This window comes from Nonomuraea salmonea (assembly GCF_042428605.1).
Taxonomy (GTDB): domain Bacteria; phylum Actinomycetota; class Actinomycetes; order Streptosporangiales; family Streptosporangiaceae; genus Nonomuraea; species Nonomuraea salmonea.
In genome coordinates this window covers 1-54,784 of the sequence record NZ_JBHMCF010000046.1, presented here as the reverse complement: position 1 = coordinate 54,784, position 54,784 = coordinate 1, and the positions used below count along the sequence as shown (strand labels likewise).

55 protein-coding genes and 2 pseudogenes are annotated in these 54,784 nt (G+C 72.1%); 28 read left to right on the top strand and 29 right to left on the bottom strand.

The genetic code is table 11. From position 1 onward, the window contains the following. Positions 1–33: 33 nt before the first annotated feature. A complete protein-coding gene (locus ACFFR3_RS40615) occupies positions 34–969 on the bottom strand; it encodes a hypothetical protein (protein WP_345403868.1) in 936 nt (311 codons plus the stop codon). 358 nt (positions 970–1,327) lie between these two features. Here ACFFR3_RS40615 and ACFFR3_RS40610 point away from each other — a divergent pair, with 358 nt between their 5' ends. After that, positions 1,328–4,669: a S8 family serine peptidase gene (locus tag ACFFR3_RS40610; protein ID WP_379484860.1), complete on the top strand. Its 3,342-nt coding sequence runs from the start codon at positions 1,328–1,330 to the stop codon at positions 4,667–4,669. A gap of 113 nt (positions 4,670–4,782) precedes the next feature. On the opposite strand, the gene ACFFR3_RS40605 is transcribed toward ACFFR3_RS40610, so the two are convergent. After that, positions 4,783–5,520 carry an SDR family NAD(P)-dependent oxidoreductase gene (locus tag ACFFR3_RS40605; RefSeq protein WP_345403865.1) on the bottom strand — a complete coding sequence of 246 codons (738 nt, stop codon included), beginning with the start codon at positions 5,518–5,520 and terminating at the stop codon, positions 4,783–4,785. A gap of 113 nt (positions 5,521–5,633) precedes the next feature. On the opposite strand from ACFFR3_RS40605, the gene ACFFR3_RS40600 reads away from it, so the two are divergent. Together ACFFR3_RS40600 and ACFFR3_RS40595 are read left to right on the top strand one after the other, a co-directional pair. Further along, positions 5,634–6,260 (top strand): TetR/AcrR family transcriptional regulator, encoded by a 627-nt coding sequence (locus ACFFR3_RS40600; protein WP_345403862.1) that lies wholly within the window; start codon positions 5,634–5,636, stop codon positions 6,258–6,260. A gap of 133 nt (positions 6,261–6,393) precedes the next feature. Beyond that, positions 6,394–7,005 (top strand): GOLPH3/VPS74 family protein, encoded by a 612-nt coding sequence (locus tag ACFFR3_RS40595; RefSeq protein ID WP_345403859.1) that lies wholly within the window; start codon positions 6,394–6,396, stop codon positions 7,003–7,005. A gap of 24 nt (positions 7,006–7,029) precedes the next feature. Here ACFFR3_RS40595 and ACFFR3_RS40590 read toward each other — a convergent pair whose 3' ends face one another. After that, a complete protein-coding gene (locus ACFFR3_RS40590) occupies positions 7,030–7,566 on the bottom strand; it encodes a helix-turn-helix domain-containing protein (RefSeq protein ID WP_364376190.1) in 537 nt (178 codons plus the stop codon). Positions 7,567–7,642: 76 nt separating this feature from the next. On the opposite strand from ACFFR3_RS40590, the gene ACFFR3_RS40585 reads away from it, so the two are divergent. The 6 genes from ACFFR3_RS40585 (at position 7,643) to ACFFR3_RS40560 (ending at position 15,247) form a co-directional block, all read left to right on the top strand. After that, the gene (locus ACFFR3_RS40585) at positions 7,643–8,776 is read left to right on the top strand and encodes an aminotransferase class V-fold PLP-dependent enzyme (protein ID WP_379484859.1); all 1,134 of its coding nucleotides are present in this window, start codon (positions 7,643–7,645) and stop codon (positions 8,774–8,776) included. Positions 8,777–8,802: 26 nt separating this feature from the next. Continuing rightward, positions 8,803–10,191 carry an amino acid permease gene (locus ACFFR3_RS40580; RefSeq protein ID WP_379484858.1) on the top strand — a complete coding sequence of 463 codons (1,389 nt, stop codon included), beginning with the start codon at positions 8,803–8,805 and terminating at the stop codon, positions 10,189–10,191. A gap of 332 nt (positions 10,192–10,523) precedes the next feature. After that, a complete protein-coding gene (locus ACFFR3_RS40575) occupies positions 10,524–12,152 on the top strand; it encodes an ABC-F family ATP-binding cassette domain-containing protein (RefSeq protein ID WP_345403844.1) in 1,629 nt (542 codons plus the stop codon). Positions 12,153–12,345: 193 nt separating this feature from the next. Beyond that, positions 12,346–12,870 (top strand): hypothetical protein, encoded by a 525-nt coding sequence (locus ACFFR3_RS40570; protein WP_345403842.1) that lies wholly within the window; start codon positions 12,346–12,348, stop codon positions 12,868–12,870. 151 nt (positions 12,871–13,021) lie between these two features. Beyond that, complete coding sequence (locus tag ACFFR3_RS40565; protein ID WP_345403839.1) at positions 13,022–13,576, top strand: hypothetical protein; 555 nt, start codon at positions 13,022–13,024, stop codon at positions 13,574–13,576. Between the two features lie 6 nt (positions 13,577–13,582). Then, entirely contained in the window at positions 13,583–15,247 is a 1,665-nt protein-coding gene (locus ACFFR3_RS40560; protein WP_379484857.1) for an SRPBCC family protein, read from the top strand. Between the two features lie 344 nt (positions 15,248–15,591). On the opposite strand, the gene ACFFR3_RS40555 is transcribed toward ACFFR3_RS40560, so the two are convergent. Both ACFFR3_RS40555 and ACFFR3_RS40550 read right to left on the bottom strand, forming a co-directional pair. After that, positions 15,592–16,020 carry a glutaredoxin domain-containing protein gene (locus ACFFR3_RS40555; protein ID WP_379484856.1) on the bottom strand — a complete coding sequence of 143 codons (429 nt, stop codon included), beginning with the start codon at positions 16,018–16,020 and terminating at the stop codon, positions 15,592–15,594. A 59-nt stretch (positions 16,021–16,079) separates the two neighbouring features. Beyond that, on the bottom strand, positions 16,080–16,475 hold the full coding sequence (locus ACFFR3_RS40550) for an STAS domain-containing protein (RefSeq protein WP_364376166.1): 396 nt from the start codon (positions 16,473–16,475) through the stop codon (positions 16,080–16,082). Between the two features lie 207 nt (positions 16,476–16,682). On the opposite strand from ACFFR3_RS40550, the gene ACFFR3_RS40545 reads away from it, so the two are divergent. The 3 genes from ACFFR3_RS40545 (at position 16,683) to ACFFR3_RS40535 (ending at position 18,956) form a co-directional block, all read left to right on the top strand. Next, positions 16,683–17,030: a hypothetical protein gene (locus ACFFR3_RS40545; protein WP_364376163.1), complete on the top strand. Its 348-nt coding sequence runs from the start codon at positions 16,683–16,685 to the stop codon at positions 17,028–17,030. Positions 17,031–17,134: 104 nt separating this feature from the next. Further along, the gene (locus ACFFR3_RS40540) at positions 17,135–18,091 is read left to right on the top strand and encodes a Rossmann-fold NAD(P)-binding domain-containing protein (protein WP_345403821.1); all 957 of its coding nucleotides are present in this window, start codon (positions 17,135–17,137) and stop codon (positions 18,089–18,091) included. Between the two features lie 493 nt (positions 18,092–18,584). Beyond that, a complete protein-coding gene (locus tag ACFFR3_RS40535) occupies positions 18,585–18,956 on the top strand; it encodes a cupin domain-containing protein (RefSeq protein WP_345403818.1) in 372 nt (123 codons plus the stop codon). A 584-nt stretch (positions 18,957–19,540) separates the two neighbouring features. Here the strand turns inward: ACFFR3_RS40535 and ACFFR3_RS40530 are convergent. After that, positions 19,541–19,996: a MarR family winged helix-turn-helix transcriptional regulator gene (locus ACFFR3_RS40530; protein WP_379484855.1), complete on the bottom strand. Its 456-nt coding sequence runs from the start codon at positions 19,994–19,996 to the stop codon at positions 19,541–19,543. An 86-nt stretch (positions 19,997–20,082) separates the two neighbouring features. Here ACFFR3_RS40530 and ACFFR3_RS40525 point away from each other — a divergent pair, with 86 nt between their 5' ends. Continuing rightward, positions 20,083–20,598 (top strand): YybH family protein, encoded by a 516-nt coding sequence (locus ACFFR3_RS40525; protein ID WP_345403812.1) that lies wholly within the window; start codon positions 20,083–20,085, stop codon positions 20,596–20,598. 38 nt (positions 20,599–20,636) lie between these two features. Here the strand turns inward: ACFFR3_RS40525 and ACFFR3_RS40520 are convergent, their stop codons facing one another. From ACFFR3_RS40520 to ACFFR3_RS40510, 3 genes are all read right to left on the bottom strand, one after another. Continuing rightward, positions 20,637–21,053, bottom strand: a complete 417-nt coding sequence (locus ACFFR3_RS40520) for a nuclear transport factor 2 family protein (protein WP_345403809.1) — start codon at positions 21,051–21,053, stop codon at positions 20,637–20,639. Positions 21,054–21,100: 47 nt separating this feature from the next. Further along, the gene (locus ACFFR3_RS40515) at positions 21,101–21,730 is read right to left on the bottom strand and encodes a cysteine hydrolase family protein (RefSeq protein ID WP_345403806.1); all 630 of its coding nucleotides are present in this window, start codon (positions 21,728–21,730) and stop codon (positions 21,101–21,103) included. Positions 21,731–21,842: 112 nt separating this feature from the next. Further along, positions 21,843–22,784 (bottom strand): aldo/keto reductase, encoded by a 942-nt coding sequence (locus tag ACFFR3_RS40510; protein ID WP_345403803.1) that lies wholly within the window; start codon positions 22,782–22,784, stop codon positions 21,843–21,845. Between the two features lie 90 nt (positions 22,785–22,874). On the opposite strand from ACFFR3_RS40510, the gene ACFFR3_RS40505 reads away from it, so the two are divergent. Then, positions 22,875–23,471: a TetR/AcrR family transcriptional regulator gene (locus tag ACFFR3_RS40505; protein ID WP_345403800.1), complete on the top strand. Its 597-nt coding sequence runs from the start codon at positions 22,875–22,877 to the stop codon at positions 23,469–23,471. Positions 23,472–23,494: 23 nt separating this feature from the next. Here ACFFR3_RS40505 and ACFFR3_RS40500 read toward each other — a convergent pair whose 3' ends face one another. Continuing rightward, positions 23,495–25,600 carry an amylo-alpha-1,6-glucosidase gene (locus ACFFR3_RS40500; protein WP_379484854.1) on the bottom strand — a complete coding sequence of 702 codons (2,106 nt, stop codon included), beginning with the start codon at positions 25,598–25,600 and terminating at the stop codon, positions 23,495–23,497. A 101-nt stretch (positions 25,601–25,701) separates the two neighbouring features. On the opposite strand from ACFFR3_RS40500, the gene ACFFR3_RS40495 reads away from it, so the two are divergent. The 6 genes from ACFFR3_RS40495 (at position 25,702) to ACFFR3_RS40470 (ending at position 30,514) form a co-directional block, all read left to right on the top strand. Next, positions 25,702–26,655, top strand: coding sequence for a LacI family DNA-binding transcriptional regulator (locus ACFFR3_RS40495; protein ID WP_345403791.1), 954 nt, complete (start codon positions 25,702–25,704; stop codon positions 26,653–26,655). Then, positions 26,652–27,869 (top strand): sugar ABC transporter substrate-binding protein, encoded by a 1,218-nt coding sequence (locus tag ACFFR3_RS40490; RefSeq protein ID WP_379484853.1) that lies wholly within the window; start codon positions 26,652–26,654, stop codon positions 27,867–27,869. Before ACFFR3_RS40495 ends, ACFFR3_RS40490 begins: the two co-directional genes overlap by 4 nt. A gap of 5 nt (positions 27,870–27,874) precedes the next feature. Continuing rightward, a complete protein-coding gene (locus ACFFR3_RS40485) occupies positions 27,875–28,858 on the top strand; it encodes a carbohydrate ABC transporter permease (protein WP_379484852.1) in 984 nt (327 codons plus the stop codon). Beyond that, a complete protein-coding gene (locus ACFFR3_RS40480) occupies positions 28,855–29,661 on the top strand; it encodes a carbohydrate ABC transporter permease (RefSeq protein WP_364376132.1) in 807 nt (268 codons plus the stop codon). Before ACFFR3_RS40485 ends, ACFFR3_RS40480 begins: the two co-directional genes overlap by 4 nt. A gap of 62 nt (positions 29,662–29,723) precedes the next feature. Then, a complete protein-coding gene (locus ACFFR3_RS40475) occupies positions 29,724–30,311 on the top strand; it encodes an ArsR/SmtB family transcription factor (protein WP_345403778.1) in 588 nt (195 codons plus the stop codon). 20 nt (positions 30,312–30,331) lie between these two features. Continuing rightward, positions 30,332–30,514 (top strand): hypothetical protein, encoded by a 183-nt coding sequence (locus ACFFR3_RS40470; RefSeq protein ID WP_345403775.1) that lies wholly within the window; start codon positions 30,332–30,334, stop codon positions 30,512–30,514. A gap of 11 nt (positions 30,515–30,525) precedes the next feature. Here ACFFR3_RS40470 and ACFFR3_RS40465 read toward each other — a convergent pair whose 3' ends face one another. Continuing rightward, positions 30,526–31,098 carry a TetR/AcrR family transcriptional regulator gene (locus ACFFR3_RS40465; protein ID WP_345403772.1) on the bottom strand — a complete coding sequence of 191 codons (573 nt, stop codon included), beginning with the start codon at positions 31,096–31,098 and terminating at the stop codon, positions 30,526–30,528. A 133-nt stretch (positions 31,099–31,231) separates the two neighbouring features. Here ACFFR3_RS40465 and ACFFR3_RS40460 point away from each other — a divergent pair, with 133 nt between their 5' ends. Next, on the top strand, positions 31,232–32,257 hold the full coding sequence (locus ACFFR3_RS40460) for an aldo/keto reductase (protein WP_345403769.1): 1,026 nt from the start codon (positions 31,232–31,234) through the stop codon (positions 32,255–32,257). A gap of 32 nt (positions 32,258–32,289) precedes the next feature. After that, positions 32,290–33,132, top strand: coding sequence for an LLM class flavin-dependent oxidoreductase (locus ACFFR3_RS40455; RefSeq protein WP_379484851.1), 843 nt, complete (start codon positions 32,290–32,292; stop codon positions 33,130–33,132). Positions 33,133–33,136: 4 nt separating this feature from the next. Here the strand turns inward: ACFFR3_RS40455 and ACFFR3_RS40450 are convergent, their stop codons facing one another. From ACFFR3_RS40450 to ureA, 5 genes are all read right to left on the bottom strand, one after another. Beyond that, positions 33,137–34,528, bottom strand: coding sequence for a sensor histidine kinase (locus ACFFR3_RS40450; protein WP_345403763.1), 1,392 nt, complete (start codon positions 34,526–34,528; stop codon positions 33,137–33,139). Positions 34,529–34,635: 107 nt separating this feature from the next. Then, complete coding sequence (locus tag ACFFR3_RS40445) at positions 34,636–36,246, bottom strand: amidohydrolase (protein WP_345409780.1); 1,611 nt, start codon at positions 36,244–36,246, stop codon at positions 34,636–34,638. Next, on the bottom strand, positions 36,246–37,526 hold the full coding sequence (locus tag ACFFR3_RS40440; protein WP_345403760.1) for an MFS transporter: 1,281 nt from the start codon (positions 37,524–37,526) through the stop codon (positions 36,246–36,248). The genes ACFFR3_RS40445 and ACFFR3_RS40440 overlap by 1 nt, the downstream gene beginning before the upstream one ends. Before the next feature lie 13 nt (positions 37,527–37,539). After that, on the bottom strand, positions 37,540–39,183 hold the full coding sequence (locus ACFFR3_RS40435; RefSeq protein ID WP_379484850.1) for an urease subunit alpha: 1,644 nt from the start codon (positions 39,181–39,183) through the stop codon (positions 37,540–37,542). Continuing rightward, positions 39,180–39,743 carry an urease subunit gamma gene (gene ureA / locus ACFFR3_RS40430; RefSeq protein ID WP_379484849.1) on the bottom strand — a complete coding sequence of 188 codons (564 nt, stop codon included), beginning with the start codon at positions 39,741–39,743 and terminating at the stop codon, positions 39,180–39,182. The genes ACFFR3_RS40435 and ureA overlap by 4 nt, the downstream gene beginning before the upstream one ends. Before the next feature lie 90 nt (positions 39,744–39,833). Here ureA and ACFFR3_RS40425 point away from each other — a divergent pair, with 90 nt between their 5' ends. Beyond that, entirely contained in the window at positions 39,834–40,982 is a 1,149-nt protein-coding gene (locus ACFFR3_RS40425) for a PucR family transcriptional regulator (protein ID WP_379484848.1), read from the top strand. A gap of 39 nt (positions 40,983–41,021) precedes the next feature. On the opposite strand, the gene ACFFR3_RS40420 is transcribed toward ACFFR3_RS40425, so the two are convergent. Then, positions 41,022–41,519, bottom strand: a complete 498-nt coding sequence (locus ACFFR3_RS40420) for an SPW repeat protein (protein ID WP_379484847.1) — start codon at positions 41,517–41,519, stop codon at positions 41,022–41,024. Positions 41,520–41,581: 62 nt separating this feature from the next. Between ACFFR3_RS40420 and ACFFR3_RS40415 the strand changes: the two genes are divergently transcribed. Continuing rightward, complete coding sequence (locus tag ACFFR3_RS40415; RefSeq protein ID WP_345403746.1) at positions 41,582–42,622, top strand: iron-containing redox enzyme family protein; 1,041 nt, start codon at positions 41,582–41,584, stop codon at positions 42,620–42,622. Positions 42,623–42,641: 19 nt separating this feature from the next. On the opposite strand, the gene ACFFR3_RS40410 is transcribed toward ACFFR3_RS40415, so the two are convergent. Next, entirely contained in the window at positions 42,642–43,379 is a 738-nt protein-coding gene (locus ACFFR3_RS40410; protein ID WP_379484846.1) for a class I SAM-dependent methyltransferase, read from the bottom strand. Here ACFFR3_RS40410 and ACFFR3_RS40405 point away from each other — a divergent pair. Next, a pseudogene (locus ACFFR3_RS40405) lies at positions 43,330–43,644 on the top strand (hypothetical protein); the annotation flags it as partial. The gene ACFFR3_RS40410 and the pseudogene ACFFR3_RS40405 overlap by 50 nt on opposite strands. On the opposite strand, the gene ACFFR3_RS40400 reads toward ACFFR3_RS40405, so the two are convergent. From ACFFR3_RS40400 to ACFFR3_RS40385, 4 genes are read right to left on the bottom strand one after another with little or no spacing between them, the layout of a single operon-like run. Further along, entirely contained in the window at positions 43,608–44,693 is a 1,086-nt protein-coding gene (locus ACFFR3_RS40400) for a glycosyltransferase family 2 protein (protein WP_345409777.1), read from the bottom strand. The pseudogene ACFFR3_RS40405 and the gene ACFFR3_RS40400 sit on opposite strands and share 37 nt — an antisense overlap. Positions 44,694–44,746: 53 nt before the next feature. After that, on the bottom strand, positions 44,747–45,598 hold the full coding sequence (locus ACFFR3_RS40395; RefSeq protein ID WP_379484845.1) for an ABC transporter permease: 852 nt from the start codon (positions 45,596–45,598) through the stop codon (positions 44,747–44,749). Next, positions 45,558–46,448 (bottom strand): ABC transporter ATP-binding protein, encoded by an 891-nt coding sequence (locus ACFFR3_RS40390; protein ID WP_379484844.1) that lies wholly within the window; start codon positions 46,446–46,448, stop codon positions 45,558–45,560. The genes ACFFR3_RS40395 and ACFFR3_RS40390 overlap by 41 nt, the downstream gene beginning before the upstream one ends. After that, positions 46,445–46,915 (bottom strand): MarR family winged helix-turn-helix transcriptional regulator, encoded by a 471-nt coding sequence (locus tag ACFFR3_RS40385; RefSeq protein WP_345403737.1) that lies wholly within the window; start codon positions 46,913–46,915, stop codon positions 46,445–46,447. The genes ACFFR3_RS40390 and ACFFR3_RS40385 overlap by 4 nt, the downstream gene beginning before the upstream one ends. A gap of 119 nt (positions 46,916–47,034) precedes the next feature. Between ACFFR3_RS40385 and ACFFR3_RS40380 the strand changes: the two genes are divergently transcribed. Next, positions 47,035–47,814 carry an LLM class flavin-dependent oxidoreductase gene (locus ACFFR3_RS40380; RefSeq protein ID WP_345403734.1) on the top strand — a complete coding sequence of 260 codons (780 nt, stop codon included), beginning with the start codon at positions 47,035–47,037 and terminating at the stop codon, positions 47,812–47,814. A gap of 165 nt (positions 47,815–47,979) precedes the next feature. Here the strand turns inward: ACFFR3_RS40380 and xynA are convergent, their stop codons facing one another. After that, entirely contained in the window at positions 47,980–48,999 is a 1,020-nt protein-coding gene (gene xynA, locus ACFFR3_RS40375; RefSeq protein WP_364376083.1) for an endo-1,4-beta-xylanase XynA, read from the bottom strand. Between the two features lie 263 nt (positions 49,000–49,262). Then, on the bottom strand, positions 49,263–50,648 hold the full coding sequence (locus ACFFR3_RS40370) for a pyridoxal phosphate-dependent decarboxylase family protein (protein ID WP_345403728.1): 1,386 nt from the start codon (positions 50,646–50,648) through the stop codon (positions 49,263–49,265). A gap of 240 nt (positions 50,649–50,888) precedes the next feature. Between ACFFR3_RS40370 and ACFFR3_RS40365 the strand changes: the two genes are divergently transcribed. Beyond that, on the top strand, positions 50,889–51,569 hold the full coding sequence (locus ACFFR3_RS40365; RefSeq protein WP_379484843.1) for a DUF4142 domain-containing protein: 681 nt from the start codon (positions 50,889–50,891) through the stop codon (positions 51,567–51,569). A 44-nt stretch (positions 51,570–51,613) separates the two neighbouring features. Here ACFFR3_RS40365 and ACFFR3_RS40360 read toward each other — a convergent pair whose 3' ends face one another. The 5 genes from ACFFR3_RS40360 to ACFFR3_RS40340 form a co-directional block, all read right to left on the bottom strand. Further along, complete coding sequence (locus tag ACFFR3_RS40360; protein WP_364376074.1) at positions 51,614–52,129, bottom strand: MarR family winged helix-turn-helix transcriptional regulator; 516 nt, start codon at positions 52,127–52,129, stop codon at positions 51,614–51,616. 18 nt (positions 52,130–52,147) lie between these two features. Beyond that, on the bottom strand, positions 52,148–52,417 hold the full coding sequence (locus ACFFR3_RS40355; RefSeq protein WP_345403719.1) for a DUF3040 domain-containing protein: 270 nt from the start codon (positions 52,415–52,417) through the stop codon (positions 52,148–52,150). Positions 52,418–52,578: 161 nt separating this feature from the next. Then, the gene (locus ACFFR3_RS40350; RefSeq protein WP_345403716.1) at positions 52,579–53,334 is read right to left on the bottom strand and encodes a cytochrome c oxidase assembly protein; all 756 of its coding nucleotides are present in this window, start codon (positions 53,332–53,334) and stop codon (positions 52,579–52,581) included. Next, the gene (locus ACFFR3_RS40345) at positions 53,331–53,840 is read right to left on the bottom strand and encodes a DUF2243 domain-containing protein (RefSeq protein WP_379484842.1); all 510 of its coding nucleotides are present in this window, start codon (positions 53,838–53,840) and stop codon (positions 53,331–53,333) included. The genes ACFFR3_RS40350 and ACFFR3_RS40345 overlap by 4 nt, the downstream gene beginning before the upstream one ends. Before the next feature lie 2 nt (positions 53,841–53,842). Continuing rightward, positions 53,843–54,421 carry a hemerythrin domain-containing protein gene (locus ACFFR3_RS40340; RefSeq protein ID WP_379484841.1) on the bottom strand — a complete coding sequence of 193 codons (579 nt, stop codon included), beginning with the start codon at positions 54,419–54,421 and terminating at the stop codon, positions 53,843–53,845. Positions 54,422–54,595: 174 nt separating this feature from the next. On the opposite strand from ACFFR3_RS40340, the pseudogene ACFFR3_RS40335 reads away from it, so the two are divergent. Beyond that, positions 54,596–54,784: pseudogene (locus tag ACFFR3_RS40335) on the top strand (hypothetical protein); the annotation flags it as partial.

The following is a 54,784-nucleotide window of genomic DNA, read 5'->3' as shown; positions in this document are numbered from 1 at the left end:
CGGCGGACGGGTCCCGCACCCCCTACCAGACGGCTACTCCGCGAGACTTCCGCAGGTAAAGCCCTTCTCCCGGTCGGGCGAGAACATCTGCACCTCGGTGAGGATCGTGCTCTCGGAGAACTTGCGGAAGGTCAGCGCCCTGTCGCAGTCGTAGATGGCGTAGCCGCCCTCGTGCTCGCCGAGGATCATCATCCAGCGGCTGTCGTAGAGGGGCTTGCCGCTGCTGTCCTGGAGCTTGGCCCACTGCGTCTGGAAGCCGACGGCGTCCAGCAGCGCGGTCGACTCGCCCTTCTCCAGCACGTTGATCGCGCCGTAGATCATCTGGATCATGAGGATGTAGCCGAGCCCGATCCCGGTGAGCGCGCCCACCAGCACCTTCAGCCCCGCCCTGCCGACCGGCTTGCGGCGCAGCAGCCGGAACGGCACCACGTACGCCAGCACGCCGAGCCCGCCCGCGATGAGCACGTCACCGGCCTCGACCGAGATGGAGGCGGTGGGGTCGGCGGCGTCCAGCGCGGTCATGAAGTACATGAAGCCCAGGTACGACGCGCCGGCCCAGGCGGCGGCGAGCACCGCGACGATCCACGGCTGCCTCCGCATGCCCTGCACGGCGCGGCCGGCCAGGCCGCGGGTGACGACGTTCAGCAGCCAGGCGACGCTGATGAGCAGGCCGGTGGCGATCGCGCCCAGGATCAGCAGCGGCAGGATCGTGCCCAGCAGCCGGCCGAGCAGCACCGACTGGTCGATGCCGGCCTGCTCGGGGGTGATGCCGAAGATGCCGTACATGCCCTGGTAGCCCATGTAGAGCAGCGCGTACAGGGTGACGCCGAGCGGGACGACGACGGAGCCGACCTTTTCCAGCAGGTCGAGGACCCCGACCTTTTCCTCGGCCTCCTGCTCGGGAGCAGCGGACGTTAAGTCCGGAATATGAGTATCCGCAGAGTGAGCGGTATACGACGGAGAAGTCATGGCTTGGGAGCATAGGGGATGATCACGCCGCTCAAGGGCGGTTTCCCTGTGCCGAGGGTCAGTGGTGGTCGTCACACTTCGCTCGTGTCCGGATCCGGACACGACCTGGGAAAACGGGCGATGTCGATCGCAACGTGTGCCGGATTACCGGCGGGATTCTGTCAAGTCACGCGGGTCCCCGGTCAAACCCCGCTGTTTACACTCCGGTTCGGAACCACGCTCTTTACGGCGCCGTTCCCGCTCGTCACCCGCCGGGGAGGGTCATGGCTCTCCCCTCGCGCGCCCGCGGGCGGGGTGACCTGACGGCCTCCCGGGCGGCGCGGCGAGCCCGCGCAGCCCTCGACGAGGAGGTCCTTCCGTGTCATCCAGTGCGCTCTTATCCCGCTTACGCCGGCTGGTCACCGTCGCCGCCGGCCTGAGCCTGGTCCTGGCCGCCGCCCCGCTTCCGGGCGCCGCGGCCACCCCCGAACCGCCGGACAAGAAGTGGACGGCCATCCCGCTCACCCCGTCCGCGGTGGTGGACGGCGCCAAGTCACCGACGGGCAAGCTCGCCAAGAGCGACCCCGCGCTGCTGCGCGCCACCTCCCCCGCACCGGTCAACGTCGTCGTGAAGCTCGACTACGACTCGCTCGCCGCCTACCAGGGCGGCCTGCCGGGGCTCGCCGGCACCAGCCCGTCCGCCACCGGCCGCGCGCTCGACACGCGCAGCGCGGACGCGAAGAAGTACGGCGAGCACATCGAGGAGGTCGAGAACGCCTTCCTCGCCGAGCTGAGGTCGAAGGTCCCTGGAGCCGTCGTCGGCCAGCGGCTGCGGACCGTGTACGGCGGCATCGCGCTGCGCATCCCCGGCGACAAGGCAGGCGAGGTGCTCAAGCTCCCCGGCGCGGTCGCCGTCCAGGAGGACAAGCCCGAGCAGCTGCTGACCGACTCCAGCCCCGCCTTCATCGGCGCCCCGGCGATCTACGACAAGCTGGGCGGCGGCAGCGGCACGGCGGGCAAGGGCGTGATCGTGGGCGTGCTCGACAGCGGCGCCTGGCCCGAGCACCCGTCGTTCGCGGGCCGGCCCGGCCTGCCCGCTCCCCCGCCGACCAAGGACGGCACGCCGCGGGTGTGCGACTTCGGCGACAACCCGACGACCCCGGCGAGCGACCCGTTCACCTGCACCAACAAGCTGATCGGCGGGCAGCCGTTCCTGGAGACGTACAACGCGGTGTTCGGCGGCGAGGTCTATCCCGACAGCGCCCGCGACTCCAACGGCCACGGCACGCACACGGCGAGCACCTCGGCCGGCGGGCCGGTCGCCGACGCCGACCCGCTCGGCATCAGCCGCGGCCCCATCCAGGGCATCGCACCCGGCGCGGCCGTGTCGGTCTACAAGGTGTGCGGCCTGGAGGGCTGCTTCCCGTCCGACTCGGCGGCGGCGGTGGCGCGAGCCATCCTGGACGGCGTCCGGGTGATCAACTTCTCGATCTCCGGCGGTGACGATCCGTACAGCGACCCCGTCGAGCTGGCCTTCCTCGACGCGTACGCGGCGGGCGTGCTGGTCTCGGCGTCGGCCGGCAACTCGGGCCCCGGCGCGGACACCACCGACCACCTCGGCCCGTGGACGACCACGGTGGCCGCCTCCACGCAGACCAGGACGTTCCAGACCACGATCAAGCTGCACGGCGGTCCCACCCCGGTGACGATCAAGGGCGCGTCCATCACGGCGGGCGTCTCCTCGCCGCTGCCCGTGGTGCTCGCCTCCGCGCCGCCGTACTCGCGGCCGCTGTGCGACGTGCCCGCGCCCGCCGGGCAGTTCACCGGCAAGATCGTCGCCTGTGAGCGCGGCCCGAACCGGGTGCTGAAGAGCTTCAACGTACGGCAGGGCGGCGCGGCCGGGATGATCCTCTACAACAGCTTCCCGTTCGACGTCTTCACCGACGCCCACTGGCTGCCGTCGGCGCACCTCGACAAGCCGGAGTCCGACACGCTGCTGAGCTTCCTCGCCGCCAACCCCGGGGCCACGGCCTCCTTCGGGCAGGGCGCCAAGAGCACCTGGCAGGGCGACGCGATCACGCACTTCTCCTCGCGCGGCCCCGGCGGCGACTTCCTCAAGCCGGACGTCACCGCGCCGGGCCTGCACATCATGGCGGGCATGACGCCCACCCCCGAGTCGCCGCTCGAAGGCCCGCCGGGCAACCTCTTCCAGGTCATCTCGGGCACCTCGATGTCGTCGCCGCACGTGGCGGGGGCGGCGGCGCTGCTGTTCGCGCTGCATCCCGACTGGACGCCTGGCCAGGTCAAGTCCGCGCTGGAGACGACGGCCAAGACGTCGGTCACCAAGCAGGACCGTACGACGCCGGCCGACCCGTTCGACATGGGCGGCGGGCGCATCGACCTGACCAAGGCCGGCGACCCCGGCCTGACGCTGGACGAGAGCGCGGACGGCTTCGTCGCCTCGGCCGCCGACCCGCTCAACCGCATCGACCTCAACCTGCCGTCGGTGAACGCCCCGACCATGCCGGGCGTCATCACCGCCAAGCGCACGGTGAAGAACGTCACCAGCAAGACGCTCACCTTCACCGCGTCGGGCAAGACCGTCAGCGGCGCCGCCGTCACCGTGCTGCCGCCGCTGTTCTCCGTCAAGCCGGGCAAGACGGCCAAGCTGAGCATCGTCATCACCGCGCCCGACCTGCCCGACGGGCAGTACTTCGGGCAGGTGAACCTCAAGCAGGTCGGCGGCTCCCGGCAGCTGCACCTGCCGGTCGCCTTCTACCGGCAGGAGGGCGCGATCCCGGTCGACCAGACCTGTACGCCCGACACGATCGCCAGGAACACCGGCGAGTCCACCTGCACGGTCATCGTGCACAACGGCACCTACCAGGACGCCGAGGTGACCGCGCTCAGCACGCTCGACTCCCGGCTGCGGCTCACCTCCGTCACCGGGGCGACCAAGGTCGGCACGCAGATCGCGACCACGAAGAAGACGCTGGCCGCGACCCAGCCGCCGAAACCCGTGATCGCGCCAGGTGCGGGGCCGGCCGGGTATCTGCCGCTCGACCTGTTCGGCGTCACCCCGTTCCCGCTCGGTGACGAGCAGGCGGTGAACTTCACCTCACCTGCGCCGTTCACCTTCGCCGGGAGCACCCACACCGTGCTCGGCGTGACGTCCAACGGCTACAGCGTGGCCGGTGGGGCCACCTCGGCCGACATCTCCTTCATCCCGCAGACGCTGCCCGACCCGGCACGGCCGAACAACGTGCTCGCCCCGTACTGGACCGACCTGAACGGCGCCGGCGCGCCCGGCGTCCTCGCCACGGTCCTGACCGACGGGACGAACCGCTGGCTGGTCGTCGAGTGGCGGGTCAACCTCTACGGGACGAACGAGCTGAAGGTGTTCCAGCAGTGGATCGGGATCAACGGCACCGAGGACATCAGCTACGCCTACGACCCGGCCAACCTGCCAGGCGCGCCGCCCGCCGAGTACGGCCTGACCGTCGGGGCCGAGAACGCTGAGGGCACCGCCGGCAGCCAGATCGCCGGGCCGCCGGCCGAGGACCTCGTGGTCACCAGCACCCCGGCCGTGCCCGGCGGGACGCTGACGTACACGATGAAGGTCAAGGGCGTCAGCAGGGGCGCCGGGACCGTCACCACGGCCACCTCGACCCCGCAGGTCAGAGGCATCACCGTGGAGGTGGACCGGATCAACGTCCGGTGACATGACGGGCCGCGGGCGGCTCCGGCCGCCCGCGGCTCCGCTCAGGCGGACGCGGGCATGATCCGGTCGTGGATGAGCCTGAGCCGGGTGTCCACGCCCGCGGTCAGCCCGCTTCAGCGGGTCTGGTCGGTGGGACGGATGAGCAGCTCGTTGACCGCGACGTGCGGCGGTTGCCCGACCGCGTACACGACGGCCTCGGCGATGTCCTCCGGCTGGAGGGTGCGCATGGCCTCGCCCATCTCGCGCGCGGCGGCCCGCCGCGCCGGGTCGGTGATGTGGCCGATCAGCTCGGTGGCGACGAAGCCCGGCTCGACGACGACCACGCGGACACCCCTGGTGGTGACCTCCTGCCGCAGCGACTCGGCGAACCCGGTGACGCCGAACTTGGTGGCCGAGTAGACGCCGCCGCCGGCCGAGGCGATGCGGCCCGAGGTGGAGGAGACCTGCACGACCGTGCCCTTGCTCGCCAGGAGGTGGGGCAGGGCGGCGTGCACGGCGTACATGGAGCCGAGCAGGTTGGTCTCGACCATGCGCACCCACTCTGAGGTGTCGGCGCCCTCGATGGGGCCGCTGAGCATGACGCCGGCGTTGTTCACCAGCACGTCGAGCCTGCCGAAGTGGCCGACGGTCGCGGCCACGGCCGCGCGTACGGACTCCTGGTCGGTGACGTCCAGGTCGAGCGGGAGCAGCTCGCCCCGCGCCTGGTCCGCCAGGGCCTTGAGGCGGTCCGCGCGCCTGGCTCCGGCCGCGACACGGGCTCCCCCGGCCGACAGTGCCAGGGCGGTGGCCGCGCCGATGCCCGACGACGCGCCGGTGACGAGGGCGACCTTGCCCGCGAGATCGTGGTTCATGTGCGTCCTTTCCGCAGCTCACCGGCCCGCTGTTGCAAAACGGACCGGTTGGTCAGCTTCACCGTAGCAGCTAAACGGACCGCCCGGTCACCTTGGCCGGTAGACTGACCGGCATGAGCGCGAAGCCCCCTTCGACCCGCAGCGACGCGGTGCGCAACAGGAAGCTGCTGCTCGACGTCGCGGCCAGGACGTTCGCCGAGCGCGGCGTCGAGGTGTCCATCGGCGAGATCGCGCAGCGCGCCGGGGTGGGCAAGGGCACGGTCTTCCGGCACTTCCCCACCAAGGAGGACCTGCTGGCGGCGATCATGCTCGACCTGCTCGACGAGCTGATCGGCGCCGCCACAGGGCTGCTCGCCGACGACGACCCGGTGCGGGCGCTGCGCGCGTTCATGACCGCCGGGGTCGAGGCGTTCGTCAGGGACCGGGCGTTCTGTGACGTCATCGGCCGTCCCTCGCTGCAGAGCCAGGAGGTGCGCGACGCGATCCACCGGCTCTGCGAGGTCGCCGAGGGGCTCACCGCCCGCGCCAGGGAGCAGGGCGCCGTACGACCCGACGTGACCGGCACCGACGTCGCCCTCATGCTGAGCGGCATCCAGCACACCGCGGCGCCGCTGCTCGACGCCGACCCGCAGGCCTGGCGGCGCTACCTGGAGCTGACCTTCGACGGCATGACCGCCGTCACCGGCCGTCCGCTGCCCCACCCGCCCGGCCGCCTCACCCTGGAGGAGAACCCCTCTTGACCACATAGCCGTTTCGCTGGACGCTCGAAGGCACCCGGCTTGATCGACGGATCTTCCCCGGCTGGCCGCGCGACCACGTCCGAGGTGGACCACGCCGAGAGCACCATGGCGCGCGCGAGAGGGTGAAGGTCGAGTGACCATCGCGGAAGAGCTGCTCCTACTCGCCTACGACAACGAAGGCCGCCCGGCCGTCACCACGACCTGGCTGGATCCCGCGATCGCCGCCGCCGTCCTGGCCGAGCTGGTCGTGCGCGGCCGGATGGAGCTGTCGGGCAGGAAGCTGTCCGTCCGCGACCCCGCCAGGCTCGGCGAGGACGAGCTGGACGCGGCGCTCGCCCTGATGGGCACCCGCAGCAGGCGGCCCGTCTCGTGCATCCAGCTGCTGGAACGGCACGGCTTACGCCGGCGGCTGCTGGCCCGGCTGGTGACGGGCGGGGTGCTGGCCGAGACGCGCGGCAAGGCGCTCGGCCTCTTCCCGGTCAGGCGGTGGCCGGAGGCGCGGCCCGGCGGGCGCGCCGAAGTCGGGGCCCGGGTGACGGCGGTGCTGACCGGGGCGGAGCCCGACGCCCGTACGGGGACACTCGTCGCGATCCTGCACGCCGACCGGTACACCCGCACGTTCTTCCCCGGCTACGACGACCGGCGCTTCAAGGAGGTCTGCGAGGGCGGCTGGGCCGCCGAGCCGGTCAGGCGCGCGGTGTCCGTCATCGCCGACGCCGCGCTCTACGCCATGGCCGGGGAGTGACGGCCGCTCGGGTGACGGCGCAGGTCAGTAGCTCGGCGGGGTGGCGGCGATGAGGAAGTCGGCGGGTTCGTCGCCCGGGTTGAGGTAGCGGTGCGGCAGCGCGGAGTCGAAGTAGCAGCTGTCCCCCGCCTCCAGCAGGTGCTCGGCCCCGGCGACCTCCACCACGAGCCGCCCGCGCAGCACCAGCACGCACTCCTCCGACGGGTGCGTCCACGGCTCGGCGGCCGACGAGCCGCCGGGCAGCAGGTGGCCCTCCAGCACCTCGAGCCGCCCGTGACCGGGTGAGACGCGCGTGTAGGAGATCCCGCCGGCGGGCGATTTCACCACCATCCGCCCGCCGCGCCTGACCACGGCCACGGCCTCGCCGTCCGGCTCCTGGAACAGGCTGAACAGCGGCAGGTCCAGCACCTTCGCGATCTTCCTGAGCGTCTCCAGGCTGGGGTCGGCGAGATCGCGCTCGACCTGGCTGATGAGCCCGCTGGACACGCCGGTGGCGGCGGCGAGCTGGGCGAGGGTCAGCCCGCGTTCCGTACGGAGCTGCCGGATCCTGGCACCGATCACCCGGCGATCCTATATGCCTTCAATCCCATTAAATCGGTATTGACCTGGTTAAAACTCCCCGGATAGGGTGCCCGAAATGTCACACCTGTTGAACCCCACCCAGTTCCGCGCCGAGTTCCCGTCCCTGGACGGCGCCGTGCACCTCGCGAGCTGCAGCCAGGGCGCGCTGTCGTCGCGGCTGGCGTACGCGCTGCAGGAGATCGGCCACTCGCTCCGCGAGGAGGGCGCCCCCTGGGGGACCTGGATGGGGCAGGTCGAGCGGGCCAGGGAGCGGTTCGCCCGGCTGATCGGCGCGGAGCCCGGCGAGGTGGCCGTGCTGTCGTGCGCGTCGGAGGCCGCGTTCCAGGCCGCCTCCTCGCTCGACTGGGCGCGGCGGCCCGGCATCGTCACGACCGACCTGGAGTTCCCGTCGATCGCGCACGTCTGGCTGGCCCAGCAGCAGCGCGGCGCCCAGGTCAGGGTGGTCGCCGACAGCGGTGAGCAGGTGGCGGCGGAGGCGTACGAGGAGCTGATCGACGAGAGCGCAGGCCTCGTGTCGGTGCCGCTGCACACCTACCGCAACGGCGCCCGCCTGCCGGTCGAGGACGTCGTACGGCTGGCGCACGAGCAGGGCGCCCGGGTCTTCGTGGACGCCTACCAGGGCGCCGGCGTCACCCCGATCGACGTGCGCCGGCTCGGTTGCGACTACCTGGTGTCCGGCTCGCTCAAATACCTGCTCGGCCTGCCCGGCATCGCCTTCCTCTATGTGCGCGGCGGGCTGGAGCAGCAGCGCGCGCCCGAGCTGACCGGCTGGTTCGGCCGTACGCAGCCGTTCGCGTTCGACCCCCGCCTGCTCGACTTCCCCGGCGACGCCCGCCGCTTCGAGACCGGCACGCCGCCCATCCCGTCCGCCTACGCGGCCAACGCCGGCTTCGACCTCATCGAGCGGATCGACCTGCACGACGTGCGCCGGCACGTGTCCGAACTGGTGGACGAACTCGCCGAGCGGCTGACGGCGGAGGGCGTGAAGGTGGCCTCGCCCGCCGGTGCGCGCGGCCCGCAGGTGGCCATCGCCGACGACGCCCCCGACCGGCTGGCCGCCGCGCTGGCCGAGCGGCGTATCTGGACGGCGCCCCGCGGCGACCTGCTGCGGCTGTCGTTCCACTACTACAACGACCGCTCCGACGTGGACGCGGCCGTCGCAGCCATCAGCTCCTACCGCAGGAGCTGACCACCCCCTTCGTCGAGAGGTACGCCGTGGACGAGAACGCATCCGGCCTGCAACGCCGGCTGACCGGGCGCCAGCTCACCATGATCGGGCTGGGCGGGGCCATCGGCACCGGGCTCTTCCTCGGCTCCAGCCTGGCGATCTCGCAGGCGGGCCCGGCGACGATCGTCGCGTACGTCATCTGCGCCGGCGTCGCCCTGGTGATCGGCTGGTCGCTGGCCGAGATGGTGGTGGTGCATCCTGAGGCGGGCGCGTTCGGGGTGATCGCGCATCGCTATCTGGGGCCGTGGGCCGGGTTCGTGGTCCGGTGGACGTACTGGACGATCCAGGTCATCGCGATCGGCGGTGAGGTCATCGCGGCCGGGATCTACGTGCAGTTCTGGTGGCCGTCGCTGCCGCTGTGGCTGCCCGTCGCGGTCTTCTCGGTGGTCGTGCTGGGGGTGAACGCGGCCGCCGTCCGGCTGTTCGGTGAGATCGAGTACTGGTTCGCGATGATCAAGGTGGTCGCGATCATCGTGTTCATCCTGCTCGGCCTGGTGCTGGTGACGGTCGGCCTGCCCAGCGCCGACGCCACGGGCCTGACCAACCTCACCGCCCACGACGGCTTCCTGCCCAACGGGATGAGCGGCCTGTTCCTCGCCATGGTGTTCGTCCTGTTCAGCTACATCGGCACCGAGGTCGTCTCGGTGACCGCCGCCGAGTCGGAGAACCCCGTACGCGACATCCCCCGCGCCGCCCGCCGCATGATCACCCGGCTCGCCCTCTTCTACGTGGTCGCCATCGCGATCGTGCTCACCGTGGTGCCGTGGACCACGACGGCCCAGGGCGGCTCGGTCACCGAGAGCCCGTTCGTCACCGTCTTCTCCGCCGCCGGGGTCCCCGCGGCGGCGACGGTGATGAACTTCGTCGTCCTGACCGCCGCCCTGTCCAGCGCCAACACGAACCTCTACCTGACCACCCGCATGATGCACTCCCTGGCCGCCAACGGTTACGCCCCCCGCTGGACCGGCCGCCTGAGCGCCGCCGGCGTCCCCCGCAACGCCCTCGCCCTGTCGGCGCTCGGCCTGGCGCTCGCGGCAGGCGTGTCGGCGGCCAGCGAAAGCGGCGCCTACCTGGCGTTGTTCGGCGTCTCGGTCTTCGGCGCCCTGGTGGTCTGGCTCCTCATCCTCGCCACCCACCACGCCTTCCGCCGCACCCGCACCGCCCAGGGCCTGCCACCCTCCCCGGTCCGTTTGTGGGGCGCCCCGGTCACGTCGGGCGTGGTGATGCTGTTCCTGGCCGCAGTGATCATCTCCACCCTGTTCATCGAGCCCCTGCGACCGGCATGGTGGGCAGGCATCCCGTTCTTCATCGTCGTCAGCATCGCGTACGCGGTGACCTCCCGCCGCGCTCGATCGGACGCAAGCCGCACCGGGTAAAGGTACTTCCACAAGCGGCCGGCGACTCCATGTCGAGAGCGAACAATCACTCGATCCGGGGCGCCGCCGCGACGATCGGCTCCGAGGGGGAGATCACGCTCCGGCGCGGCACCCGGACGGCGACCATCGGCCGGTGACCGGCCTCCTCCTGAACGCCGTCCGCCCGACGACATCGGGTAGAGTTTCTGGCATGCATTTGTACTTCCTCTGAGGACGACGCGGCTCGCCCCGCCCGCCACGGGCGCGGCTTGAGCGCTTCCGCGTCAGCTCTCACCTTTCAGGTCCCGCGCCGCCGCCGTGTGCCGCGCCGGGGCCTGCTTCCCGGAGGAAGTATGTCCATCGACATCGTGCTGCCCGCCCGTGCGCGGGCGCAGCTCAACGCCACCGGCCTGCACCTCGCCCGTGCCGGCCGGCCCGTCCTGTCCGGTGTGGACGTGACCGTCTCGGCCGGCGACCGGCTCGGCGTGGTCGGCGAGAACGGCCGTGGCAAGACCACGCTGCTGCAGGTGCTCGCGGGCACGCTCGCGCCCGACGCGGGCACCGTGCACCGCGTCGGCACCATAGGGGTGGCCGACCAGGAGATGCCGGTCGGCGACGACCGTGCCGTCGGCGACCTCATCGACGCCGAGCTCGCCCAGGTACGCGCGGCGCTGCGGGCCTTCGAGGCGGCCACGCTCGCGCTCGCCGAGGAGCGGCCGGGCGCCGAGCAGGCGTACGCCACGGCTCTGGAAGCCGCCGAGTCGCTCGGCGCGTGGGACGCCGACCGGCGTGTCGACGTCGCGCTCGCCGCGCTGAACGCCGTGAGCGACCGGGCCAGGCCGCTCGCCGGGCTGTCCGTCGGGCAGCGTTACCGGATCCGGCTGGCCTGCCTGCTCGGCGCCGGGCACGACCTACTGCTGCTCGACGAGCCCACCAACCACCTCGACGCCGCCGGGCTCGACCATCTGACCGCCGCACTGCGGGCCCATCCGGGCGGGCTGGTGCTGGTCAGCCATGACCGGGCGCTGCTGTCTGACGTGGTGACCACCGTGCTCGACCTCGACCCGACCAGCGACGGGCGGCCGCGCACCTATGGCGGCGGGTATGCCGGTTACCGCGAGGGCCGCAGGGCGGAACGCGAGCGGTGGGAGACGGCGTACCGTGACCAGCAGCTCGAACGCCGGCGGCTCGCGCAGGACCTGTCCGAGGCGCAGAACCGGCTGGTCACCGGCTGGCGTCCGGACAAGGGCACCGGCAAGCACACCCGCGCCACGCGGGCCCCGGCCCTGGTCCGCGCCGTGCATCGGCGGCAGGAGGCGCTGGAGGCGCAGGTGCTCGACGTACCGGTGCCGCCGCTGCGCTTCTCGATGCCGCACCTGGACGCCCCGCCCGGCGTCGCGCTGCTGCAAGCCACCGACGTGACGCTCGATCCCCGGCTCACCACGCCGCGGTCCCTGCTGCTGCGGTCCCACGACCGCCTGGTGGTCACCGGCCCGAACGGCTCCGGCAAGTCGACCCTCATGCACCTGCTCGCCGGGGAACTGGTCCCCGGCTCGGGGACCGTGCAGCGCGGGCGGGGCGTGCGGGCCGGGCTGCTCGGCCAGGAGTCGCCGCCGCCGTCCCGGCTGCGGGCTTTCGAGGTGTACGAGGCCGCGGTCGGCAGCTTGGTCACCTCAGGACGCCTTCCCGAGGCCGACATGGTCGGGCTCGGACGGCTCGGGCTACTGCCCGCCGAGGCGGCGCACCGGCCGGTCGCCGAGCTGTCGGTCGGGCAGCAGCGGCGTCTCGACCTGGCGATCCTGCTGGCCGGACGGCCTCACGTGGCGCTGCTCGACGAGCCCACCAATCACCTGTCCATGGCTCTGGTGGAGGAACTGACCCAGGCACTCGCCGGTACGGGCGCCGCCGTCGTCCTGGCCACCCACGACCGGCAGCTCCTCCGCGACACGGCCGCCTGGCCCCGTCTCCACCTGGACGGGTAGCGCCGGGGACCCCTCCCGGGGCGGGGTGGTTAACGTGACGAGACGTCTACGGAGAGGAGACGATGCCACCATGGCCCCGACCCACCCCCCGCCCTCCCCGCTCCCCGCCTCGCCCCCGCTCAGCCGGTCCACGTCCACGGCGCCTGCGCCCATGTCGTTCGTCGCCCCTCTCATACCGGTCCGGTATGGGCGGGTGCGTCGCGTACTGGCGGGGTGCGTGCTGGTGGGTGTGGTGGCGGGGTGCGGGGCGGCGGAGGAGCCGCCGGCCGCGGCCGCTCCCGCGAGCACGCCGGCCACCACCGCCCCGACCTCCGCCGCTCCGACCTCCGCCGCTCCGACCTCTGCTGCCGAGGCGTCCGCCACCCCGAGCGCGAGCCCCACGCCCTCGCCGTCCCCCTCTCCCACGAAGAAGCGCAAGGCCACCAGCCGGGTGAGGGACTGCTTCGACGGCGACTGCCTGCTGCGGGTGTCGAGGCCGGTCACCATCCGCCTCAACGCGAAGAAGTTCTACTACCGCCAGTTCCACATCCTGGACGTCGGCAAGAGCTCCATCACGTACCTGGTGGAGTATCCGCACGGCGGCGGCGCGCAGGCGACGCTGGGCAAGGGCGGCACTTCGAGCTTCGGGTTCCGCAAGCGGCCGACCGTGGAGGTGAGCCTGGTCTCCGTGAAGAAGGGCAGGGCGCTGGTGTCGATCACGGCGGGCAAGCCCGGCTGACCCACGGCGACACCGGTCGCCATCTGCAAAATGTGCTCAAGTTTCGCCTGATATCAGGTTCTTTGTCTCCTTTGAGGGCAGGCGGCGGGCGATGTCCCTCGCCTGCACAGACGCGGCCTCGGGGAAGGAAAACTTGATCATGGCGAACAAGATGCGAATCGCTTGTGCCCTGCTCGCCGGGTACTACCTCGGGCGACGGCGCAAGTTGCGCACGGCGGCGGTCCTCGTGGCGGCCGGGCTGGCTGGGAAGGCGTCCGGGAACGGCGGCGGGCTGCTGTCCCAAGGGCTCAAGACTCTGGGCTCGTCGGCCGACCTGGGCAAGTTGACCGAGCAGCTCCGTGGCGGCCTGCTGGAGGCGGGTAAGGCCGCGACCAGCAGGCAGATCGACTCGCTGAGCGACAAGCTGCACGAGCGCGCGGAATCGCTCAGGTCGCCGGGGGACGCCGAGGGCTCGGAGGAGCCTTCCGAGGCGACGGGCGACACCGCCTCCTCCAACGGCTCTCCCCAGAACGGGGCCTCACACGAGCCCCAGAACGGGGCTCACGACGGGCCACAGAACGGGGCCGAGAGCAGGGCCGAGAGCAGGGACGAGAGCAGGGACGAGAGCGGGGACGGCAACCAGGACGAGGCCGAGCGGGAGCCCGCCGGACCGGAGCGAGCGCGGCGGCAGTCCCGTGCCGTCCGGCGGACCTCCATGCGGAGGTGAGCACAGGTGGCTGAGGAAAACGCGAGACGGCACACGAGCGCGGCCCGCCCCACGGTCCGGCGGGTGACACCTACGGCGGGCAAGGCCGCGGGCGCGGGCAAACGAGCAGCCAGCAGCCTCGGCAAGGCCGCCGGCGCGGCGAAACGGGGCACCGGCGCCGCGAAGGACACCACCGGCGAGGCCACGGGCACAGCGGCAGGCGCGGGCTCGAAGGCGACCGGCACGGCGAAGCGCGCCACGCGCACGGCCACCGGCGCCGCGAAGCGGACGGCAGGCACCGCCACCAGCACCGCCACCAGCACCGCTTCGGGCGCCGCGAAGGGGGCCGGAGGCGCAGCCGAAGGTGTCACCGGCGCAGCGAAGACAGCGGGCGAAGCGACCGAGGGGGTCGCCAAGGGAGCCGGCGGAGCAGCCGAAGGAGTCACCGATGCCGCCAAGGGAGCCGGAGGCGTCACCGGTGCAGCCAAGGGGGTGACGGGTGTGGCCAAAGGAGCCGCAGGTGCCGCCAAGGGGGTCGCGGGCACGGCGGCGGGCGCGGTCAAGGGGGTCGGCAAGGAGTTCCTGGCCGCCCTGCCGACCGACCGGCTCGCCGGCGAGGCACGCAACCTCATGCACGCCGCGATCGGACGCGTGGTCTCGGCGGCGGGTGACAAGGTGGAGAGCCTCACCGGCCGCCTGACCGACTACGCGGAGCAAGGCGGTGGCAAGGGCCTGATAGGCGCGCTGACCGGCTCGGGCGGCTCGGGGGGCTCGGGCGGCTCAGACGATTCCGGCGACTCCGGTGGCGGCGGCAGCGTACTGGGCGGCGTGTTGAAGGGCGGCTTCAAGGGCGGCCTGCAGAGCATCATGCAGAAGATCACGGGAGGTGGTAAGGGCGGTAAGGGCGGCTTTGAGAAGGTCACCAACATCGTCGAGACGATCGACGTGGGTGCGCCGCGCCGCCTGGTGTACGACCAGTGGACGCAGTTCCAGGACTTCCCGACCTTCATGAAGAAAGTGGAGACGATCAAGCAGGAGGCCGACGAGAAGCTCACCTGGAAGGCGCAGGTCTTCTGGTCGCACCGAAGCTGGTCCGCGCAGATCATCGAGCAGATCCCCGACCAGCGCATCATCTGGCGCTCGGAGGGGCCGAAGGGTCACGTGGACGGCGCGGTGACGTTCCATGAGCTGAGCGACGACCTCACCCGGGTGCTGGTGGTGCTGGAGTACCACCCGCAGGGCCTGTTCGAGCGGACCGGCAACCTGTGGCGGGCGCAGGGCCGTCGCGTACGGCTGGAGCTCAAGCACTTCCGCCGCCACGTCATGTCGCACCTGCTGCTGCACCCGGAGGACGTCGGCGAAGGCTGGCGCGGCGAGATTCGCGACGGCGAGGTGGTCAAGGACCACGAGACGGCAATGGAGGAGGAACGCGCCGCCGAGGAGGAGGAAGAGGAACAGGAGGAGCACGAGGAGGAGGAAGAAGGCGAAGAGCCCGAAGAGGGCAAGGAAGCCGAAGAGGGCGAAGAGGAAGAGGGCGAAGAGCCCGAAGAGGGCGAGGAGGAAGAAGGCGAAGAGCCCGAAGAGGGCGAGGAAGCCGAAGAGGGCGAGGAAGCCGAAGAGGGCGAGGAAGCCGAAGAGGGCGAGGAAGCCGAAGAGGAGGAAGAGGAAGAAGGCGAGCAGCCAGGCCGTTGACAGGCGCCCGGCCCGAGCACGGAGCCGAGGCGAAGCGGCCCGTGCCACGGCTGGACGACCGGTCCGACCCACACCCATGATCGTGCCCGCCCCCGGCTCAGCGGCCCGGGGACGGGCACTCGGCTGTTCCGGAGGCCCAGGGCCCGGTCAACGGCCTGCGGAGGGAACGGTGGTGCGGGCGGCTCGCTTGCCGAGCGATCTGATCAGGTGGCCCCCCGCCGATCACCGTGGTCACCCCCCACGGACAGAGCGACCGGGGCGAGCAGGAGCTGGGGCATGCCGAGCGAGAGCGCGGCCAGCAGCAGGGCAAACAGCGCGATGACGGCGAAGGGCAGGGCGAGCTCTCAGCGCAACTGGTCGCGCAGCCACTTCGGGTGGGGGTTGACGTGCGGCTCGCCCGCAAGCACCACGGTCGGCACCGTCTCGTCGCCGCCGGTGATCGCGCGGACCGCCGCCGCGCCCTCCGGGTCGCGCCAGATGTCCACCCAGTACGCCCGCCGCGCCGCACGCCCCAGCCGGAGCCTGAGCCGCATGCAGTAGCGGCAGCCCGGCCGCCAGTAGACGACCGCCCGCCCGTCGGCGGCGCTGCGCCGCCGCGCCTCCCCGGCATCGAACGGCCTGGGGAACGCCAGCGGCGACAGCAGGAGGCCGAGCAGCGCGTACACCACGAGCACCACCACCGCCGGCACCAGATCGCCTTTCGTGACCTGCCAGGCCGCGATCGCCACCCCTAACGCCAGGAGCAGGCCCGGCACCTTCCATCTGCGGCTCACGGTTGAGCAAGCTATCGGAGCGCCCGCCGCGCCGATATCCCGGCCCCCGCCAGAGCGTGTCAGCCGGAGGGCCACCTCGGGGTGCCGGAGAGGTCGGTGAGCGCGTCCTCCACGGTGCCGGCCGCCTCGATCTCACCGCCGTCGTCGTCGGACGCCTGGGCGGCGTACTCCCCGTACACCACGATCATGCGCCCCTCCGCCACCCTGGCGTGCCGCGCGGCCGAGCGCAGGATGTCGCGCCCGTGCTCGTCGATCGCCGCGAGCGAGCGCAGGTCCACCGCGAGCAGCGGCGGTATCCGCGCCACCAGCGCGTTGACCAGGTATTGCTGCAGGACCAGGCACGCCACCCCCTCCAGCCGCCCGGTCAGGGACAGCAGGACGACCTGCCCGTGCCTGTCGAGCCGGATGTCGAAGTCCGGATCGCTCTCGTGGATGCCAGGTTCGGAGGGGTGCATGGGCGGATCCCGGTGACGACGACGGCATGACGGGTCTACGCCGACCAGACTTCCCGGCTCACCTGCTGCGACCATAACATTCCATTGCTCAATGCAACGATCCTGCGGTGCGGACCGTGACCTAAACGAAGCGCAAACCCTCGCCTCCACGGCGCTACCCTGGGCCTCGGGGACGGCGGCGGCACCGTCCTCAGGCCGGACGGAGGGATGGCCGAGGTGACCGAGACCGACCCGCACATCCATGTCGATCGCAAGGTGCTGCAGGCCGGCGCCGACTTCCGCAACGTGCTCGCCTCGACGCTGGGCGGCGTCCCCGACGCGCCCTCCGAGGTCACCACCGGCTGCGGCCTCAAGGTGCCGTACGCGATGACCTCGCCCCACCCCGAACGCGTCACCTGCCTGCCCTGCCGCGAACACGCCTGCCGCGAACACCTGAACTTCGCCGACCAGGTCGAACGCCTCGGCCGCCACCCCGGCACCGCCCTCCCAGGCGACCGGACAGCCGAAGTGGCTCAGTGGGCCCGCGACCGCGCCCGGAAATTCGCCTCCGGCTGAACCCCCGGCCCCGCCCCCGATCCTGGCGGCGACGGTGGTGGGGGCGTTGCGCTGGGAGTGAAGCGGGGCGGTCCTGACGCTCGCGGTGGGTCAGGATGAAGGGCATGCGAACACTTGTTTTGGGTGGCACGAGGTTCCTGTCCAAGGAGATCGCGCGGCAGGCGCGCGATCGCGGGCACGAGGTGGTGTGCGCGGCGCGCGGGCAGGCGGGTGACCCGCCGCCCGGAGTGGAGTTCATCCGGGTCGATCGCTCGGAGGACGGCGGGCTGGCTCCTCTGGAGGGGTCGTTCGACCTGGTCATCGACGTCGCCAGGCATCCGAGCCAGGTGCGCAGGTCGGTCGATGAGCTGGCGGGCCGCGCCGGTCACTGGACGCTGGTGTCCACCGTCAGCGTCTACCCCGACACCCGCGAAGTCACCCAGGTGCTGCACGAGCCGCTGGCGCCCGGCGCCGACGAGAGCGACGTGGCCAACTACGGGCCGGCGAAGGTGGCGTGCGAGCAGATCGTCGGCGACGCGGCGCTGATCGTCCGCGCCGGGCTGATCGTGGGCCCGGAGGATTCGTCCGACCGGTTCACCTACTGGGTCGACCGGCTGGCGCGCGGCGGGCGCGTGCTGGCGCCGGGCTCTCCCGGCGACCTGGTGCAGCTCGTGGACGTACGCGACCTCGCCGCCTGGACGCTCGACGCCGCCGAGAAAGGGCTCGCCGGGCCGTATGACGCGATGTCCAGCCCGTTCCCGAGGGGCGAGCTGCTCGCGGGCATCGCCGAAGGGCTGTCGGTGCGGCCCGAGCTGGTCTGGGCCGGGCAGGAGTTCCTCGCCGAGCACGACGTGAACGCCTGGATGGGGCCGCGTTCCCTGCCGCTGTGGGTGCCGCTGCCGGAATACGCCGGCTTCATGGCCCGCGACGTCTCGGCCGTCCTGGCCGCCGGCCTGCACATCCGCCCGATCGCCGACACGGCCCGCGACACCCTCACCTGGCTGCGTGACTCCGGCCACACGGTGACCCGCTCCGGCCTCACCCCCGAGGAGGAGGCCGAACTCCTCCGCCTCCTCGACTGATCCGCACTCCACTGACCAAAGGACATCTGCCCGCTCCTCCCCCGCCGGCGTGCCCCTTGCCTGGATGACGGGTGCGCCGAACGGCGCGGGAAGCCGGAAGGATCCGCGACGGATGGCGGGCGACCGGTCGCCGGCCGATCGTCAGGATGGCGGCATGAGCCGAGAACCGGAGACGTCCGTCCCGCTGATCGCCCAGCACGACTTGAGCGGCCCGGTCACCGCCCATGGGACCCGAGCGGACGTACAAGGGATGCGAACGAAGGTCCGACAGGCCAGAGGGGGTGTGCCAAAGGTCAGAGCGAGTGGGCGAGAAGCCGGGGCAGGTGTGCGAGAGGCCCGAGCGGATGGGCCGGAAGCTCGGGCGTATGGGCCGGAAGCTCGGGCCGATGGGCCGGAAGCTCGGGCCGCTGGGCGGCGGGCCGGGCGTCGGGTGCCTGGGGGCGGGCGGGAAGCGCCGACCGGGTCTGGGCTGGACGACGAGGGTGGTGTCCCGGTGGCGGTGACGCCGTTCGACCTGCTGATGTCGATCGTTCGCCTGAGCGCGAGCGGCGAGATCCACGCCGGCCGGAGAAGCGTCGATGGGGACGGCTGGCGGCTGCGGGTCTTACACGCGAAGACCGCCACCGACGTGCACGGCGGCCGCTGGGAGCTGCACCCGGAGGCCGACGAGCTCGTCTCCTGCATCGTCGGCAAGATCCGCCTCTACCTGCGCGGGGAAGGGCGGGGTGAGGAGGAGGTCAAGCTGTGTGCGGGCACCGCGGCGATCGTCCCGCGCGGCCGGCGCCACCGCATCGCCCTGGACATCCCGAGCATCATCCTGACCGCCACTCTCCCACCCGCCAACCGCCTGGACCAACCCGCCTGACATGCCGAGCAGCGGCCTGGACCGACGCGCCCGAAGCGACCAGTGACCAGTCCCACCGAAGGAGCAGCCGCAGGGCACGGCGCACCCGAGAAGTCACCAGGCGACCGCCCGGGCGAGAGGGGTCGCGTCGCCGGGCGCAAGTGGGGTGGTCAGGGTGATGGGGAGGTGGGGCATGAAGCGTGGCTCGGTGCCTGTGTGTTCCTGGGCGGCGTGGACGGTGAAGGGGTGGACGATGCAGGCGGCCGTACAGGGCGGTGGTCCGGCGTACACGTCGCCGTTTCGCGCTGCATCTGACCGTCGAGGACGGGCTGATCACGCGCTATCACATGTACGAGGACAGCCTGACGGTCACCCGCGCCCTCGACGGCGCGTGAACGCCCTGGACGCCCTGGACGCCTCAGTTCGATGCACTGGCGCACTGGCGCACTGCCCACTGGCGCGCTGGGCCCACTGCCGGACTGGCGTGCTGCCGGACTGGCGCGCTGCCGGACTGGCGCGCTGACGCCCGCCTGCGGCGCCTGGGCAGGGCGTTCGAGCGCGGCCCTCGCCAGGGCCTCCCGGCCGCACCCACCGCCCGCACCGGGTCAGGGGCCGGTGCGCAGCTGCTCGGCCGCCTCCTCGTAGGCCCGGGCGGCCCTGCGGAAGTAGTCGTAGAGCACGTCGAGCTGATCGTCGTTGTATCCGGCGAGGATGTCGCCGACCTCGCGCCGCGCGGCGGCCATGACCTGGTCGAGCTGGGCGGGCTTGCCGATGGGCTCGACGATGACCTTGCGCCGGTCGTCGGGGGCGGGCACGCGGCGCACGTAACCGGCCTGCTCGAGCCGGTCGATGAGCCGGGTGGTCGGCCCGGTGGTCAGGCCGGCGCGGGCGCCCAGCTCGCCCGGAGTCAGGGGGCCTGTCAGCTCAAGGATGTTGAGCGCGTACAGGTCTGTGGCGCCCAGGCCGCACGCGCGCGCACTGGCGTGGCCGTGCAGCAGGACGGCGCTGAGGTAGCGGCGGTAGACGCGGCCGGCGTCGGGGCGTTCGCGTGGGGTTGACACGGGCTCCCTCGATTCCTAATCTCTTCCTCAGTGAAGAGAAATCTTCAGAGAAGAAACTTCTCGGAAGAAGCTACCATGGGAGAGCCATGACCACCACTGCCGCCACCACTGCCGCCACCACTGCCGCCACCACTGCCGCCACCACCGACGTCACCACCGACGAGACCGCCATCCTGGGCGTGCTCCGGAGCAGCCAGGACGCCTGGAACCGCGGCGACGGCGCCGCCTACGGCGCCTGCTTCACCGCCGACGCCACCGATGTGACGTTCGCCGGCACGGTCTATCGGGGCGGCGCCGAGATCGGGCGCGCCCACCAGGCCCTGTTCGACAGCTACCTCAAGGGGACGTGCCTGGTCATGGAGATCCTCGACGTCCGCCGCTACGGCTCCGGCACGGCCGTCGTGGTCACCCGCGGCGAGGTCGTCAAGGGCACGCCGGGGAAGCTGGGCAAGCTGGCCACGTACACGCTGGTGCGCGACGACGCCGGCCTCTGGCGCATCGCCGCGGTGCAGAAGACCAAGCACAAGCCGCTGATGGAGGCGGTGTCCTTCAAGCTCCAGCCCGCCACCCGGCCCGCCGCCCAGGCGGCGGACGCGCGCTGAGCGGCGCGCGGTCAGGACGTGCGCTGAGCGGCGCGCAGTCAGGACGTGCGCCACACCCCGTTCAGCGGTACGCGGTGCACGATCAGCTTGCGGTGGCTGATGCGCCAGCCGTGCTCGCCGCGCACGACCGTGTCCTCGTACGTGAGGCTGCCGGTGGTGCCGTCGGCCCGGACGCCGAGGCCCTTCGAGCGCGCGTGCACGAGCCCGTCGGCCCGCTCCGCCAAAATGATGTTGGTGACATGGTGCCCGATCGGGTTCCCCTCGCCGAGGGCCAGGCCGGCCGCGGCCAGGGCCTCGACGCCGTGCAGTTCGCCGCCGCCCACGTCGCTCACGTCATAGACCACGTCGTCGGTGAACACCTCGCCGAACCGGTCGAGCTCGCCGCTGTCGCACAGGTGACCGTGCAGGTTGATCAGGTCGGTGATGGCGCAGCGGTCGTCGTGACTGAGGGGCATGGACGTCCTTTCCCGTGTACGGAACGCCGCCCCACTCTGCCACCTGGTCAGGCCGCGGTCACCCCGAGACCGGCCACCAGCTCGTCCGTGGTGAGGATGGCGTGGGCGTACGTGGGGCCGTTCAGCTCGTGGGCGGCGTGCATCATCTCGGGGCTGAACGCCGCCGTCGCGTCGCGCACCAGCGTGACGTGGTAGCCGAGCTCCATGGCGAAGCGGCCGGTCGACTCCAGGCAGGTGTTGGCCAGCACCCCGATCAGCACGACGTGGCTGATGCCGTGCTGCTTGAGCTGGAAGTCGAGGTCGGTGTTGGCGAAGCCGCTCTGCGCCCAGTGCTCGTGGACGACGATGTCGCCCGGCTGGGGCCCCAGATCGGGGTGGAACTCCCCGCCCCACGTCCCGCGCGCGAACGAGTGCCGCTCCATGATGCCGCGCTGGGTCGGGTTGGGGTGGTCCCAGCTCTCGTAGTCGCCGGGCTGCCAGCGGCGGTGCGGCACGATCAGCACCTGCACGCCGGCCCCGCGCGCGGCGGCGGTCACCGTGCGCAGGTGGTCCACCAGCCCCACCTTCGTGGCCACGGGCGCGAGCCTGGGCCACAGCTTGCCGCCCTCGGACATGAAGTCGTTGTACGGGTCCACCAGCAGGACCGCCGTGCGGCGGGGATCGTAGGTGCGGCTCACGGCGTGCTCCTCCGCGTACAAGGGACGGCGCAACAGCCCGCACCTACCCCGCTGACCCGCACGTCCGCCTCCCGTCCAGGTCAGCGTCGCGCCAAACCCCCTTGACCCGCGATCAGCCGAGCAGGATGTCCGTGGTCTGCGACGGTACGGCGTCCAGCGCGGCGAGGGTCTCCTCGTCGAAGGCGATGGCGCCGGCGGCGGCGTTCTCCTCCAGGTGGGCGGCCGTCGCGGTGCCGGGGATGAGCAGCACGTTCGGAGCGTGCCGCAGCAGCCAGGCCAGGCCGATCTGGGACGGAGTGCGCCCGAGCCGCGCGGCGGCCTCGGTCACGGCCGGCTGCTCCACCACCTTGGGCATGCCGGGGAACGCGCCCCCGAGCGGGAAGTACGGTACCCACGCGATGCCCTCGGCGGCGCAGAGCGCGAGCATCTCCTCGAAGTCCCGGCCGACGAGGCTGTAGGCGTTCTGCACGCAGGCGATGCCGGCCGGAAGCGCCCGGCGCAGCACGTCGAGCGAGACGGCGCTCAGCCCGATCGCGCCGATCTTGCCCTCGTCGCGCAGCTCGGTCATCACCGCGAGCTGGTCGTCGAGGTCCACCACCTGGGGGCCGGTGGCGCGGATGCCGGGGCCGACGTCGAGCCTGCGCAGGTTCACGACGGGGATGCGGTCGAGGCCGAGCGACTTCAGGTTCTCCTCGACGCTCGCGCGCAGTTCCCCGGGACGCTGGGCGGGGCGCAGCGGCAGGGGGCCGCCGGGGTCGCTGACGGCGCCGACCTTGCTGACGATCACCACGCCGTCCTCGGGGCGCAGCGCCTCGCGGAGCACGTCGTTGACGAAGCCGGCGCCGTAGAAGTCGGCGGTGTCGACGTGGTCGATGCCCAGCTCGACGGCGCGGCGCAGCAGCGCGACGGCGGCGGCGCGATCGTCGCGCAGGCGTTCGAGCTGCATGGCGCCGTAGCCGACGCGGGAGACGGTAAGGTCACCGAGCAGGCCGGGACCGCCGGGGCGCGGGGCTCCGGTGGCCGTGACGTCGGAGGAAGAGGTGCCAGTGGACATCAGGAGTACACCGTCCTTCGGACAATGACGACAGAAAGCGGAGGACCCTCCGCCACGAACGACCCTAGCACTATCGGAGGTGCCTCCGCTTTGGCTTCCCCGAGTTCTTCCGAACCTCCCGCCGCCGGACGGCCCGTTCGCGCGCACGCGCGGCGCAACCGCGAGAACCTGCTCGCCGTCGCCCGCGCCGCCTTCGCCACCGCCGACGGGCCCGTCTCGCTCGAAGGCATCGCCAAGCAGGCCGGAGTCGGCATCGGCACGCTCTATCGCCACTTCCCCACCAGGGAGGCGCTGGTCGAGGCCGTCTACTCGGCCGAGCTCGACGACGTGACCGGCTGCGTGCCCGCCCTGCTCGCCGAGCATCCGCCCGAGGTCGCGATACGGGTGTGGATGGAACGCTACGGCGCGTTCGTCTCGACCAAGCGGGCCATGCTCGACACGCTGCGCACCGGCTGGGCCTCAGGACGGCTCGCCACGCCCACCACCAGGGAACGCATCACCGCCGCGATCGGCGCGATCCTGGAGAGCGGGGCGCGGGCGGGCACGCTGCGCGGGGACGTCGAGGCCGACGACGTCACCTCGATGATCCTGGGCGTGTTCCTGTCCACGGCGGCCGGCGACACGTGGGACCGGATGGATCGCCTGTTCGACCTCCTCCTGGACGCCCTCCAGCCACGCCAGGGGTAACCGCCGCTTCGGCGGGCGTAGGTTCAGCCCCGGATGAGGGAGATGCCCTGCGGGAGGCCCGCGACCTGGGCCTTGCCCGATCCGTCCACCGCCACGTCCACGGAGGCGCCCGCCACCCGCAGCCCGCGCACCGACAGCGCACCGAGCGGGGCTCCGGGCAGCGGACGCAGGACCGCCCTGCCCGCCGGCACGTCGGGGTACAGGCCGGTGGCGGCGTGCAGAATCGCGATCGCGGCCGCCGCCGACCACGCCTGGGGACGACAAGCCGCCGGGTACGGCACCGGCCGCCCCATGAGCTCGCGGTCATCCCCCGCGTGCAGCTCAGGCAGCCGATACCCGAACGCCTCCGCCGCGGCGAGCAGCCCCTCGGCGAGCTCGGCGGCCAGCCCGCCGAGCTGGGTGGACAGGGCGGTGCGGGCGAGGGCGGTTATGACGATGGCGGTGTCGTGGGTCCAGACGGAGCCGCAGTGGTACGACAGAGGGCTGAAACCGGCGTCACCGCTCGACATCGTCCGCAGACCGAAGGCGCCTGACATCGCGGGGTCGCCCAGCACGGCGGCGATGCGGAGCTCTTCGTCGGGGGTGAGGATGCCGGTGCCGAGGAGGTGGCCGATGTTGCTGGTCAGGGCGTCCACCGGGCGTTTGTCCCGGTCGAGGGCCAGTGCCGGGTGGCCACCGTCCACCCAGAACGCCGCCCGGAACCGTTCGGCCAGCCGGCCCGCGTAGTCGCGCCACCGCTCGGCGCCGGGCCGTCCGTACGCGTCCAGCAGCGCCGCCCCGGCCATCGCGGCCTCGTACGCGTAGCCCTGGACCTCGACCAGGGCGATGGGCGGCTCGGCGCGGGAGCCGTCGTGGCAGCGCACGGCGTCGCCCGAGTCCTTCCAGCCCTGGTTGGCCAGGCCGCTCCCGCTGGTGTCGATGTACTCGAGGAACCCGTCCCCGTCCGCGTCGCCGTGGTCGGCGAGCCAGCCGAGCGCCGCCTCCATGGCGGGCAGCAGCGCGGCCACCTCGCCGTCGGGCAGGCCCCAGCGCCAGGCGTCGTGCAGGAGGGTGATCCAGAGGGGGGTGGCGTCGATGGTGCCGTAGTAGGCGGCGGGCAGGCGCAGCCGGTTGGCGTGAAGGGCGAACTCGTGGCGGCGCAGCTCGTGCATGATCTTGCCGGGCGCCTCCCCTGAGGCGGGGTCGAGCTTCGTGCCCTGGCGGCGGGCCAGCACGCGCAGGGTGCCCGCGGCCAGGTCGGTGCCGAGCGGGAGCAGCATGCGGGCGGCCCAGATGCTGTCGCGGCCGAACAGCGTCAGGAACCAGGGGACGCCCGCGCCCAGGAACGTGTCCTGCGGCGCGCCGGTCTCGGTGAGCCGCAGGGATTCCAGGTCGTCGAGGGACTGGCGGGCCAGGCGTACGAGGCGGGCGTCATCTGCCGAGACTTGCGGCCTGCTCCACTCGCGAGCCCCGGACGGCGCCGCGACCACCGCCTCCGGATCCCGCACATCAACCCACCACCGGAGAGTCACCCGCTCCCCCGGCTCAACGGCAACCCGCCAAAGCACCGTCTCCCCGCTCATCTCACCATCGGCCCGCACCCAGACCCGAATGCCCCTGTCCCCCCAAACCACGCCCTCACCCACCTCAACCCCGACGGAGGAGGAGGTCGTGGAGGAGGAGGCGGAGGGGTCGGGGGGTCCCGGCCTGATGGGGGCGAGGGGGGTGGTGGTGTCGCCGGATTTCACCGCCTCTATCGGGGCGAGGTCGCAGCCCAACCGAAGCGTGACCGTGCAGGTGACGGGGGTGGAGGCGGTGGAGGCGACGGTGATCTCCTCGGACATGGAGCCCGGCGTCACGTGGCGGACGCGGTCGATTCGCACCGTCGGGTCGGGGGTGGGGTCGCCGAGCCGGCGGGCCAGCGCGACGAAGCGGGAGACCCCGGGACCGAGTACGGCGTGCGCGACGGCCTCCGGCTCGCGGCCGTCGATCAGCAGCCCGGCCTGGGAGAGCACCCGCGCGTCCGCGTGGAAGAGCCCCTGCACACCGGCCGGCCTGATCTGGCCATCGGCGCCGCTGAGCGCGGTCGTCGGCGCCATGACGGTGCTGACGAGGTCGTGCAGCAGCGGTTGCAGCCGGTGGTCGTGCACGGTGAGGCCCCCTTGACACTCCGTTAACTTGAACGATCTAATCCTGGCATACATCATTTGGATCGATCAAACTCTCGGAAAGGTCATATATGGCGGCAAAGGTGACGATCGCCGATGTGGCGCGGCACGCCGGCGTGTCCCGCCAGACGGTGTCGAACGTCCTGAACTCCCCCGAGGTCGTCAAGGAGGAGACCCGGCGGCGCGTGCTCGCCGCCGTGGAGTCCCTCGGCTACCGGGTGAGCGCCGCCGCCAGGCAGATGCGGACCGGCCGGTCCAGGCTGCTCGCCGTACGGATCGAGACGACCCAGGACGGCATGAACGTCTTCGACCGCTTCCTGCACGGCCTCACCGAGTCGGCGGCCAGGTCCGGCTACCGCGTGCTGCTCTACACCGCCACCGGCGACGAGAACGAGATCGAGACGTTCGACCAGCTCCTCGGCGAGTTCGAGCCGGACGGTTTCGTGCTGACCAGCACCCACCACGGCGACCCGCGCGCGGCCTGGCTGGCCGAGCGGGACCTGCCGTTCGTCAGCTTCGGGCGGCCGTGGGGCGCCTCGGAGGCGACGCACCCCTGGGTGGACGTGGACGGCGCCGCCGGCACCGAGGCGGCCACCCGCCACCTGATCGACGCCGGCCACCGCAGGATCGGCTTCATCGGCTGGGAGCCCGGCTCCGGCGTGGGCGACGACCGCCGTACCGGCTGGTCGAGGACGCTCGGCGCGGAAGGGCTGGACACCGGCCTCGCGCTGGAGACGGACGGTTCGCCGGCCGCGGGCAGGGCCGCCGCGCTGGAGCTGGTGGAGCGGGGGGCCACCGCGCTGGTGGGCGTCAGCGACTCGGTGGCGCTCGGCGCGCTGCAGGTCACGCGGGCCGTCGTCGGGTTCGACGACACCCCGGTGGCCGCCGCCGTCGGGCTGACCAGCCTCGGCCAGCCGCTCGCCGAGGCCGCCGCGCGCTGCGTCGAGCTGCTGACCGACCGCCTGTCGGGCCGGCCCACCGCGTCTCATGTGCTGCTCAGTCCCACCCTGGTCATCCGGAAGGACCCCCGTCCATGAACAGACTCGTGATCCCCGTCGCGGCCGCCGTGCTCCTGTCCGCCACCGCCTGCGGCAGCGGCTTCGACGACCGGCAGGCGGCGCCGCGGCAGCAGAGCGGCGGCCCGGCCGAGCTGCAGGTCCTGATGGCCTCCTCCGGCGACGCCGAGACGAACGCGGTCAAGGAGGCGGCCGCGGCGTGGGCCAAGACCACCGGCGGCAGCGTCGTCGTCACCCCCGCCCAGGACATCCACCAGCAGCTCGGCCAGGCGCTGGCGGGCAGCAACCCGCCCGACGTGTTCTACGTGGACGCCGCCCGCTTCGCCGACTACGCCAGCGTCGGCGCGCTGGAGCCGTACGCCGACAAGATCTCCGACAGCGCGGACTTCTACCCGAGCCTGCGGGAGACGTTCACCTACGACGGCCGCTTCACCTGCGTGCCGAAGGACTTCTCCACGCTCGCCCTGATCGTCAACGACGACCTGTGGAAGAAGAACGGCCTCACCGAGGACGACATCCCGGCCACGTGGGACGAGCTGACCGCCGTCGCGAAGAAGATCAAGGGCGTGACGCCGCTGACGTTCAGCGACACGCGGGACCGGGTCGGCGCGTTCATGGTGCAGGCGGGCGGCTGGATCACCGATGGCGAGCAGGCCACCGGCGACAGCCCCGAGAACCTCAAGGCGCTCGAGTACGTCAAGGGCCTGCTCACCGGCGAGCAGGCCCAGTACGCCAAGGCGCTCGACGCCGAGTGGGGCGGCGAGGCGTTCGGCAAGGGCAAGGCGGCGATGACGATCGAGGGCAACTGGATCAAGGGCGCGATGCAGGCCGACTATCCGGGCGTCGCGTTCTCGGTGCACGAGCTGCCGGCCGGGCCGGAGGGCAAGGGCACGCTGTCGTTCAGCAACTGCTGGGGCATCGCCGCCAAGTCGAGGAACAAGGCCGCGGCGATCAGCTTCGTGGAGGCGATGACGAAGACCGACCAGCAGCTCGCCTTCGCCAAGGCGTTCGGCGTGATGCCGTCGAGGGCCTCGGCCAAGGACGCCTACCTCAAGGAGTTCCCGGGCGACGCCGCCTTCGTCAACGGCGCCGACTACGCCCAGGGCCCGGTGAACGCCCCCAAGATGGACAGTGTCCTGTCCGACTTCGACGCGAACCTGCAGCAGCTGGCCACCAAGGACCCGAAGGACATCCTGGCCCGGCTGCAGAAGAACACGCAGAGCGCGCTGGGCTGACCGCCATGCGCAGCCGTACCAGGGAGAACCTCGCGGGCTGGTTGTTCGTGGCGCCGGTCGTGGTGATCCTCGGGTTGTTCCTGCTGCTGCCCATCCTGATGGCGCTCTGGGTGAGCCTCACGGGGTGGAACGGGCAGGGCAGCCCGTTCCGGGCGGGCGTGCCGTTCGTCGGCACGGACAACTACGCCCGGCTGTTCACCGAGGACGGGCTGGCCCGCGAGGACTTCATGACCAGCATCCGCAACAACCTCTATTACGTGGCCGCGGTCGTGCCGCTGCAGACGGCGCTCGCGCTGTTCCTCGCGCTCGTGGTGAACAAGCGCAGGACGTTCTTCCGCACCGCCTTCTACTTCCCCTCGGTGACCAGCTCCGTGGCGATCAGCGTGGTGTTCCTGTTCATCTTCAGCAACTCGGGGGCGGTCAACCAGCTGCTCGCGTTCCTCGGCATCGACGGGCCGCAATGGTTCTCCGACCCGCGCGGCGTGATCCAGCTGCTGGTCGGCGACCCGCCGGCCGCGCTGACCGAGCACGGCCTGCTGGGGCTGACCTGGTGGGACTGGCTGTCGGGGCCGAGCGTGGCGATGTGCGCGATCATCGTGCTGGTGGTGTGGACGACGTCGGGGACGTTCATGCTGATGTTCCTCGCGGCGCTGCAGAACATCCCGAGGACGCTGGACGAGGCCGCCATGATCGACGGGGCCACCCGGGCGCAGCGGTTCTGGCGGGTGACGCTGCCGATGCTGAAGCCGGCCATGTTCCTGGTGCTGACTCTGGGGCTGATCGGCACGTGGCAGGTGTTCGACCAGATCTACGTGATGAGCCAGGGCGATCCGGCCAAGACCACGCTGACGCCGGCGTTCCTGTCGTACCGGACGGCCTTCCGCGACTTCGACTACGGCGCGGGCACGGCGATCTCGTTCGTGCTCTTCCTGATCATCGTGCTGCTGACGTTGTTCCAGCGGTGGGTCATGAGGGAGCGCAAGGCATGAGGCGCGTCGTCCTGATCGTCTTCTCGGTCGTCTTCATCTATCCGTTCGTCATCCAGGTCGCGAACTCCTTCAAGACCGATCCCGACGCCGCCGCCAACCCTTTGTCGCCGATCCCCCACCCGGCCACGCTGTCGGCCTTCGAGCGGGTCTTCCTCGGCACGGACCTGCCGATCTGGCTGGGCAACTCGCTGCTGGTGACCGTGGTGGTGACGCTGGGGCGGGTGCTGCTGGACTCGATGGCGGGCTACGCGCTGGCCCGGCTGCGTTTCCGGGGGCGGTCGGGGCTGTTCGCGGCGGTGATCGCGGTGATGGCAGTGCCGGGGGTGGTGCTGTTCATCCCGAAGTTCCTGGTGCTGAACCAGCTCGGTATGTACGACTCATACCTGGCGTTGATCCTGCCCCTCGTCGCGGACGCGACCGGCGTGTTCGTCATGAAGCAGTTCTTCGAGTCGGTGCCGCGCGGCGTCGAGGAGGCGGCCCGCATCGACGGCGCCGGCACGTTCCGGGTCTTCTGGTCGGTGGTGCTGCCGATGTCGCGGCCCGCGCTGATCACGCTGACGATCCTGTCGTTCCAGGGCTCGTGGAACGAGTTCCCGCACACGCTGGTGGCGGTGCAGGACCCGGCGTTGTTCACGCTGCCGCGTGGCCTGGCCGACCTGGTCAGCGGCTCGCTCGGCGGCGGCACCCAGTTCCCGCTGAAACTGGGCGCGGCCCTGCTCGCCACCATCCCGGTCGCCGTGATCTTCGTTCTCTTCCAGCGCCACTTCATCCGCGACGCCAACGAGGGCGCCGAGAAGGGTTAGATGCGCAAAGGGATTTGCGAAAATTTCTTGCGCAAATCCCTTTGCGCATCTACCGTGGGGGTATGGCCAGGAAGAACGTACGCCGCGTCAAGGATCTCGAGACGGTCAAGGCGCTCGGGCATCCGCTGCGCATGCGCCTCTACCGGGCGCTGATGGTGACCCAGCGCGCCACCGCCTCCCAGCTCGCCGAGCAGGTGGACGAGGCGGTGTCACTGGTCAGCTACCACCTGCGCAAGCTGGCCGCGCACGGGCTCATCGAGGAGGCCGAGCAGGGCAGTGCGGACGGGCGCGAGCGCTGGTGGCAGGCGGCGGTCAGCGGGGTCAGCACCGAGGACGTCGACTTCAGGGACGCCCCCGAGAGCGAGGGCGCCTACGTCGCCCTGTCCCGGCTGGCGGCCAGGCAGCGCCACGAGCTGTACCAGAGCTACCTCGACACCAAGTCCGCCTGGCCCGACGAGTGGCGCGACGCCTCGTTCAACTCCGAGTACCTGCTCTCGCTCACCCCTCAGGAGCTCGTCGGGCTCAGGACGGAGATGAACGAGCTGCTCAAGAAGTGGGAGGCGCGCAGTGACGCCGCCCGTGAGGCCGGCGAGCGCGAAGGTCGCGAGCACGTCGCCGTGCACACGGCGGGCTTCCCGTTCCGCCCCTGACGACGACCCCGGAGGTCGCCATGCATCCAGACCTGTATCTGTACGTAGAGCGAGTACGCGCCCGCGAACTGCGCCAGGAAGCCGAGCGGCACCGCCTGGCCGGATCCCCCTCCGCCACCGGAGCCCTGGAGGAGCGGCTCGGATGGGTGCTCGTGCGCGCGGGGCTGCGGCTGCTGGAGCGCCACGCGCCCGCCCCGTACTGATCCCCCGCCGGTCAGCGTTCGCGCAGGCCGGCGATGAGGAGGGCGACCATGCGGCGGGCGTCGTAGGCGCCCTCCTTGCCGGCGCCGACGCAGAGGTTGCCGACGCCGCGCATGAAGCTGAGAGCGTCCATGCCGGGCTCGATCTGGCCGGCGTCGGCGGCGGCCTCCAGCAGGCGGGCGCAGACCGGGACGAGCCGGTCGATGAAGTACGCGTGCAGCGACTGGAACGAGGCGTCCTCCGACTGCATCGCCTCGGCCAGACCGTGCTTGGTGACCAGGAAGTCCACGAAGAGGTTGATCCAGTTCGCCAGCGCGTCGTACGGCGTGGGCCCGGCCGCCAGCAGGTCGGGCCCCGCCGCCGCGCACGCCTCCACCTGGTGCCGGTAGACCGCCACGATGAGGTCGGCGCGCGTCGGGAAGTGCCGGTAGATGGTGCCGACGCCGACCCCCGCCCTGGCGGCGATCTCGCGCACGGGCACGTCGACCCCTGAGGCGACGAAGGCCGCGGCGGCCGCGTCGAGCAGCGCCTTCTCATTCCGTCTCGCGTCGGCCCGCTTCTTCGGGGCTGCCTGTGACCCGGCCACTGTGCTGCTACCTCCACCATGCCGCTAGACAAACGGAACAGCGTTCCGTATCGTGTTTAACGGAACGCGGATCCGCTTTCAGGATGCCAGAAGCGCGGCCGCCGGACAAAGCCGCCGCGCACGTGGAGGAGACATGACCATGCAGTACCGCGCCCTGGGCCGCACCGGCGTCCAGGTCAGCACGCTCGCGCTCGGCGCGATGAACTTCGGCGCCATCGGCCGCACCACCCAGGACGAGGCCACCGCCATCATCGATGCCGCGCTGGAGGCCGGCGTCAACGTCATCGACACCGCCGACTGGTACAGCGGCGGCCAGTCGGAGGAGATCGTCGGCAAGGCCATCGCCGGCCGCCGCGACGACATCGTGCTGGCCACCAAGGCCACCATGCCGATGAGCGAGGCGCCGAACCACCAGGGCGGCTCGCGCCGCTGGATCGTCAGGGCGCTGGACGACAGCCTGCGCCGCCTCGGCGTGGACCACGTCGACCTGTACCAGATGCACCGGTGGGACCCCACGACCAGCGACGAGGAGACGCTGTCGGCGCTGACCGACCTGCAGCGGGCGGGCAAGATCCGCTACTTCGGCAGCTCGACGTTCCCCGCGTACCGGATCGTGCAGGCCCAGTGGGCCGCCCGCGAGCACCACCTCAGCCGGTACGTCACCGAGCAGCCCAGCTACTCGATCCTGCAGCGCGGCATCGAGGCCGACGTCCTGCCCGTCGCGCAGGAGTACGGGCTCGGCGTGCTGGTGTGGAGCCCGCTGGCCTCGGGGTGGCTGTCGGGCGCGATCCGCGCGGGCCGCGCGGCGGACACGCACCGCTCGTCGGTGCTGCCGGAGCGCTTCGACCCGGCGCTGCCGTACAACAGGGCCCGGCTGGAGGCGGTCGAGCGGCTGGCCGGGGTCGCCGACGCGGCGGGCCTGACGCTGATCCAGCTCGCGCTCGGCTTCGTGACCGCGCACCCCGGCGTGACCGGCGCGCTCATCGGCCCGCGCACGTTGGAGCACCTGAAGGCGCAGCTCGACGCGGCGCGGACCGTGCTGTCGCAGGACGTCCTGGACGCCGTCGACGAGATCGTCGCGCCGGGCACCGACCTGGCCGCGCACGAGAAGTTCGACACCCCGCCCGCGCTGCTCGACCCGTCCCTGCGACGCCGATGAGCAGCCACGGGAACCGGACGCGGTTCGGCATCATGACCGCTCCCATGCAGGTCGGCTACGAGGACGTCCTGCGGGTCTGGCGGGAGGCCGACGACGTGCCGGAGATCGAGCACGCCTGGCTGTTCGACCACCTGCTGCCCATCCAGGGCGACATCAACGGGCCGATCCACGAGGGCTGGACGCTGCTGTCGGCGCTCGCCGCCCAGACTCACCGGCTGCGCCTCGGCCTGCTGGTGACCAGCAACAGGTTCCGCCCGCCGGCCGTCCTGGCCAGGATCGCCGCGACCGTGGACATCGTGTCGGGCGGCCGGCTCGACTTCGGCATCGGCGCGGGCTCGCGGCCCGGCCATCCGCTGGCCCGCCGCGAGTACGAGGCGCACGGCCTGCCCTTCCACGACTTCCGTCACTCCGTGGAGAGCCTGGCCGAGGCGTGCACGGTGATCCGGCGGATGTGGAGCGAGAGCGAGCCGTTCGACTTCCACGGCTCGCACGTCACGCTGACCGGGGCGTACTGCAATCCGAAGCCCGTGCAGCGCCCGCACCCGCCGATGCTGCTCGGCGGGCGTTCTGCGGCGCTGCTGCGGGTGGCCGCCGAGCACGCCGACCTGTGGAACATCCCCGGCGGCGACATCGACGACGTCGTCCGCCGCAGCGCCCTGCTCGACCGCTACTGCGCGGAGGTCGGCCGCGACCCGGCCGCGATCACCCGCTCGATCCACCTGCCGGTCTCCTACGACCGGCCCGGCGCCACCAGGCAGGCCATCGGCGAGGCGGTGGCCGCGGGCTTCCACCACGTGGTGCTCGGGCTGCCGGCGCCGTACCCGGAGAAGGTGGCCCGCTGGGTGGCGGACGAGCTGATCACGCCCTCGCTCTGACGGCTCAGCCGGGTTCGTGCTCGCCGGCCAGCGGCAGCCGCAGGACGAAGCAGGGGCCGCGCGGGCTGTCCTCGATGGTCAGGTCGCCCTCGTGCGCCTGGGCGATCGCGCGGGAGATGGCCAGGCCGAGCCCGCTGCCCGCGGGGTCGCGCTTGCGGCCGGCGGCCAGCCGGACGAAGGGCTGGAAGACCTGCTCGCGCTCCTCTGGCGCGATGCCCTCGCCGTCGTCCCAGACGCTCAGCACGGCCTCGTCGTCCTCACGGGCGACGCTCACCTCGATCGCGCCGCGGGTGTGCCGCTGGGCGTTGACCAGCAGGTTCGTCAGCACCTCCGTGAGCTGGGTCCTGTTGCCCCACACGCGGGGCGAGTCGTGGACGACCAGCACGGGCCGGCAGGGGCCCGGCAGACTCCCGGCCTCCTCGCGGACGAGGTGGCCCAGGTCGACCCGCTCGGCCTGCTGCGGCGACGACGTGCGGATCCGGGTGAGCAGCAGCATCTCGTCGATGATCCGCTGGAGGCGGTCCACGCTGCCGAGCGCCCCCCTGATCGTCTCCTCACGATCGGCGTCGGGGTACGTCACCGCCTCCTCCAGCCGCATGCGCAGCCCCGCCAGCGGGGTGCGCAGCTCGTGGGAGACCATCGAGGAGTAGTGGCGCTGCTGGCTGACCGCCTCCTGGAGCCTGGCCAGGGTCCTGTTCACGGTACGCGCGAGTGAGGCGATCGCGTCGTCGCCCGGCGGCGCCGGCACCCGCAGGCCGAGGTCGGTGACGGTGATCTCGGCGATCCTGGCCCGCATCTCCTCGACCGGGCGCAGCGTGCGGCGGATGAGGAGGGCGGCCAGGCCGGTCAGCAGCGTGGTGCCGGTGAGGACGGCGGCGGCCAGGCCCAGCTCCAGATCCCAGCCGGCCAGGAGGGCGGGCTCGGGGCGGCCGGCGTACACGACGTGGGAGGCGCCGCCCCACAGCTCCTCCTCCTGCGGCGACGGCCGGTAGGCGGTGAACATGACGCAGCCGTCCCGCGTGCACTCCTTGCCGTGCTGGATGCGGTCGTCGGAGTTCGGCCACAAGGTGCTCATGGGCGGGCGGCCCTCGGCGTCGCGGCTGGCCTGCACGACGTGGCCGGTGGCGTCCACGAGCTGGAACAGGCTGACCTCGGGCGTGGTCACGGGCTGCGGGGTCGAGGTGCCCATGGCGCCGATCCACTCGGTGGCCGCGCGCTGAGTGCTCGCGTACACCTCGCGCTCGATCCTGCCGCGGACGATCAGGTCCACGGCGACGGCCACCCCCGTGAGGCTCGCCAGCGACAACAGGGCGGTCACCAGGACGAGGCGGGCCTGCACCGAGAGGCGGCCGGGACGCAGGAGCCCCGGCGTCAGGGGCCCCGGACGATGGGGCATCGTCCACCTCCCCGCTCGCCTCACTCCTCAGTGGCCATGTTTCCAACTAGGGGTTCACGGGGAGCCAATGGCTTTGCAAGCGGCGGGTCATAGGTGTCGAAATCGGGTCAACGCACGTCGTGCACCAGCCGCCCGCCCACCGCCGTGGCGATCACGGTGATGTCCCTGATCGTGGCCGGATCGACGGCCAGCAGGTCGTCGGAGAGCACCGCGAAGTCCGCCAGCCTGCCCCGGCCGAGCGTGCCCTTGAGGTGCTCCTCGTGCACCGCGTACGCCGAGCCCTCGGTGTACGCGCGCAGCGCCTGTTCGGGCGTCAGCGCCTCCTCCGGGTTGAACGGCCGCCCGCCCGCCGTGAGCTGGTTGACCAGGTCGTGGATGCCGAGCAGCGGCGCGCCCGCCACCACGGGGCAGTCGGAGCTGCCCGGCAGCACGATGCCCGCCTCCAGGAACGAGCGCTGCCGGTAGCAGCCGCGGGCCCGCTCGGGGCCGAGCGCGTCCAGCATGCCGTCGCCGATCTCGGAGATGAACCGGCCCTGCGGCACCGGGATGACGCCCAGCTCGGCGAGCCTGGCGACCTGGGCGTCGCTGGTGACCGCGCAGTGCTCGATGCGGTGCCTGGCGCCGGGGCGCGGCGTGCGGGCCTGGGCTTCGGCGTAGGCGTCGAGCACGACGTCCACGGCGGCGTCGCCGATGGCGTGGGTGGCGATCTGCCAGCCGGAGTCGTGGGCGCGCAGGATGAAGCCGCGCAGCGTCGCAGCCTCCTCCTGCAGGAAGCCCCGGTTGCCCGGCTCGCCCGCGTAGTCGCAGCACATGGCGGCGGTGCGGCCGATCAGCGAGCCGTCGGAGAACAGCTTGACCGGCCCGATCCGCAGCCACTCGTCGCCGAACCCGGAGCGTACGCCGAGGTCGAGCCCGAACTCGGCGTCCACGTCGTGCAGGTTGGGCGAGCCCGGCATGAGCGTGGCCCGCTGCGGGAGCAGGCCGCGCCGGATCGCGTCCTGGAAGCCGGCCACGTCCCAGCGGCCGTTGCCGGCCAGCCCGACGCCCACGCCCGGCTCGGTGAAGCTGGTCAGTCCCTCGGCGGCGGCGGCCCGGCCGGCCAGCGCGATGCCCTCCACGAACTCCTCGTGCGCGAGCGGCCGCAGCACCCGCAGCGCGAGGTCCTGGGCCTGCTCGGCGAGCAGCCCCGTGGGCAGCCCGCGCTCGTCGCGGCCCACGAAGCCGCCGGGCACGTCGGGCACGTCCTCAAGGGAGGGGAAGCCCATGAGCGCGAACGCCGCCGTACTGGCGACGCCCATGTGGCCCGAGGTGTGCTGGAGCCAGACAGGGCGGCCTCCCGCGGCCTTGTCGAGCGCCTCGCGGTCGGGATGGGCGCCGCCCAGCTTGTTCTGGTCGTAGCCGCCGCCGCGGATCCACGCGCCGGCGGGGAACTCGGCGGCGCGCTCGGCGACCCGTGCGTACAGCTCGTCGAGGCTGGTCACGCGCACGTCCAGCTCGCGCAGCCGCTGGCCGCGCATGCTGAGGTGGTGGTGGGCGTCGTTGAAGCCGGGCACGACGGGAGCGCCGCCGAGGTCCACGACCGTCCCGGCGCTCGCGCCATCGAGCTCCTCGTCCAGCCCGGCGATCCGGCCGTGCAGCACACCCAGGCGGGTGGCGTACGGCCGGTCGCGGTCGAGCGTGGTGAAGCGGCCGTTGACGAACAGCGTGTCGAGACGCATCAGACCTCCAGGGGTTCCCGCGCGGCCGCCGCGCTCCTGCGCTGCAGGGCGGCCACGCAGGCCATGGTGAGCAGGATGATGACCAGGTACTGGGCGACGACCGACCAGATGGTGCCGGTCGAGGTGAGCAGCGCCTGCGCGATCATCGGGGCGGTGCCGCCGATGAGGGCGCCGCACAGCTGGTACGCCAGCGAGATCCCGGTGTAGCGGACCCGCGCCGGGAACGCCTCGGCGAGGAACCCGGCCAGCGCCGCGTACGACATGCCGCCGAAGACGATGCTCAGCGCCAGGCCCAGCGTGGCGAGGACCGGCGAGCCGGTGCCGACCATGGCGAAGGTGATCGGCGTGCACACGATGAGCGCGGTGAATGCGATCAGCATGAAGCGGGCGGCGCCGTAGCGCTGGCCGAGCACCGCGCCGAGCGGCTGGGTGACGAACTGGGTGATCGCCACGATGAGCAGCACGTCCAGCATCGTGCTCTGGGCGATGCCGAGGTCGGTGGTGGCCCAGGACAGGATGAAGGTGTTGGTGAAGTACGCCGACGCGATGCCGACGCCGCTCGCGCCGATGCCGAGCAGCACCAGCGGCCACGCCGTGCGGAAGACCTCGGCGACCGGCAGCTTGGCCACCTCGCGCCGCTCCTGCATGCGGGTGAACTCCGGCGACTCCTCCACCCGCAGCCGGATGACCAGGCCCACCACCAGCAGCACGGCGGAGCACAGGAACGGGATGCGCCAGCCGTAGGACAGGAACGCGTCCTCGGGCAGCGTGCTGACCAGCGCGAACATGCCGGTGGCGAGGATCGAGCCGGCGGGCGAGCCCTGCTGGGCGAAGGCGGCGTAGAAGATGCGCTTGGGCCCCGCGTGCTCGGCGGCGATCAGCACCGCGCCGCCCCACTCGCCGCCGACCGCGATGCCCTGCACCAGCCGCAGCGTCGCGAGCAGCACCGGCGCCAGCATGCCGACCTGCGCGTACGTGGGCAGCACGCCGACCAGCGTGGTGGCCCCGCCCATCAGCAGCAGGGTGACGACGAGCGTGCGCTTGCGGCCGATGCGGTCGCCGAGGTGGCCGAAGACGACGCCGCCGAGCGGCCTGGCCAGGAACCCGACCCAGAAGGTGGCGAAGGAGGCCATGACGCCGGCGGCGGGGCTGACGTCGGGGAAGAACAGCCTGCTGAAGACGAGGGCGGAGGCGGTGCCGTAGATGTAGAAGTCGTACCACTCGATGGAGGTGCCGACGAAGGACGCGATGCCCGCGCCGCGGGCGGTGGTGGAGCTCATACGGGGGGGATTCCTAAGCGAAGTGGTGGAGCTGGGCGAGCGGCACCTCGGTGGCGGGGGCCATGCTCGCCGCGGTGCCGTCCACGAGGACGGGCCCGGGTTCGCGCGGCACCTCGACCCGAGGAGTCGCCATATTTCGGCACATGTCGTGTCGGGTGAGGCCGCGGGCGTGCCGGATCGCCGCGTACCGCAGACCGCGCGGCAGGGCGTCCCTGCTGTCGGCCGAGTCGAGCGCGTCGTGCGCGACGAAGATCCGCGACAGCAGCGCGGGCGCGTCGCCGAGGCCGCCGAAGTACGGCCGGTAGACGCGCGGCTGGGTGAGCCGGGTGGAGCCCGACCCGCTGCCGGAGACGCCGTGCGCGACGAAACCACCCTTGATCACCAGCTCGGGCTTGCTGCCGAACCATCCCGGCTGCCAGAGCACGATGTCGGCGAGGCGGCCGGGCCGCAGCGTGCCGACCTCGTGGGCCAGGCCGTGCGCGACGGCCGGGTTGACGGTCAGCTTGGCCAGGTAGCGCAGGATCCGCGTGTTGTCTCCCACCGCTTCGCCGGCCCCGGCGGCCAGGGCGTTGAGGTGGGCGACCTGCCACGTGCGCCGCACGGTCTCGGCCACCCGGCCCATCCCCATCGAGTCGGAGTTGACGATGCTGATCGCGCCGAGGTCGTGCAGCACGTTCTCGGCCGCGATGCCGTGCTCCCTGACCCGGCTGCGGGTCACCGCCACGTCGCTGTCGATGTGGTGGTTCTGCCGGTGCACGGTCATCGTCATCGGGAACAGCTCGCCCGCGGTGTTCGTGGTGTAGGGCAGCGTGGGGGTGGTGGAGGAGGGCAGCACGTGCGGCTCGGAGAGGATCTCCAGCAGGTCGGGATGCCCGCCGCCGCCCTCCACGTGGTACGCGTGCACGGTGCGCCCGCGCGTCGCCGCCACCGTGTCGGCCAGGTAGCCCGACTCGTTCATGGAGTCCGAGTGCAGCGCCACCGGCAGGTCCGCCTGCTCGGCCACGCCGAGGCAGGTGTCGATGACCCGCGGCGTCGCCCCGAAGTCCTCGTGGATCTTGAAGCCGCCGGCGCCCGCCAGCACCGCCTCCTCCAGCAGCCGCTGCGAGCTGGACGAGCCCCTGGCCAGGAACGCCACGTTGAGCGGGGTGCCGCGCCAGGCGGCCATCAGCGTGTGCAGGTTGTGCGCCGGGTTGACGCCGACGTCCCAGACGCCGCCGAGTCCCATGCCGACCACGGTCGTCACGCCGGAGGCCAGCGCGGCGGGCGCGATCTCCGGCGAGGACAGGTGCACGTGCGAGTCCACGACGCCGGGCGTGGCGATCAGGCCCTCCCCCGGCACGATGGCCGTGTGCGAGTCGATGATCGCGCCCTCGACCGGCACGACCCGGCCGTCCTTGACGCCGATGTGCGTCTTGCGCACGCCGAGCACCGGGTCCATCAGCACGACCCCGGCGACCACCAGGTCCAGCGCGGACTCGCGGTCGCCGCGCGGGCTGGCCAGCAGCCCGTCGCGCAGCGTCTTGCCGCAGCCGCCGAGCAGCTCGTCGCCGTGCGGCACGTCGTCGGCCTCCACCTCGGCCCACAGGCAGGTGTCGCCGAGCCTGATCAGGTCACCGGTGGTCGGGCCGTAGATCGCGTTGTACGTCTCGTGCCTCATGACGTGATGACCTCCACCTCGACGGTCTCGCCCGGCGGGAAGACGGTGGCCGTACCGGCGGGGATGGCGAGCCTGAGCCCCTCCGGCTCCCTGTCGAAGGACAGCGCCGCGTTGACCTCGCCCAGCGGGAAGTGCGAGGAGACGTAGACCGTGCGCTCGCCCCGGTTGGTGACGCGCAGGGTGCCGCGCTCGCGACCGGCGTTCAGCTCGACCTCGCGCGGCAGCGGCCGGACCGCGCCGGGTCCGTCCTGCTCCGGCGGGCCGATCGGGGCGTCCACGGCCACCAGCGCGGTGCCGTTCGGGAACAGGGCCTCGACCTGGACGTGGGTGACGAGCGCGGGGACGCCGTCCATCACGTCGCCCGGGCCGAGCACGGCCTTGGCGCCCTCGATGACCTCGGGCAGCGTGGCGCCGTCCCAGGCCAGTTCGAGTATCTCGTCGCAGATCAGGGCGATGGCCTCGGGGGCGTTGAGCCTGCGCCCTCGGGCGCGGCGGCGGCGGGCGAGCTCGGCGAGCGTGAAGATGGTCAGCCGCTCCTGCTCGCGAGGTGTCAGATGCAACGTCCAACCTCCCTTTCGCTCACGCTATGGCGAGGTCAGGGGGCCGACCAACGGCGATACGGTGCGTAAATGCGCGGCTAGATTGTGCATGTGACCAATGACGTGCTGGTCCGGCTGGCCAGGCGGTGCCTGGAGAGCTACGAGGACCTCATCGACGACTGGGCCGAGCAGGTCATGGCGATGGAGCCGTACGCGCGGGGCCTGGTCAGCCGCGAGGAGGTGCGCGAGGGGGCCAGGGTCGGGTTCGAGCTGATCCTGCGCCACCTGGCCGAGGGCAGGGTGCCGCCCGAGCAGCGCCCGCACTCCGAAAAGCTGGGCGAGCGGCGGGCCGGGCAGGGCGTGCCGCTGGAGTCGCTGCTGGCGGCGGCCCGGCTGGACGCCCGCGCGCTGTGGCACGGGCTCGTCGGGCTGGCCGCGCCCGGGGACGTCCCGGCGCTGCTCGAAGGGGCCAACCTGGTGTGGGAGGCGGTCGAGCAGCACAACACCGGCCTCATGACCGGCTACCAGCGGGCCGTGCTGGAGATGGGCAGGCAGCAGGAGGACGAGCGGCGCACGTGGTTCGCCCGGCTGATGGACAACGACGGGCGCAACCCCGACGTGGTCCGCGACGTGGGGCGGGTGCTCGGCTTCGACGTGCCCGCGCCGTTCGTGGCCGTCGTGGCGGCGCCCGCGTCGGGGGCGGCGCTGCGGGTGGCGGCGGGCGGGATGAGCGGGCTCGGGCTGCGTACGCACCGTCACGAGTCGCCGTCGGGCGACATCCTCGTCGTGCAACTGCCCTCCCGGGTGCCCGACCCGGAACGCCTGGTGCTCGACGCGCTCGCGCACGTGGCGTGCGGCCTGTCGCCGCGGGTGACGGGGCTGGCCCGGGTGCCCCACGCGGTGCGCCTGGCCTCGGCCACGGTCAGGGCCGGCGGCGCGGCGCCCGCGGGGCCGATGCGGCTGGAGGACCGGTGGCTGGAGGTGTTCGTCGCGCACAGCCCCGAGCTGGCCGCCGAGCTGGCGGAGCGGGTGCTGGGCCCGCTGGAGTCGATCGGCGCGGTGGAGCGGAAGCGGCTGCTGGAGACCGTACGCGTGCATCTGGCGGGCGACGGCTCGATCGCCGACACGGCCGCGGCGCTCTACTGCCACCGCAACACCGTCCAGCACCGCTTCGCCCGCTTCCGTGAGCTGACCGGCCGCGACGTGCGCGTGCCGGGGGACGCCGCCGTGGTGGCGCTGGCGCTGCGCGTCCGGGTGTGAGCGCATGAGAAGGGCCGGTCACACGGGCCGGCCCAGGTCTCATCGCCTCCTCGTCATGCTCATGCCGAGCGCGACCAGGCCGCAGATGAGGATGATCGCGCCGACGATCACGTTAGTGGTGATCGTGGTCGGCGTGTCCGCCTCCCCCCTGATCAGCCAGGGCGCCAGGATGGTCCACAGCCCGATGAGGGGCGCGACCCACGCGATCCCGTGCGTGCGCCCGTACGCCGAGCTGAAGCCCAGCGCGAGCACGGCCACGGCCAGCCCCGTAATCAGGTTGTTCATGGTCAATGACGTTATGCCGGTGAATCCGATGATCCACGGCGACAGCGCCAGGAACAGCCCGGCCACCAAGGTCAGCCCGTCCGCCAGCTGAACGGCCGGCTTGGCCGCGGCCACATCGTACTTCTCGCGCATGCTGATGATGTCGGGATGCCGCTCCATTTCGCGGGTCATCAGGGACATCACCTCCCCCGTTGCGAGCGGCGGGAGCCCTTCCCGTCGCCGCTCCCCACTACCCGGATTGAGGCCGGTCATACCTGCGGTTTGCCTGGTCAGAGGGTGGGAAACGACAAGGAGCCGACAGGAGGGGGGCGCTCGTGACAGCGGTCGACGCCATCGGGGGACACGCCCGTGAGAGAACCGGCGGGCCGGCGCCCGCGCTGCCCGCGCCGCGCGGGCCCGTCACCGCGCTGCTGTTCCGCCGCTTGGCCGGGGCACCCGACGGGCGGGCGCTGCACCTCGACGTGACCGGCGCCGACCTCGGCGACGCCGACTTCCAGCTCGCCCTGTTCGCCTGTTACGAGCTGCACTACCGGGGGTTCGCCGGGGTGGACGAGCGCTGGGAGTGGGATCCCGCGCTGCTGGCCGCCCGGGCCGTGCTGGAACGGCACTTCGAGGAACTGCTGGCGCGCGACGTCCCCATGCCGCCTCTGGAGGGGCCGCGGGACGTGCGGCGGGTGCTCACCGCGCTCGCCGCCGACGATCGCGGGCCGTCGGTGGCGGCGTTCCTGGCGCAGCGGGCCGGCCGCGAGCAGTTCCGCGAGTTCGTCGTGCACCGCTCGATCTACCACCTCAAGGAGGCCGACCCGCACACGTGGGCGATCCCGCGCCTGGCGGGCGGGCCCAAGGCGGCGCTGGTGGAGATCCAGGCCGACGAGTACGGCGGCGGCCGCACCGAACGCATGCACTCCGAGCTGTTCCGCGCCACCATGCGCGGCCTCGGCCTCGACGACTCCTACGGCGCCTACCTCGGCCGCGTCCCCGGCATCACGCTGGCCATCTCGAACGCCATGTCGCTGTTCGGCCTGCACCGGCGGCGGCGCGGCGCACTCGCCGGGCACCTGGCGGCGCTGGAGATGACGTCCTCGCTGCCCAACCGGCGCTACGCGCAGGGGCTGCGGCGGCTCGGCGGCGACGCCGACACCGCGCGCTTCTACGACGAGCACGTCCAGGCGGACGCCGTGCACGAGCAGATCGCCGCCCACGACCTGTGCGCCGCCCTGGCCGCCGACGAGCCCGCCCTCGCCGGTGACATCGTCTTCGGCGCGGCGTGCGCGCTGGAGCTGGAGCGGTTGTGGGCAGGGTACGTCCTCACACGCTGGGAGCGCGGCGACACCTCCCTGTCCCGCCTCCCCTGACCCGACCACCACGCGTTTCTCAGCCGGGCAGGCGGTACACCGACACGTGGTTGGTGCTGTCGTCGGTGAAGGGGCTGCGGGTCCAGTCGGCCCAGCGGTGCTCGCGCTCCATCCCCGCCAGCTGCGCCATCAGGTCCAGCTCGGCGGGCCAGGCGTAGCGGTGGTTGGCGGGCAGGAGGCGGACGCCGCCGGCGGTGAGCCGTACCTTGGTGGTGGCCATGAGCTGCTCGGCGGGCGAGATGCGGGCGGCCTCGGCGAGCACGACGTCCTCGCTCAGCGACAGCAGCCGCAGCGCGGAGCCGCGGCGGAAGGCGCCGGGGTCGGGCACCCACGCCTCCACCACGAACCTGCCGCCCGGCCGCAGGTGCGCGGCGGCGTTGCGGAAGCAGGCGACCTGCGCGGCCTGCGTAGGCAGCGCGTAGATGGTGTTCGTGGTGAGCGCCACCAGCGCGTACTCGCCCTCGACCCGCGTCGCCGAGAAGTCGCCCACGGTGACCGGGATGTTCTCGCCGCCCGGCTTCTCGCGCAGGATCTCCACCATCTCCGGCGAGCCGTCGATGCCGGCCACCTGGTGCCCCCGCTCGGCCATCGGCACCGCCAGCCGGCCCGTCCCGATGCCGAACTCCAGCACGGGGCCGCCCTCGGCGAGCAGGCACAGCTGCTCGACGGTCGCCTCGGTCGGCAGGTTCCCGACGGTGACGTCGTAGATGTCGGCGATACCGCGCCCGTACGCGGCCGGGTCGAACGCCGTCGTCATCGCCGCTCCCCCGCCCGGTTCCCGCCCGTCACACTCTGCTCACGTAGCTTCACGGCGGCAGTGCTACCCCGCAGGTCAGGGATCATTCCGGCATACCGCCGTGGCTCACGGGAACGTGGAGGGAATGTCGCAACACGGGGATGACGGGGACGATGTGGCCGCCGCGGTGACCGTGACGCCGTGCGAGGACGGGCCGCTGCTGGTCAGGGGGCCGTTCCGGCTGGTCACTCAGGACGGCGTGCCGATTCCCGCCGGACGTTCGACGGTCGCGCTGTGCCGGTGCGGGCGCTCGGCGGTCAAGCCGTTCTGCGACGGCTCGCACAAGGTCGCCGGGTTCCGGGCGGCGAGCGAGCCGGACCCGCCGGCCTGACGGTTCCTGCGCAGCCACCGTACGGAGTGGGCCGCCCGCCGCAGCCTGCGCCCCGCGTACGGGACGCCGCCCCGCAGCGCGGCGCACACGGCGAGCCAGCCGCAGGTGGCCCGCTCCAGCACCCACACGGGCGCGAACAGCGCCGACGTGCCGGGGAAGACGTGCCGTCCGCCCGCCCTGCGCCGCCCCGTCTCCGCCAGCGCGACGGCCAGCGCGGCGGCCGCCACCGGAGGCGCCCACCTGCCCCGCGACAGGCACCAGGCCAGCGCGGGCAGCACCGGCAGGAACACCGCCAGCCGGCCCGGCTGCGCCAGGTCGTCGTAGGCCTGGCGGACCCGCTGGTTCCAGAAGCGGGCCTCGTCGGGCGGGAGCCGCCGCACGTACAGGTCGAGGGGGCGCAGCTCCCTGCCGCCGTGGGCGCGTACCGTGCGGATCAGCTCGAGGTTCTCGAACAGCACGTCGCCGTCGTAGCCGCCCATGCGCTCGAAGAACGCGCGGCGCACGCCGAACGTGCCGGGGTAGTCGGCGCCGAAGCTGCGGTTGAGCAGGGTGCGCGCGGTGTCCCAGCGGGCGTGCCAGGGCAGCTCGGTGAAGTGGTTCTGGGGGCGTACGAGGTCGGCGGCGGTCAGCAGCGTGTCGATCCTGGCGAGCGTGTCACGGTCGTGGCGTACGTCGTCGTCGGCGATGACCACGTGCGGGGCGCGGGCCAGCCGCATGCCGGTGAGCACGCCGTTGACCTTGCCGTTGGCGTGGCGCAGGTCGGCGGCCGGGCGGACGTGCATGACCAGGCCGCGCCAGGCTTCGGCGTGCCGCTCGTACAGCGGGGGCGGCGAGCCGTCGACGACGATGACCGCGCCCACGTGGCGGGCCAGCGTGCGCAGGTAGGCGGTCAGCTCGTCCAGGCCGCGGTCGTCCTCCCAGCGAAGCGGGAGCACGTAGTCCATCATGGGCGGCGGCTGCCCGGGGAAGATCGGGTTAAACGGGCGATGACCTGCGCCTACCTGGCCAGGCGGCCGAGCAGCGCGGCCGCCGCCGTGATGCCGGCCGCGGCGGCCACCGCCAGCACCGCGAAGTCCAGCGGCAGGTGCGCGGGGACGCCGAGCAGCAGCCCGCGCAGCGCGTCCACCTCGTAGCTGAGCGGGTTGACCGCGCTGACCACCCGCAGCCAGTCCGGCATCGAGGTCGTCGGGTAGAGGGCGTTGGAGGCGAAGAACAGCGGCATCGTGATGGCCTGGCCGAAGCCCATCAGCCGGTCGCGCGTACGGACGATGCCGGCGATCGTCACCGACAGGCAGGCGAAGAACGCCGCGCCGAGCAGCACCGCCGCCATCACGCCGAGCAGGCGCAGCGGGTGCCAGGACAGGTGCACGCCGAGCAGCGCGGCGATGACCACGACCACGACCGCCTGCACGATGGCCTTCACCCCTGCCGCGAACGCCTTCCCCGCCACCAGCGCCGCCCTGGGCGTCGGCGTGACCAGGAGCTTGGTCAGCACGCCTGAGTCGCGTTCCCAGATGATGTGGATGCCGTAGAAGATGGCGATGAACATCGTGGACTGCGCGATGATCCCCGGCGCCAGATAGTCGCGGTAGGGGATGCCGCCGGTCGGGATCACGTTGATGCGGGTGAACGTCTCGCCGAAGACCAGCAGCCACAGCGCGGGCTGGACGGCGCGGGTGTAGAGCTCCGTACGGTCGTGGCGCAGCTTCTGCAGCTCCACCACGCACATGGCGGCCACCCTGGCCGGGACGACCCGCCAGGCGGGCCGGTCCTGCGCCGGCGCGGGCAGCAGGACCGCCGCCGCGCCGTCAGCCGACGCGGGAGGCGGTGTTGCGGGTACGGCGGACATCGCTGAACTCCCCTCCCTCGTCGAGACCGCTGCCGGCGACGTCGCGGAAGACGTCCTCCAGGGTCGGCGTGCTGTCGTCGCCGCGCCGGGCGCGCAGGTCGTCGGTCAGTTCGCGCGGCGTGCCCAGGGCGCGGATCCCGCCCTGGTGCATGAGGGCCACGCGCTCGCAGTACTGGTCGGCCTCGTCCATGTAGTGGGTGGTGACCAGGACGGTCATGCCGGTCGCGGCGCGTACGGCCATGATGTGCTCCCACACGACCGTGCGGGCGATGGGGTCGAGGCCGATCGTGGGCTCGTCGAGTATGAGCAGGCGGGGCGCGCTGACCAGGGCCTGGGCCAGCTCCAGGCGGCGTACCATGCCGCCCGAGTAGGTCTTCGCCAGCCGGTCGGCGGCGTCGGTGAGGCCGACCGCCTCCAGTGCCTGGGCGACCCGCGCCCGCCGCTCGCGTCTGGGGACGTCGAAGACGCGCGCGAAGAGCGAGACGTTCTCCCTGCCGGTCAGCCCTGAGTCGGCCGAGAGCTGCTGCGGGACGTACCCGAGCAGGCGCCGCACCCGCATCCGGTCGGCGGATACGTCCAGCCCGAACACCCGCGCCATGCCCTTGGGCACGGGCAGCAGCGTCGTCACGCATCTGATCGCCGTCGTCTTCCCCGCACCGTTGGGCCCGAGCAGCCCGAACACCTCCCCTGCGCGCACGGTCAGGTCGAGCCCGTCCACGGCGACGGACTCGCCGAACGCGTACCGCAACCCGGTGCACGCGACCGCCGCCTCCTCACGTCCCGGATGGCCGGGCGCATGACCCGCTCGGCCGTCCGGGACGCCGTCGCGGGCGGCCTCGGTGGGCGTCATTTCGCGGTCACCTCCTCTTCCTGCTCTTCCTGCAGGCCGGCGGCCAGGCGGCGCAGCGCCGGGAGCGCCGCCTCCAGCGCGGCCCTGTCCTCCTCGGGGAGCCGGGCGAGGTGCTCGCGGACGAGCGCCGTGCGGCGTTCCTGCCAGGCCCGCAGGCGCGCCTCGCCGTCCGGGGTGGGCAGCAGCCTGGCGGACCTGCGGTCGTCGCTGCGTACCTCGCGGTGCAGCAGCCCGGCCCCGCTGAGCTGGTTGACCAGCGTGGAGACCGAGTTGCCCGCCAGATAAAGCTCCTTGGCCGCTGCCGACACGCTGATGCCGGGGTGGTCAGCGACCAGGCGCAGCAGCTCGACCTGGGCGCCACGCAGCCGCGGCCCGGTCAGGCCCTGACGCAGGCGGCGCCGGATCAGCCGGTTGAGCCCGAGCAGCACGCCGGCGAACGCACTGGGCAGATCCTCCTCTGTCCTCATGCCCGAAATGTTAGCTCTGCTTACGATGTAATGGGAAATTTCCAGCTCAAGGGATGTTTGTCGGCGGCTTACCGTGTTTCGTGGTCGAGCGGGCTCGTGCGCGGGCATAGCCTTACCCCATGGTGCGCTTCGCTGTCGGGCTGCCGAACGTCGGCGAGTTCGGAGACCCCACGCTGCTGACCGAGCTGGGCGTCGCCGCCGAGGAACACGGCTGGGACGCGGTCTACCTCTGGGACCACCTGCTCTACCACGACGCGAGCTGGCCGGTCGCGAACCCGGTGGTGGCGCTGTCCGCCATCGCCGCCCGCACGCAGCGCGTCCGCCTCGGCATCCTGATGACCGCTCTCCCCCGGCGCCGCGTGCAGACCGTCGCCAAGGAGACCGCCTCACTCGACCGCCTCTCCGGCGGCCGGCTCGTCTTCGGCGCGGGGCTGGGCTCGATCGACGAGGAGTACACCGACTTCGGCGAGGACCCCGACCTGAAGGTCCGCGCCGCCAAGCTCGACCAGGGCCTGGACGACCTGACCCACCTCTGGGAGCGGCTGCCGCCGGCTCCCGTGCAGCGGCCCCGCATCCCGATCTGGTGCCCCGGCCGCTGGCCCACGCGGGCCGGTTTCCGCCGTGCGGCCCGCTGGGACGGCGCCATGCCGACCTTCCGCGACTACGGCCACGACCTCCCGCCGGTGCCGGTGGCCGAGTTCGCCCGCGTGGTCGACTTCCTGGGCGAGGAGCGCGGCTCACTGGACGGCTTCGACATCGCCCTGGAGGGCCGCGCCGCCGACGGCCTCGTCGAGGGCTACGCGGAGGCGGGCATGACGTGGTGGGTGGAGGCGATGGGCTGGTGGCGCGGCGGTGTCGCCGACGCCCGCAAGACGATCGCCGCCGGCCCGCCCCGCTGACTCATCGGCCTTCCCCCTCAAACCGCAGAAGACCGCGCCGCCGGACCGGCGGCTTCCCCCCTCAGTGCGAAAGGCCGCCACCGAAACGGCGGTCGACCCCGGGCATGGACAGCGCTGTGGCGCGGCGGCTTTCGCAGCCGTCGCGCCACAGGGTTCAGAGGGAGGTCAGCCTGCGCTGCAGGAGACCGAGGGCCAGGTCCAGTTGCCGTTGTGCTGGATGGTCACGCCCCAGTTGTTGCCGCTGCCGTTCGGGCGGGCGGTGAGCACTTGCGAGCTCGGGTAGCTGGCGGTGATGTTCCAGGTGGACAGGACGCGGGCCGGGGAGGGCACGTTCATCGTGACGGTCCAGTTGCTGGAGCCGCTGACCGAGACGTTGAGGTTGTAGCGGTCGCTCCACTGCTGGCCGGCGGAGAGGGTCGCGGTGCAGCCACCGCCACCGCCGCCACCTCCGCCGCCACCGCCGCCTCCACCACCGCCACCGCCGCCGCCCCCGCCGGAGCCGCCGATGGTGATGTTGGAGTTGCCGCTGCTCTGGTAGCCCTCGGTGGCGAGGATCATGTAGTCGTGGTTGCCCAGATTCATGCCTGCGCGGGCCCAGGCGTCGAAGTGGTTGCCGGCGGTGATGGTGCCGCCCGTCCGCTTCTGCTGCCTGACGCTCCAGAACTGGTCGAAGGTCCTGGTGCCCTCGATGGACGGAGCGTTGTAGCGGGTCGTCTGGTAGATGTCGTACGTCCCGCCGTCGGTGGTCACGGTGCCCCGGTAGTTACCGGTGGGCCGGTACGTGCCCCAGTTGTCGACGATGTAGTACTCGATGAGCGGGTTCCTGGTCCAGCCGTACAGGGTCAGGTACGCGTTCCCCGACGGGTTGAAGCTGCCCGAGTACGACACGCTCCTGCGCCCGCCGGTCGACCAGCCCTTGCCGGCGACGAAGTTGCCGGTGTTGCGCCAGGACGTGCTGTAGTTCCCGCCGGAGCCGAGCTCCATGGAGACGGTGCCCTGGGCGTCGGTCCAGAAGGAGTAGAAGTAGCCGTTGTTGTTGCCGGTCTGGTTCGTCGTGATGGCGGCGTGGGCGATGCCGGGGAGCATCGCGACGGCCAGCGCCACGACGATGGCGCCCGCGCGGGCGATGAACCGCCGTGCGCGGCCGCGTCTGCGGCCCGGCGGGTAGGGGGGTGCGCCGTTCATGGGGTGCTTCCTCCTCGCGTGATGACGGCGGGGATGCGGGCGGCGTGGTACGCGCCCGATGGCCGAGGTGGCCCCGATCGAACGTGGTGAAGCCGAGTGCCCGCCGAAAATATCGGTGGACTGGCGAAAGTATCGGCCCGCTTTCCGGCACCTGTCAACGGCCTCTTGCGCGAAGTGAAGACCCCTTTACCGCGCTGACGCTGGAAGCTGCGGAAACAGGGCCGTCAAGCGTCGATGAAACTTTCGTACGCACTCCGAAACACTTAGCAGACGTCGGCCGCCGCCCGGATGATCTCCAGTGCACGATCGACGTGACGGGCGTGGGTGCGGAAGCTCAGCACGCACAGCCGCAGATACAGCCGTCCCTGGACGTTCGTGCTGCTCAGGTAGATCTGGCCGCCGTCGTTGATCTCCTGGAGCAGCCGCCGGTTGCGCTCGTCGTCGCCGTCGCGCAGCCGGAACACCACCACGGTCAGGTCGGGCCGCCACGGCACGGAGAAGCGGGGATCGGCGGCCAGCTCGCGGTGCACGACGGCGGCGAGGTCGAGCTTCTCCTCCAGCTCGCGGGTGAAGGCGTCCACGCCGTGCAGGTGCAGCGGCAGCCACAGCCGCAGCCCGCGGAACTCCCTGGTCAGCTCGACGCCGAGGTTGGCGAAGTCGGGCAGGCCGTCCATCGCGGCGAGGTCCTGGAGATAGTCACCGCCGTCGGCGTGCGCGGCGTGCAGCGTGGCGGGGTCGCGGACGAGCAGCACGCCGGTCCCGTACGGCAGGAACATGCTCTTGTGCGGGTCGAGGGCGATGGAGTCGGCCCGTTCCATGCCGGTGAGGAGCGGCCGGCCGCGCTCGGTGAGCTGGAAGCCGCCGCCGTAGGCCGCGTCCACGTGGAACCACAGCCCCTCGCGGGCGGCCAGGTCTGCCGCCTCGGGCAGGGGGTCGATGGTGCCGGTGCCGGTGGTGCCCGCCGTGCCCGCCAGCAGGAACGGCCGCAGTCCCTTGGCCCGGTCGGCGGCGATCAGCCCGGCGGCGGCTCGTACGTCCATGCGCAGGTCATCGGTCATGGGCACCTCGCGCACGGCGGCGGCGGGCAGGCCGCAGATGCGGGCGGCCTTGGCCACGCAGTGGTGGGTGTGGCCGGTGACGTACAGGGTGGCGCCGCTCAGGTCGTCGCCCAGCCGGCTCTGGCGGGCGGCCAGCACCGCCGACAGGGTGGCCGTCGAGCCGCCGCTGGTGGTGACGCCGCCCGCGCCGGGCGGCAGCCCGAACTGCCCGCACAACCAGGTGAGCACGCCGTGTTCCATGGCGACCAGCGCGGGCGACATCTGGGCCAGACCCGTGTACCGGTTGGCGGCGTTGGCGAGCAGCTCCGCCAGCGCCGCCGAGTACAGCCCGCCGGCCGGGAAATACGCGAGGTAACCGGGGCCCGCGGTGTTGACGCCCTGCCCGGCCGCCCGCAGGAACGTCTCCGCCAGCTCCCCGAAGTGGCCCGGGCCCGCGGCGGGCGGGCGGCGCAGGCGCTCCGCCAGGCCGTCGGGCGGCGAGTAGTCGCTGGCGGGCGACTTCTCCAGGGTGTCGAGCCAGTCGGCCAGCATGTCCACGGCCTGCCGGCCGAGTGCCGCCATGTCGGGGCGGTTCAGATCGAGTTCCGTCATGCCCGGCACCCTAGAAGAAGTCGGGCAAACGGGGATTGGACGTACCGGGCGTGCACCAGGTCGAGCCCGCCCAGACCGGGACGACGCCGGTGATGCGCGGAGTCGGCGGCGCCCATGGCGTCTCCTCCGGTGATCGTTCATACCCTCCTGCAACTTTTGCACAGTGCCATGAACGGCCTAGCCTCCGGCGGCGTACCTCATGATGACGGCCGTCTCAGGCCGGGGAAGGGGACGATGATCATGGGACCCCGACGCGTACTCGTCGTCTGCGCGACCACCGTGCTCCTGCCGGTGTCGGCGTGCGCCGGCTACACACCGACGCCCGCCGCGGACGGCGCCAACACGGCCGCGCTCGCCGAGGTGGCGAGCGAGTCGCCGTTTCCCGACGAGGAACCCTCCGAGTCCTCCGCCCCGCCCGCGGAGGACGAGGACGAGGGGGTCTGGGAGACGAAGTGGGGGCCGGTGTCGAAGATCGACAGGGAGCTCATCCGCAAGGTACGCCTGGCCAGCCTCTGGGAGATGCCGATGGCGCAGGACGCCGTGCAGCGCGCCACCACGGCCAAGGTCAGGCAGGTGAGCGAGACGATCGCGAGCCAGCACCACACCCTGGACCGGCAGGTGCGCGAGGTGGCCTCGAAGCTGGAGATCACGCTGCCGGTGAAGCCCACCGAGCAGCAGCAGAGCTGGATGAGCGACATCTCCGGCAGCACCGGCTCCGCCTACGACGCCACGTACATCAAGTGGCTGCGCCTGGCGCACGGCCAGATCTTCGGCTTGATCGGCCAGGTGCGCGGCAGCACCCAGAACACGCTGGTCCGCCGCTTCGCCGAGCAGTGCAACGCGGCCGTGCTGAACCACCAGCGCCTGCTGGAGAGCACGGGCCTGACCACCCCGGAGAGCTTCCCCGACCCGGCCGCCTGACCTGACCTGACCAGACCAGACCTGACCTGACCGGGGCTGCGGGGTCAGACATCCTGCCAGCCCAGCGGCCGGGGCGCGGTCTCCGCGGACTCGCCGCCCGCCTCGTTGAAGGCGTTCATGGCGGAGATGAGCGCGCGGCGCTGCTCGGCCGACATGCGGGCGACGATGGCGCCGATCTCGGTACGGCGGCGCTCCATCACCTGGTCGACGATGCGCCGCCCCTCGGTGGTCAGCCGCATCAGGCTCTCGCGCCGGTTGTGCGGGTTGACCTCGCGCACCACCAGCCCGGCGGCCATCAGACGGTCCGCCATGCGCATGGCGGTGGAGGAGTTGACGCCGAGCAGGTCGGCCATGGTGACGAGTTTGGTCTCGCCGTGCCCGGCCAGCACCACCATCATCCGGAACTGCGGCAGCGTGATGCGGTCCTCGACCGCGCCGAGCGACCGGGCGGCGACGGCGACGAGCAGCCGCGACCCGCTCAGCACGGCCGTGACGACCGCCGACAGATCATCGTCCCCATCATCAGCAGATTTCCCGCTGATCGCGGACATGTCACCCATGACCACAGTTGTACCGCGCTACCCCTCCTGCCGGGCGCCGGCCCCCTCACAGGAGCTGAACGGCACCCCCGGGCACTCCCGCTCCCCCGTCGTCAGCAGCAGCACGATCCCCATCATGAAGATCGCGCAGGTGAGCAGCATCAGCATCAGCCAGACGTGCACCGCCGACCTGCGCCGCAGGGAAGAGCCACACGAGCCGGAGAGCAGCGCGTCCAGCTCGGGCTCGTCGAGCGCCAGCCGCTTCTCCAGGTCCTCCAGTGCCCGCCGCTCTTCCCGGGAAAGCCCCATCCCTCACGCCTCATCTCCTCGGCGGCCATTCCGCGGCACCCAGGACACGCCCCCGTGTACCTCCCCGCATCTCGACGACCATTTCAGCCGGACGGCCTGAGGAGACCAAGCGAACCTTGCATACTGCAACAAACCTGTGATGCGGGCCTGCCTGCGAGGAGTCAGGCGGACACGGACCGCACAGGGGACGCGGCGGGGCGGCGGCGCGGCCGCCATGAGCTCACCAGGGCGAGGGCGAGCAGCAGCTCGGCCAGGTCCCCGCCGTAGTACATGATCTCGGCGGCGCCGCGCCGCTGCTCGGCCGGTACGGGCAGATCCACGGCGAGGCCGGCGTACATGAGCTGGGACAGCCCGGCGTGCACGGCGATCGCGACGCCCAGCACGACCAGCCGCACCGGTACGGACGGCCGCCGCGGCGCCGGGTCGGGACCGGCGATCACCCACGCGAACAGGCAGCCGGACAGCAGGAAGTGCAGGTGGACGGCCTCGTGCAGCCAGGGGTTCGTGAGGGTCTGCCGGTAGAGCGGCGTGCAGTACAGCACCACCATCCCGCCCACGCTGAGCAGCAGCGCGACGACGGGATCGGCGACGAGGCGCACCGAGCGCAGCAGCGCCGTGAGCCGGCGGGCGCGGGCGGCCGGCAGCGTACGCAGCAGCAGCGTCACCGGCGCGCCCAGCACCAGGCCGAGCGGCGCCAGCATGCCGATGAGCAGGTGCTGCAGCATGTGGCCGCGGAAGTCGTGCGCGGCCAGCTCGGCGACGGGCCCGGCCAGGGCCGCGGCGACGAGAGCGAGACCGGCCAGGAAGGCAGCGGAACGCCACGGGCTCCACTTCCCGCGGCCCGCCAGAGCCAGATAGGCGGCCGCCGGGAGCAGGAGCAGCAGCACCGTGCCGTCGACGTGGTGGTGGTGGCTCACCGCGGGGCCTGGCAGAGGTCGAGCGTGTCGGCGCCGCGCCGCAGCGCCCACCCCACGGCCACCAGGATCACTCCGAGCGCCAGGAACCCGAGGTCCCACGCCAGCTGGTACGGCCCCGTACGGACGTGGTGGATGCCCAGCAGGTGATGGTCGATCACGCCTTCGACCAGGTTGAACAGCCCCCACCCCGACAGGATCCAGCCCCACAGCGCCCGCGAGCGCCACACCCTCCCGCGCGAGGCGGTCACGCGGGAGTAGAGCAGGCCGATCCCGACGAGCACGGCCAGCCAGGTCACGGTGTGGAACAGGCCGTCCCACACCGTGTTCATCCGCAGCCCAGGCACGGTGTCGACCGGGTAATGGCGCACCCCGATGCGGTCGGTGTCGGTGCTGCTCAGCATGTGGTGCCACTGCAGCAGCTGATGCAGCAGGATGCCGTCGACGAAGCCGCCCAGCCCGATCCCCAGGATCGTGCCGGGCAGGCCGATTCCCTTGGGGGCCGCCATGATCAGGGGTTCTTGCCCATGGCCTGGCGGACGACGTCGCGGACGCGGTCCATCATCGCGATCGGCGTGCCCATGAGCACGTTCTTGGTGGCCGACTCGGTGCCGGGGTGCGGGTGGGTGGGCGCCATGGCCTCGGCGGCCTTGACGCCGGCGGCCATGCTGCGCCGCTCGGCCTCGGTGGTGTGGGCGATGAGCTTGTTGAACTCGTAGCGCTCCTCGGCGCGGGCGTGCGCCTCGACGGCGCCGCGCAGCATCAGCAGGTTCTCCATGAAGTCGGGTGCGTCGGGGCCGGCCTGGTCCATGGCGGACAGCATCTCCTTGGCCCGGTTCTCCTCGGCCAGCCGGTCCTCCACCACGCCCTCGCCGCCGTCGATCTTGCCCCGCGCGTACGGGTGCACGATCTCCTCCTCGGCGGTCTCGTGCACGGCGAGCATGCGCACCAGCCGGGTGAACGCCTCTCCGCGCTGGTCGGCGGGGGCCTGCTCGACCTCGTCGAACAGGTTCCTGATCATCCCGTGCTGAGCGACCAGCAACTCGATGACGTCCGTCTCGGCCATCTTCTCCGGCGCCGTCTTCGTCATGTCTCTCCTCCTTCGAAGTACGGGGCTGCCTACCCCGGGCGCGGCCGGACACGCTCAAGAGGCGAACGGATTAACCAACGCGGAGCTTCGGCGTAACGGGCGCCGAGATTGCACCGGGACGCCCCGGGTAGGCGGGCACATCGCATGTTCCCGACCGCGAAGGAGCGGACGCACATGACCTTCAACCCACTGCGCGAGCGCGGCATCCCCTTGGACAAGCAGCTGCGCAACTGGCGCGAACTCAACGTCACGCCGACCGATCCCGATCACGCCGACCCGTACACGCGGTGCCGCATCATCGCCATGAACGGCATCGAGGTCGAGGCGATCATGTTCAGCCACCACCTGGCCCGGCACTGTCCG

Coding starts and splice junctions, on each gene's coding strand:
- ACFFR3_RS40615 (WP_345403868.1), bottom strand. CDS start 969: ATGACTTCTCCGTCGTATACCGCTCACTCTGCGGATACTCATATTCCG.
- ACFFR3_RS40605 (WP_345403865.1), bottom strand. CDS start 5,520: ATGAACCACGATCTCGCGGGCAAGGTCGCCCTCGTCACCGGCGCGTCG.
- ACFFR3_RS40600 (WP_345403862.1), top strand. CDS start 5,634: ATGAGCGCGAAGCCCCCTTCGACCCGCAGCGACGCGGTGCGCAACAGG.
- ACFFR3_RS40585 (WP_379484859.1), top strand. CDS start 7,643: ATGTCACACCTGTTGAACCCCACCCAGTTCCGCGCCGAGTTCCCGTCC.
- ACFFR3_RS40575 (WP_345403844.1), top strand. CDS start 10,524: ATGTCCATCGACATCGTGCTGCCCGCCCGTGCGCGGGCGCAGCTCAAC.
- ACFFR3_RS40565 (WP_345403839.1), top strand. CDS start 13,022: ATGCGAATCGCTTGTGCCCTGCTCGCCGGGTACTACCTCGGGCGACGG.
- ACFFR3_RS40550 (WP_364376166.1), bottom strand. CDS start 16,475: ATGCACCCCTCCGAACCTGGCATCCACGAGAGCGATCCGGACTTCGAC.
- ACFFR3_RS40545 (WP_364376163.1), top strand. CDS start 16,683: ATGGCCGAGGTGACCGAGACCGACCCGCACATCCATGTCGATCGCAAG.
- ACFFR3_RS40540 (WP_345403821.1), top strand. CDS start 17,135: ATGCGAACACTTGTTTTGGGTGGCACGAGGTTCCTGTCCAAGGAGATC.
- ACFFR3_RS40525 (WP_345403812.1), top strand. CDS start 20,083: ATGACCACCACTGCCGCCACCACTGCCGCCACCACTGCCGCCACCACT.
- ACFFR3_RS40520 (WP_345403809.1), bottom strand. CDS start 21,053: ATGCCCCTCAGTCACGACGACCGCTGCGCCATCACCGACCTGATCAAC.
- ACFFR3_RS40510 (WP_345403803.1), bottom strand. CDS start 22,784: ATGTCCACTGGCACCTCTTCCTCCGACGTCACGGCCACCGGAGCCCCG.
- ACFFR3_RS40490 (WP_379484853.1), top strand. CDS start 26,652: ATGAACAGACTCGTGATCCCCGTCGCGGCCGCCGTGCTCCTGTCCGCC.
- ACFFR3_RS40485 (WP_379484852.1), top strand. CDS start 27,875: ATGCGCAGCCGTACCAGGGAGAACCTCGCGGGCTGGTTGTTCGTGGCG.
- ACFFR3_RS40480 (WP_364376132.1), top strand. CDS start 28,855: ATGAGGCGCGTCGTCCTGATCGTCTTCTCGGTCGTCTTCATCTATCCG.
- ACFFR3_RS40475 (WP_345403778.1), top strand. CDS start 29,724: ATGGCCAGGAAGAACGTACGCCGCGTCAAGGATCTCGAGACGGTCAAG.
- ACFFR3_RS40470 (WP_345403775.1), top strand. CDS start 30,332: ATGCATCCAGACCTGTATCTGTACGTAGAGCGAGTACGCGCCCGCGAA.
- ACFFR3_RS40460 (WP_345403769.1), top strand. CDS start 31,232: ATGACCATGCAGTACCGCGCCCTGGGCCGCACCGGCGTCCAGGTCAGC.
- ACFFR3_RS40455 (WP_379484851.1), top strand. CDS start 32,290: ATGACCGCTCCCATGCAGGTCGGCTACGAGGACGTCCTGCGGGTCTGG.
- ACFFR3_RS40450 (WP_345403763.1), bottom strand. CDS start 34,528: ATGCCCCATCGTCCGGGGCCCCTGACGCCGGGGCTCCTGCGTCCCGGC.
- ACFFR3_RS40445 (WP_345409780.1), bottom strand. CDS start 36,246: ATGCGTCTCGACACGCTGTTCGTCAACGGCCGCTTCACCACGCTCGAC.
- ACFFR3_RS40440 (WP_345403760.1), bottom strand. CDS start 37,526: ATGAGCTCCACCACCGCCCGCGGCGCGGGCATCGCGTCCTTCGTCGGC.
- ACFFR3_RS40435 (WP_379484850.1), bottom strand. CDS start 39,183: ATGAGGCACGAGACGTACAACGCGATCTACGGCCCGACCACCGGTGAC.
- ACFFR3_RS40420 (WP_379484847.1), bottom strand. CDS start 41,519: ATGACCGGCCTCAATCCGGGTAGTGGGGAGCGGCGACGGGAAGGGCTC.
- ACFFR3_RS40410 (WP_379484846.1), bottom strand. CDS start 43,379: ATGACGACGGCGTTCGACCCGGCCGCGTACGGGCGCGGTATCGCCGAC.
- ACFFR3_RS40400 (WP_345409777.1), bottom strand. CDS start 44,693: ATGGACTACGTGCTCCCGCTTCGCTGGGAGGACGACCGCGGCCTGGAC.
- ACFFR3_RS40395 (WP_379484845.1), bottom strand. CDS start 45,598: ATGTCCGCCGTACCCGCAACACCGCCTCCCGCGTCGGCTGACGGCGCG.
- ACFFR3_RS40390 (WP_379484844.1), bottom strand. CDS start 46,448: ATGACGCCCACCGAGGCCGCCCGCGACGGCGTCCCGGACGGCCGAGCG.
- ACFFR3_RS40385 (WP_345403737.1), bottom strand. CDS start 46,915: ATGAGGACAGAGGAGGATCTGCCCAGTGCGTTCGCCGGCGTGCTGCTC.
- ACFFR3_RS40380 (WP_345403734.1), top strand. CDS start 47,035: ATGGTGCGCTTCGCTGTCGGGCTGCCGAACGTCGGCGAGTTCGGAGAC.
- xynA (WP_364376083.1), bottom strand. CDS start 48,999: ATGAACGGCGCACCCCCCTACCCGCCGGGCCGCAGACGCGGCCGCGCA.
- ACFFR3_RS40370 (WP_345403728.1), bottom strand. CDS start 50,648: ATGACGGAACTCGATCTGAACCGCCCCGACATGGCGGCACTCGGCCGG.
- ACFFR3_RS40365 (WP_379484843.1), top strand. CDS start 50,889: ATGGGACCCCGACGCGTACTCGTCGTCTGCGCGACCACCGTGCTCCTG.
- ACFFR3_RS40360 (WP_364376074.1), bottom strand. CDS start 52,129: ATGGGTGACATGTCCGCGATCAGCGGGAAATCTGCTGATGATGGGGAC.
- ACFFR3_RS40355 (WP_345403719.1), bottom strand. CDS start 52,417: ATGGGGCTTTCCCGGGAAGAGCGGCGGGCACTGGAGGACCTGGAGAAG.
- ACFFR3_RS40345 (WP_379484842.1), bottom strand. CDS start 53,840: ATGGCGGCCCCCAAGGGAATCGGCCTGCCCGGCACGATCCTGGGGATC.
- ACFFR3_RS40340 (WP_379484841.1), bottom strand. CDS start 54,421: ATGACGAAGACGGCGCCGGAGAAGATGGCCGAGACGGACGTCATCGAG.